This is a genomic window from Rhodoferax sp. XS2R6 (assembly GCF_056521365.1).
Genome location: NZ_JBWMAY010000006.1, coordinates 112,196 through 167,814, shown reverse-complemented (window position 1 = coordinate 167,814; position 55,619 = coordinate 112,196). Strand labels below are relative to the sequence as shown.

The window sequence follows — 55,619 nt, the reverse complement described above, 5'->3', positions numbered from 1 at the left end:
GTCAGAGATGGACAGGGCTTCCTCCTGGTCATGGGTGACAAACACGGTGGTGATGTTCAGGGCCCGCTGCAAGGCGCGGATTTCCTCGCGCAGCGAGATGCGGATCTTCGCGTCCAGTGCCGACAGGGGTTCATCCAGCAGCAGCACTTTGGGCTTGTTGGCAATCGCGCGGGCCAGGGCCACGCGCTGTTGCTGTCCGCCCGACATCTGCCAGGGGTAACGGTCAGCCAACTGCTCCAGCTTGATCAGCGCCAGCATTTCATGCACACGCGCGTCAATCTGGTCCTGTGGCATCTTGGCCACCTTCAGCCCGAAGCCGATGTTTTGCGCCACCGTCATATTGGGGAACAGCGCATACGACTGGAACACCATGCCCACATTGCGCTGGCTGGTGCGCAGCTGGGTCACGTCCTGCCCGTCAAACACGATGCGGCCTTGGGATGGTGACTCGAAGCCCGCCAGCATGCGCAGGATGGTGGTTTTGCCGCAGCCGGAAGGGCCGAGAAAGGTGATGAACTCGCCCTTCTCGATGGAGATCGAAAAGTCCTTGACGGCGGTGTGGGTGCCGAAGTGTTTTTGCAGCTGGGAGATTTCCAGAAAAGCCATGTCGGAGTTCTCGTAACGGTTATTTTTGGGTGCGTGCCGCAGCGTTGCGGCCGAAGACCTGGATCAGGCCCATCGAGGCCCAGGTCAGCAGGAAGGCAATGACGGCCAGCGCAGACGGCTCGTAGGCGCGGTTGGCGCCAATGAGCTGCAAGTAGGGGCCAAAGGCCGGACGGTCCAGCAGGCTGGCCATGGTGAACTCACCGATGACCACCGCAAAGGTGAGGAAGGCACCGGACAAGATGGCCGAGGTGATGTTGGGAAAAATCACCTTGAACAGGATGGTGGTGGTGTTGGCACCCAGCACCTCGGCCGCCTCGGTGAGGGTACGGATGTCAATGGTGCGCAGCCCCGTGTCCACCGAGCGGTACATATAGGGCAGCGAGAGCGTGACATAACTGCACATCAGCAGAAAGTCAGTGGCCCGTTCACTGCCGGTCAGCGGAATGAAGGAGCTGCTGTTGTACATGCGCAGGTAGCCGTACACGATCACGATGGCCGGAATCACCAGGGGCAAGAGGGTGATGAACTCCACCAGCGGGCGCAGCTTGGGCATGCGCAAATGCACCCAGTAGGCCGTGGGCACCACCAGCAACACGCCCACCACAATGGTGACCACGGCCATCACGATGGAGTAACCGAAGGTGGTCTGGAACTGCGGGTCGGCAAACACCACGCGATAGGCATCGAAGCTGTATTCGCCGCGCCGCATGCGCAGGCTGAATTCGAAGGTGGCGATGAGTGGAATCAGAAAGTAACTGGCACCGATGGCCATGGCGATCCAGGCACCGAGGCGGGACTGGCGGTTCATGCGCGGCTCCTTTCGGTCTTGCTGCGCAGGACCATGTAGCCGGCATTGGCCAGACCGGTGATCAGAATCATGCCCAGCGCCATGGCGTAGCCCAGGTTGGGGTTGTGCAGCACGTCCCCGCGGATCTGTGCGTACAAAAGAATGGGCACGATGTTGAGCGAACTACCGGTCAGCGCGTAGGCCGTGGCGACCGCACCAAAGGCGTTGGCAAACAGCAGCAGCATGGCGCCCACCATGCTGGGCCAGAGCACCGGCAAGGCCACGTAGCGCCAGTAGTGGAACGCCGTACCGCCCAGGCAGTCGCAGGCTTCACGCCATTCCTTCTTCAGGCCTTCCAGTGCCGGGGTCACGATGAGCACCATGAGCGGAATCTGGAAGTACAGGTAGGTGAGGGCCAGACCCACAAAACTCAGAATGCTGAAGCCGGTGGCATACAGGTTGATGTCGAAGTAGGTGCGCAGCAGCACCGTGACCAGGCCCATGCGCCCCAGGGTGGACAGAAAAGCAAACGCGAGGGGAACACCGGCGAAGTTGGAGGCCACGCCCGAAAACGTCATCAACGTCGGGCGTATCCAGGCAGGCAGCTTGCCCATCACCGCAGCCCATGCCAGCACAGAGCCCAACACGCCGCCACCAATCGCCGACATGGCGCTGATTTTGATGCTGATCCAGTAGGCATCCAGAACGTTGGCCTGCATCAGGTCGCGAATGTTATTCAGCGTGAAGTGGCCCTGCGCGTCTTGGAACGCGCCCACCATCAGGTAGGCGGTCGGCAAGATGAGGAACATCAGCGCAAATGCCGTGAAGGGCAACACGCCGATCAGGTGGTAGGCCGGTTTGGCAGCCACCGCGGGCGGTGCGTGAGAGGGGGATGCAGCAGTCATGGGTGATTCATGCAGGGGCAGTACCAAACAAAAACGGGCAGGACCGCGGTGTGCGGCCTTGCCCGGTTAGCAATGTTCAAGCCAAAGGCTTACTTGACGGTGGCACCCACCACTTGGTCCCATTGTTTGGTGATGGTTTCCTTGGCCGTATTTTGCTGGTCCAGAGTGGGGAACACCGCTTTGGCATACGCCGCTGCAGGTGGCAGCTTGTCCATGGAAGCCTTGGTGAACTTGTTCTTGGCCACCATGTCGTTGAAGCGGATGGGGTGGCAGTAGCCGTTCAACAAACCTTGCTGGCCTTCGTCAGAGTACAGGTACTCCATCCACAGTTTGGCGGCGTTGGGGTGGGGCGCGTAGGCGCTGATGGCCTGCACATACACACCGGCGACCACACCGGTTTTAGGAACAATCACCTCCACCTTGGGGTTGCCCTTGAGGGTGTCGCGGTCTGCCAGCGCGTTGTAGTCCCAACGAATAACGATGGGCGTCGTGCCTTGCGCCAACGAGGCTGCCTTGCCGATCACGGGCACAAAATTGCCCGCCTTGTTCATGTCGGAGAAGTACTTCAGGCCGGCGGCTGCCGCCTTGGATGCGTCACCGCCAGACGATGCCAGGCCTGCGGCATACACGCCCTGGATGGCTTGGTTGGCGCTGCGGGGGTCTCCGGCCAAAGCGACGGCGTTTTTGAATTCGGGCTTGAGCAGGTCCGCCCAATCCGTGGGGGGCTTGGGGAGGATGTCGGTGTTGACCTCAAAAGCCAACACGCCGTAGTAGTCGCCATACCAGTAACCCTCGGGGTCCTTGGCGGAATCGGGAATGGTGGACCAGGTGGAAACCTTGTAGGGCTGGATCAGGCCGGCGGCCTTGGCTGCCGGGCCGAAGGACAGGCCCACGTCAATCGTGTCCGGGGCTTGCGGGCCTTTGTTGTCTTTGTTGGCTTTGATGGCTTCGATTTCATCCCCGGAGCTGGCATCGGGGTTCAGTTCGTTGACCTTGATGCCGTACTTGGCCTTGAACGCATCAATGATGGGGCCGTAGCCGCACCAGTTGCGCGCCAGGGCGATCACGGTAAGCTGGCCTTCGGCCTTGGCTGCCGCAATCAATTCAGCGGATTGGGCGTGGGCAGAAGGTGCTGCGCAAACGGCCAGAACGGCCGTGGTCAAGGCGCTCAGCGCGGGGCGAACAGAAAAACGTGTAGACATAAAGTTCCCTATGAAAAGAAAGCGTCACCAGTATTCAAAGCCCGAATGACAGTCCTGTGACGGATGCATGACGGCCTTAGCATCTTCCCCCTGAACCGCCCTTTGGCGCAATTGCATGTGTCGCAACTGAACTAGAAAATGACGGTTTTCTTTTACTTGCGCTTCCGTTCGCTTCAGCGTTGTTGCGTTTCGTATGAAGGGTGAATGAAAAACGGCGCGCTGGACCTGGGCAAGGCCGCTTTGTTGCGGATGGTGTCGGCCAATTTTTCGGCCAGCATGATGGTGGGCGCATTCAGATTGCCACTCACCACGTCGGGCATGATGGATGCGTCCACCACGCGCAGGCCCGTGACCCCATGCACGCGGCCGCTGCCGTCGGTCACGGCCATCTCGTCGCTGCCCATGCGGCAGGTGCAGGAGGGGTGCAGCGCGCTCTCCGCATGCTCGCGGATGTGGGCATCGATCTGTGCATCGGTTTGCACATCGTCCTTGGGCGATACCGCTTCGCCCCGAAATCGATCGAAAGCCTGTTGGCGGAAGATTTCGCGGGTCAGGCGGATGCCGGCGCGCATCTCCTTGCGGTCCTGCTCGGTGGCCATGTAATTGAACAGAATGCGCGGTGCCTCCTTGGGGCTGACGCTTTTGATCTTGACGGAACCCCGGCTGGTCGGGCGCATGGGGCCTACATGCGCCTGGAAGCCGTGGAAGCTTGCCGGCGCGCTGCCGTCGTAACTGATCGCCATGGGCAGGAAGTGGTACTGCAGGTCCGGGTGCTGCACACCGGCCTCGCTGCGGATAAAACCGCCCGATTCAAAATGGTTGGTCGCCCCCAGGCCCGTGCCCTTGAGCATCCACTCCAGGCCGATCTTCACCTTGGCGATCGGGTTCATCGCGCTGTAGAGCGTGATGGGCTCTTTGCAGGCGTACTGCACATAGGTTTCCAGATGGTCCTGCAGGTTCTCACCTACGCCGCGCAGCGGGGCCACCACGCGGATGCCCAGCCCGCGCAAGGTATCGGGGTTGCCAATGCCGGACAGCTGCAGCAACTGCGGCGAGTTGATGGCACCGCCGCACAAAATCACCTCGCGGCGGGCCTGGATGTGGTCGGTGCGGTGGCCGTTGACCACCTCCACCCCCGTGGCTTGCGGCGGGCTGGTGTCGGGCGCAAAGGTGACGCGGGCGACCAGCGCGCGGGTGCGCACCTGCAGGTTGGGCCGACGGAGTGCGGGGCGCAGGTAGGCCATGGCGGTGCTCCAGCGGCGGCCCTTGTGCACTGTCATATCCATGGGGCCCAGGCCCTCCTGGCGGTAGCCGTTCATGTCCTCGGTGCGGGCATAGCCGGCCTGCTGACCCGCTTCGATGAAGGCGGTGTACAGCGGGTTCTGACAGGCGCCGGTGGACACATGCAGAGGGCCGCTGTCGCCCCGGTAGTCGTCGCCGCCCTTGGCCCGGGTTTCGGCCTTGCGGAAGTAGGGCAGGCAGTCGGCATACGACCAGTTCTCCAGCCCGGGGTAGGACGCCCAGCCCTCGTAGTCCATGGCGTGGCCGCGGATGTAGACCATGCCGTTGATGGAGGACGAGCCGCCCAGCACCCGCCCGCGCGGGCAGTACATGGCGCGGTGGTTCATAAAGGGCTCGGGCTCGGAGTGGTAGTACCAGTTGTACTTGTCGTTGGCCAGCGGGTAGGCAAAGGCCGAAGGCATGTGGATGAAGATGCTTTTGTCGCCGGGGCCGGCTTCAAGCAGCAGCACCGACACATCGGGGTCCTCGGTCAGGCGGTTGGCCAGCACACAGCCGGCAGAGCCGGCCCCCACGATGATGTAGTCAAAAGTTTCTGTGCGCATGGCAAGGCGTGGCGAAGGGTTAGCGGTAGCCGCAGGCCACCTGGCCGAGTTCGACGTAGACCGTTTTGAGCTGCGTGTAGTGCTCCAGCGCGACCATGCTGTTTTCATGGCCGATGCCGGATTCACGCGCACCGCCAAACGGCATTTCAATCGGCGTGATGTTGTAGTTGTTGATCCAGCAGATGCCAGCCTTCAGGCCGGCCGCCATGCGGTGGCTGCGCGCACTGTCGCGCGTGAACACACCGGCCGCCAGGCCAAAGCGGGTGTCGTTGGCACGGCGCAGCACTTCGGCTTCGTCGTCAAACGCCAGGATGGACATCACTGGCCCGAAGATCTCTTCCTGCACGATGCGCATGGCGTCGGTGCAATCGGCAAAGATGGTGGGGGCCACAAAGTAGCCGCTTTCCATACCGGGCACGGCCACGGTTTGGCCGCCGCAGACCAGCGTGGCACCGTCATCCTTGCCGATCTGGATGTAGCCCATCACCTTGTCGCGGTGGGCGGCGGAAATCAGCGCACCCACCTCGGTGTCGGGGTGCATGGGGTCGCCCACGCGCAAGAGTGCGGTGCGTTCTTTCAGTCGGGCGATGAAGCGCGGCAGGATGCTGCGCTGCACGAAGACGCGGGTGCCGTTGGTGCAGATTTCGCCTTGGGTGTAGAAGTTCGCCATCATGGCGGCGGTGACGGCCTGCTCGAAGTCGGCGTCTTCAAACACCACGAGTGGGGACTTGCCCCCCAGCTCCATGGTCACGCGTTTGAGTGTGTCGGCGGCGCTGGCCATCACGCGTTTGCCGGTGGGCACCGAGCCAGTGACGGAGACCTTGGCCACATCGGGGTGTGCGGCCAGCAGGGCGCCGGTCGTGCCGCGGCCCTGCAGTACCTGGAACACGCCCGGTGGCAGGCCGGCCTCCAGGTACACCTCGGCCAGCTTGAGCGCCGTCACCGGTGTCAGCTCTGACGGTTTGAAAATCATGGCGTTGCCCGCCGCCAGCGCGGGGCCGGATTTCCAGCAGGCAATCTGGATGGGGTAGTTCCAGGCGCCTATGCCCACACACACGCCCAGGGGCTCGCGGCGGGTATAGGCGAAGGCGTTTTTGAGCGGGTACTGGGCGCCTGCCAAGGTAGCCGCGGCGCCGGCAAAATATTCAATACAGTCCGCACCGCTGGCCACGTCCACCACCTGCGCCTCTTGCCAGGGTTTGCCGGTGTCCTGCACCTCCAGGGCCGCGAGCTCGTCGTTGCGCTCGCGCAGGATCTGCACGGCGCGCTGCAGGATGCGGCCACGCTCGGTGCCGGTCAAGGCAGACCACACCGCAAAACCACGCTGGGCTGCAGCTACCGCGGCATCGACCTCCGCCTGCGTGCAGTCATGCACACCCGCGATGACCTGGCCCGTGGCCGGGTTCAGGGTGTCAAAGCGTGCGCCACTGCCGTGCACGGCGCGGCCGTCGATAAAACTGGGAATGACAAGATCCGTCACAAGCGTCCTTTTGGCTGCAGCTCAGCGCAGCACCACCGTTTTTTTACCGTTGATGAACACCCGCCGGTCCAGCACAAAACGCATGGCACGCGAGAGCACCAGGCTCTCTACCAGCCGACCGGCCTGGGCCAGGTTCTGGGGGGTGTCTGCATGGTCTACGCGTTCGACGGATTGTTCGATGATAGGACCCTCGTCCAGATCGGTGGTGGCAAAGTGGGCCGTGGCGCCAATGAGTTTGACGCCACGCTCGAAGGCCTGTTGGTAAGGCTTGCCGCCCTTGAAACCGGGCAGGAAGGAGTGGTGGATGTTGATGACACGGCCGTGCAGGCGGTGGCACAGGTCTTCGCTGAGCACCTGCATGTAACGCGCCAGCACCACGAATTCGGCGCCACTTTCGGTGATGATGTTTTCCAGCTGCGCCTCTTGTTGCGGCTTGGTGTCCGCACTAATGGGCAGGTGGTGAAACGGCAGGCCTTCAGCCTGTGCGATGCTGGCCAGGTCGGCATGGTTGCTCGCCACGGCCACGATGTCCATGTTCAGTTCGCCGCGTCGCCATTGCGCAATCAGCTCGCGCAGGCAGTGGTCAAACTTGGACACCATGATCAGCACCTTGGTGGGCACGGCCAGGTCGTGCACCTTCCACTGCGCATCCGGGAAGGTGCTGGCCAGCGCCGTGAGGGCCTGCTCCAGCACCTGCACCGGGCTGCGCAGACTGAACACACCGCGCACAAAAAACCGCTCCGTGGTGTGGTCGTCAAACACGGAGAACTGCTCGATGTAGGCGCCATGCTCGTTCAGCAGGTTCGAGATGGCGGCCACCTGGCCGCGGGCGCTGCCGCAGGCCAGGTTGAGACAGTAGTGGGTGGCGGTGTCCAGACTCATGCAGCTGTGCTCACTTCAAAGAAGCCATGACCGCAGGCAGGCCATCCTTGCCGTCAAAAGTCTTCACGCCCTTGAGCCAGCCCTCCAGCACGGCAGGGTTCTTCTTCAGGTAGTCCTTGGCCGCTTTGTTGGGTTTGGCCTTGTCCATGATGGAGAGCATCACGCTGTTTTCCATGTCGGTGGTGAACTGCAGGTTCTTCAGCAGGGTCACGACGTTGGGGCAACGGGTCTCGTAGGCCGGTGGGATGGCGGTGAACACCTTGGCCTCGCCCAGGTTGGGTCCGAACACGGCGTCTCCGCCCTCCAGGTATTTCATCTTCACCTGCACGTTCATGGGGTGGGGTTCCCAGCCCAGGAAGACGATGGGCTTGCCGCTCTTGGCCGAGCGCATCACCTCGGCCAGCATGCCGGCCTCGGACGATTCCACGATCTTGAAGCTCTTGAGGTTGAAGTCGTTCTTCTTGATCATGTCGATGATCAGGGCATTGCCATCGTTGCCGGGCTCAATGCCGTAGATCTTGCCGCCGAGTTCTTTTTCAAACTTGGAGATATCGGCAAAGGTCTTCAGGCCCTTGTCGTACAGGCTGGCGGGCACGGCCAGGGTGTACTTGGCGCCCACCAGGTTGGGCTGGTCCAGCACCTTGATCTGGCCAGCCTTGACGAAGGGCTCGATCATGGGCGTCATGCTGGGGTTCCAGTAACCCAGGAAAGCGTCGATCTGCTTGGACTTGATGCCGGCAAAGGTGATGGGAACCGACGCGATGGTCACCGTGGGCTTGTAGCCCAGGCCTTCCAGCACCACCGAGGCCAGGCCGGTGGTGGCGGCGATATCGCTCCAGCCCACATCGGCAAAACGCACGGGTTTGCAGCTGGCGTCTTCGGCGTGGGCCAGGGGCACGGTGAGGGAGAGTACAGCGGCTGCGCAAGCCAGCATCGAGACGGTGAGTTTCATGACCAGTTCCAATCGTGTGAGGTGGGGGAGTGTCGAACTAAACGCCCTGCGACTTTGGCAGCTTGGCGGTGTCTAACTTTGCTCAGAACGACGTGAAATTGCTCCAGAACGGCATGGGTGGGGAATGCACAAATTTAGGTGGAATATGCCGTTGAGCCCCATAGATATTGCGCAAGCAGCTATTAAATAGATAGCAATTAAGCGGGTGTGAAAACACCTGCCCCTTGCGGGCGTTGTGCCGGATGGCGCCGACCTCAGGCGTGGGCGCTGGCTTCGAAGCGGCGGGGGCTGGCCTGGCGGTTGGGGGTGGTGCGGGCCTCGGGGGCGGCCGCCTGGTTGCGGCGTTCTTCGCTGGGGGAATGGCCGAACAAGCTGCGGTAGGCCTTGCAGAAATGCGAGGCCGACTGGAAGCCGCAGGCCACGGTGACCTGCATCACCGGCATGCTGCTGTGCGTCAACAACTCCTGCGCGCGGCGCAGGCGCAGGTTCATGTAGTACTGCGCCGGGTTCATGCTGAAGTAGCGGTGGAACAGCCGCTCCAGCTGGCGCAGCGACACGTGGATGACGGCGGCCAGCTCTGCCAGTGGCAGCGGCTCTTCGATGTTGGCGGCCATGATCTCGGCAGCCTCGGTCAGGTGCTGGTAGCCAGGGCCTATGCATTCAGGCTGGGGGATGCGTTGGCGGTCGTTGCTGGCGCGCAGGCGCTCCACAATGAACTGCTCGGAAATGTCCATCACCAGCTTGGCCCCGTGGTGCGCGCGCACCAGGTGCAGCATGAGGTGCAGGGGCGCAGTGCCCCCGGAACAGGTGTAGCGGTCGCGGTCCAGTACAAACACTTCGGTAGAGAACTGCACGCGCGGAAATTCTTCGCTGATGGCGGCCAGGTTTTCCCAGTGGATGGCGCACTTGTAGCCGTCCAGCAAACCGGCACTGGCCAGTGCAAACGAGCCGGTGCACAAGGAACCCATGGCCACACCGCTGGCGGCACACTGGTGCAGCAGCTGGCGGATCTTGTCGTCGGTGTTGGCGCGGATGTTGACCCCGCCGCACACAAACACCATGTCGCAGCCCTGCAGCGTGTCTGCGCCACAGGACGAGGCCATACACAAGCCGTTGCTGGCCACGGCGCCGGCCTGGTCGGTGCTGACCACTGACCAGCGGTACAACGTGCTGCGGCTGATGTAGTTGGCCATGCGCAGGGTTTCGATGGCGTTGGCAAACGCGATCATCGAGTAGTCCGGCATCAGGATGAAGCCGACGTGCGTGGGCGTGCCATCGGTGCGCGATTCATTCGCACCATAGGCGGCGGCCGAGTTGATGTCCTGGGAAGTCCGTTGCACGTGTTGCTCCTGATCCGCTTTTTTTGTTCTCAGCTGTCGTGGCTCTGGCGGGCCACGCCGAAGCTCTCGGTGATGCGGTCCAGAATAATAGCCAGCAAAACGACAGCAAGACCACTCTCAAACCCTAAGCCAATGTCCAGGCGCTGGATGCTGGCCAGCACGTCGTTGCCCAGCCCGCCGGCCCCCACCATGGAGGCAATGATCACCATGGACAGCGCCATCATGATGGTCTGGTTCACACCGGCCATGATGGTCGGCATGGCGATGGGCAGCTGCACTTTGAACAGCAGCTGGGCCGAGGTGCAGCCGAAGGCGTTACCAGCCTCGACCTGCTCGGAACTCACCTGGCGGATGCCCAGGCTGGTCAGGCGCACCACCGGCGGCATGGCGAAGATCACGGTCGCAATCGTGCCCGGCACGCGCCCGAGCCCGAACAGCATGGCGGCGGGAATCAGGTACACAAAGGCGGGCATGGTTTGCATGAAGTCCAAAACAGGGCGAACGCTGGCGTTGACATGGTTGTTGCGGGCACACCAGATGCCCAGTGGAATGCCAAACAGCAAGCTGATCAGGGTGGCGGACAGGGTCAGCGCCAGGGTCACCATGGTCTGGGGCCAGAAGCCGGTCACCACAATCAGCATCAAAGCCAAAGCAACAAACAGGCCAAAGGCCCAGCCCAGCCGCTTGAAACCCACATAGGTGGCCACGGCGATGACCAGCCAGAAGGGAATCGCCAGCAAACCCTGCTCGATGGACTGGGCGAAACCTTCCACCACCACACCCACGGAATCGAACACCGATGCACCGTTATCGAGCAGCACTTTCACACCGGCATTTACCCACTGCCCCAGCGGCAGCATGTTGTGGGAGGCTTCGGTCACTGTGGTCAATAGATCAGACATGGCGGGCTTCCTGGGACATTTTGACAAGCAGGCTGCGTGCAGAGATGCAGCCGAGTAAGTGGTCCGCGGCGTCAAACACGCCCACGGGTTCGTCCAGACCCATGACGATCTTCATGGCATCGGGCAAGGGGGTGGACCAGGCCAGGCGTGGCCCGCCGTGGTACGAGTGGCCGTTGAGGCTGCTGTCGAGCAGGTCGGCTGCGGTGAGGTAACGCGAGGTGTCCACGCCCTCAAAAAACTTGCGCACATAGTCGTTGGCCGGCTGCGTAATGATCTGGTGCGCCGTGCCTTCTTGCACCAGCTGGCCGCCTTCCATGATGGCGATGCGGTTGCCAATGCGCAGGGCCTCTTCGAGGTCGTGCGAGACAAACAGGATGGTGCGCTTTTGCACGCGTTGCAGTTCCAGCATCAGGGTCTGCATCTCCACGCGCTTGAGCGGGTCCAGTGCCGAGAAGGCTTCGTCCATTAACAGAATGTCAGGGTCCACCGCCAGCGCGCGGGCCAGGCCGACGCGCTGCTGCATGCCGCCCGAAAGCTGGTGCGGGTACTTGGCGGCATAGGTGTGCAGGCCCACCTGGGCCAGCACCTCCATGGCGCGTTTTTCGCGTTCCTTCCGGTCGGTGCCGGCCATCTCCAAGCCGAAGGCCGCGTTGTCCAGCACGCTGCGGTGCGGCATCAGGGCAAACGACTGGAACACCATGGCCACCCGTTTGCGCCGCCATTTGACGAGCTCGGGCTGCGGCAGTTTGGCGATGTTCTGGTCGTCAATGATGATCATGCCATCGGTGGGTTCGACGAGGCGGTTGATCAATCGGATGAGCGTGGATTTGCCGGATCCCGACAGCCCCATGAGCACATAAATCTCGCCCTGGTTGACATCGAAGCTGACGCGGTTGACGCCGACCACATGCCCGGTCTTGGCAAACACCTCATCCTTGCTGAAACCTTCGTTCAACATGTTCTGCGCTGCCGCCGTGTTGTTGCCGAAGATTTTGTAGAGGTTTTTGACACTGATTTTCAGATCCGACATGGAGGTCTCCAAAGTTCATCGCGGGATGACAAAAAGCGCTTGTGGTGTAAGCAAGGGGCGAGCCAGTTGGGGCTGGTTTTGGGGTTTGTTTTTCGTGCGCCAAGCCGCGCGCAGCAAGGCTTTCGTGCCCCGCAGGGTGCGGAAAATGCGGCGACAAAAAGGGAGTGCATGGGGCGTTTCATTGGGGGGCTGAACATGCACTCCTGAGGGGTCAGCGGTCCAGCGCCACGTCGCTCAAGGGCTTGGAGCAGCAGGGCAGCATCCAGCCTTGGTCGATTTCGCGTTGGCGAATGCCGCCCGCGTGTTGCATTTGCACCTTGCCGGACAGGCTTAGCGACTTGCAGGTGCCACAGGCCCCGCTGCTGCACGACGATGGCAAGCGCACACCGGCTGCAAAGGCGGCTTGCAAAATGGTCTGGTCTTCTGCACAGCTAAAACTCTGGGCAGTTTTCTTCAGGGTGATGGTGTGCAGCACTGCAGCACCAGGCGCTGCGGTTACCGGTTCGGCGGGCGCCGAGGTCGGTACTACTGTTTCTTCAAACGAAAAACTTTCCTGGCGGTACCGTGCCATGTCAAAACCCGCCTGGTCCAGCAAGGTGCGCACCGCGCCCATGAATGGTGCTGGTCCGCAGGTGTAGACATCGCGCTGCATGAAGTCGGGCGCAATGTGCGCCAGGCGTGCGGCATCCATGCGGCCCAGGTGGCCTGCGTAACTGCTGCCCGCGGTGTGTTGCTCACACACGATGGCCACGCGAAACTTCGGCATATTGCGCGCCAGCAGGACCAGCTCTTCGGCAAACAACACATCGGCCGGGGTACGTGCGCAGTGCACAAACACCACATCGGCATCGCTGCCCAGGTCGTGCAGTGCACGTGCCATCGACATCAGCGGGGTGACACCGCTGCCGCCCGACATCAGCAGGTACTGTTTAGCCGGTTGTGCAAAGCAGCTGAAGTCGCCCGAGGGGCCCATCACCCCCAGCGCCATGCCGATGCGCAGGTTGTCGTGCAGCCAGTTGGACACCGCGCCGCCGGGCACCCGCTTGACCGTGATGCTGACGACATCCGGCCGCGTGGGCGTGGAAGACAGGGTGTAGCAACGGTTGATCTTCTGCCCGTTGATGTCCAACTCCAGGGTGATGAACTGGCCTGGCAGGTAGCGGAAGCTGCGCGGTGCATCTGCCGCCAGCACAAAGGTTTTGACGTCGTGCGTTTCCTGGCGGATGTGGATGCAGCGCAGGGTCTCGTCCCGGTCCGAAGACCAGGGCTGGGACGGTGCGCGTGCAAAGTCAGGCAAGTGGGCGAGAAAGCTCATGCGGTGGTGTCAGGCAATCGGTCAGTGAAAGAAAGGGCGCGGGGATCAGCGCGTCAGCTCGCGCATGCGGCCCACGTACCAGTTGCAGAACTTCTCGACCAGCCCTTCGGTGAAGGGCGAGTAGGGGCCAGGCTCATACGCACCGTTGGCGACACCGATCTGCGACTCTTCGACCAGGCGGCGGTCCTGCGCGTTCGTAGCATTCCACACGGCGGTGAGGTTGTCTACGGTGTAATCCACGCCCTCCACGGCATCCTTGTGCACACACCAGGTGGTGCGCACCAGCGTCTTGCCGGCCGAGATCGGCAGCACCGAGAAGCTCACGATGTGGTCGCTCATGAAGTGGTGCCACGAGTTGGGCTGGGTCCAAAACGACAGGCCACCCAGTGCGGGGTCCACAAAATCGGCCAGCAGTTTTTTGGACGCGACTTCGGTGTTCATGGTCTGCGACTGGCCCGTGCGGTCAATCGGCAGGCGCTGCGTGCGAAAGCCGGTGATGCGGTCGTCTAGGGTGTCGATTTCGGCTGAGGGCAGACCCATGCCCTCCCAGCGCGCATGGTTGGCGGCCGTCACGTCCTTGAAGCGCTGCAGGCCCGCAGCATTCTGTTCGTCGGGTTGGTAGCCAAAACCGTATTCGTAGAGGGAAATGGTCAGCTCCGGGTGGTTGCTCACGCAGTGGTAACACTCCCGGTTGTTCTCCATGGTGAGCTTCCAGTTGCAGTCTTCGATGATGTCGACCTGCGCCGCCACTTTGCAGTCGGCCAGACGGTGCGGGGCGATGTAGGGCGTCATCTCCGCGGCCATCTGATCGAAGTCTGCGGGTGGGTGCTCGGCCAGGCAGATGAAGATCAGCCCGCCCAGGCTGCGCACATGCACGGCCTTGAGGCTGGAGCCAGAGAGGTCAAAGTCGTCGCCCATGTGTTTGGCGTGGATCAGCTTGCCGCTGAGGTCATAGGTCCACTGGTGGTAGGGGCAGACGATGTTGCCCACCGAGCCGCGGTGGCTGGCGCACAGGCGCGAGCCGCGGTGGCGGCAGACGTTGTGGAAGGCTTTGACCTGCATGTCGTCATCGCGCACGATGAGGATGGAGTTGTTGCCAAAGTCCACCGTGATGTAGTCGCCCGCTTCGGCAATCTGCGGCTCGACGGCCACAAAGATCCAGTGCTTGCCAAAGATGTGTTCCATGTCGGCCGCGAGGATGGACTCGCTCAAGTAGAACGGCGCCTCCAGGCTGTAGCCGGGGCGGCGGCGCGCCAGCAACTCGCGGGTCAACAGGGTGTGTGCGGAAATGGTGGTGTGCATGGTGTACCTCTTGTACCTTCCCTAGAAATTGACGAGCGCATGGCGACGCAGGTAGTCCAGCAGGACCTGCGCCTTCTGTTCGGCTGTGCCGGTGCTGACCACGGTGCCGCCGCCCGCGGGCGAATCGATCGCGCCCAGCATGCGGGCATGGCCGCTTTGCGCCACCTTGGCTTGCAACACGGCGCGGCGTTTGCTGCGGGGCACCAGCGTGCTGGCATGGGTGGAAGCCTCTGCGGGTGCGACTGCACCGGTTCGGAAAATACGGCCCGCTGTTTTGTCTGCCAAGGCGTAGCGCACGGTGGCCGGTGCTGCCTCGCTGATGGCCAGCACCGCAGGGGCGGTGACCTTTAAGCGACGGCGCGCCCCTTTGGGCAGGGCCTGGGTCACGATCCAGTGCGTGCCATGATCTTCTATCGCCACCACCTGGGTCACCACCGGGCGGCCCAAGGCGGCGCCCAGCTGGAAGGGCAACAGGTTGCCGCCCGCTTCTTCGGCGCTGCGGGTACCGGTCAATACCCAGGGCACCTCTTGCAACGGCGCAAGCAAACCCGCACACACGTCAGCGTCCGAGGCGATCACTTCGATGGAGCGTGCGCCTTGGGCCAGGTAGTCGCGGGCCACGTCGTCCCCCATGTCGCCCGCGCTGAGCAATTGCACATTGCTGCCCGGCACGGCCAGCGCCAAGGCGACAGCCTTGGCATCGGCCGGGCTGCGGGTGGGCCTGCCACTCACGGGGTGCTGTCGGGCAGCCACCAACACGGTCATGCGGCTCATATTGGCTCCTTGCCTTGGCGCACCAGTTGCAGCAGGGCCTGCATCAGCGCGGCGCTGTCTTCAACCAAGGTGAGGTCGGCGCGTTTGGTCATGGGGGCGGAGGCATCGGTGTTCACGGCAATCACATGGCGGCAATCCTTGATGCCTTGCAAGTGTTGTACCGCGCCCGAAATGCCCAGCGCGAGGTAGGTCGACGCGCTCACCGTTTTGCCGGTGGCCCCCACCTGCTGTGCGCGGGTGAAGCGGCCATCGTCCACCGCCACACGCGATGCGCCTACGGCCGCACCCAGGCTGCGGGCCAGGTCGTGGAACAGGGGCACGTTCTGCACACCGTTGCCGGCTGCGGCAATGAAGTCCGCCTCTTCCAGCGCCAGCGACTGGGGGTCGCCGGCCTGCACGCCCAGGTCTTCGACTTGGGGGTGGGGCACGTTCACCCATGCCGGGGCTGTCGCCGCCTGGCCCAGACCGACAAATGGCAGCTGGGTCGAAGCGGTTCCCTTGCTCAGCAGCAGGACGGCCGTGTGGGGCTGCACGCAGTCGTGGGTGGGGCTGGCTGGCCTGCGCGTCTCGCGTGCGTTGATCTCTGCCACACCGCAGCTGGCGGGCAAGCCACTGGCGGTGGCGAAGCGGCGGCCTAGCTCGCCATCGGCGGTGTGGTCGGCAAAGAACCAGTGGCGCACCGCCATCTGCGTCTGCAGCACCTGCAGCCAGGCGACCGCGGCCTCGGGCTGGTAGCGGCTGGCGTCAAAGTCTATTGCGCACAACACGCGGTCGGCACCCAACGCAGCGGCGTCGTCTTTGCAGGCGCCCAGGGCCAGCAGCACCACTTCAGTGACCGCATCGGCCAGGATGGCGGCGGCGGCCAGGGCCTGACGCGCGCCATCGCCCAGGGCGCCGCGCTCGGTGTGGGTGACCACCACATGGGCGTGGCTGAACGGGCCCTGGTTGCGCACGGGCTTGGGGGCGTCGTGCGCGGCGTGCAAGCGCGCGGCACCGCGCTCGCCTTCGGTACTGCCCAGCACAATGCGGCGCAGACCCTGGGGCGTGAGGATGGCAGGGCGGCGTGGGTCGACGCGGCGTATGGCTTGTGCAGGCGTTGCGGTGTTCATACGGCCTCCACGGCGTGGGCCACGAGTTCGGCAATGTCGCGCACCTCGGGGCGTGGGCCCACCACGCCTTCGAGCATGGCGGTGCATTGCGGGCAGGCCACGGCCACCACGGCTGCGCCCGTGGCTTTGGCGTCTGCCATGCGGATGTCGGGAATGCGGGTGCTGCCCGGAATGTCGGTGAACGGGGCACCGCCACCGCCGCCGCAGCAGCGGCCGCGTACCCCATGGCGTTCCATTTCCACCACCTTGATACCAATGCCCTTGAGCACGGCGCGGGGGGCGTCCACCTCTTGGCCATAGCGGCCCAGGTAGCAGGGGTCGTGGTAGGTCAGGCTGTCCACGCCGGCACTGCGGGTAGCCTTCAGGCTGCCCTTGGCCATCAGCTCGGCCAGCAGCTGGGTATGGTGCAACACCGTGAAGTGGCCACCCAGTGCGGGGTATTCGTTCTTGAGTAGGTGAAACAGGTGCGGGTCTGCGGTGACGATGCCTTTGAACGTGCGCGCCTGCAAGGTGGCCATGAGCTGCCGTGCCAGGCGTTGGAAGCCGGCTTCGTCGCCCAGGCGGCGGGCCAGGTCGCCTCCGTCGGTTTCTGCGGCGCCCAGCAGGGCGATCTTCAGATCGGCCTTTTGCAGCGTCTTGATGAAGGCGCGTAGGGTGCGCTGGTAGCGCATGTCAAAACCGCCTTCACCCACCAGTACCAGCCATTCGGTGGATTCACCGGCTGCTAGCACCGGCACATTGAGGTCTGCCGCCCAGTGGTGGCGGGCGCTCAGAGGGAAGCCACCCACGGTGTCGGTGTCGCGCAGGTTGTCCAGCGCTTCGTTGCCCTTGTTGGGCACCACACCGCCCACCAGGGTCAGGTGGCGGCGCATGTCGACGATGCTGTCCACATGCTCGATCAGCATGGGGCATTCCTGCACACAGGCGCGGCAGGTGGTGCAGGACCACAGGGTGTCGCTGCTGATCAGGCCACCCACGATGGGCAGCTGGGGTGCGCCACCATGCTGGCCGACGGGTTGGCCGGGGTAGGGGCTGCCGGCGTAGGCGGCATCCGACGTGCCACTCATGCCCACCACCAGGTCCTGGATCAGCTTCTTGGGGTTGAGCGGCTGGCCCGCGGCGAAGGCCGGGCAGGCGGCCTCGCACTTGCCGCATTGCACGCAGGCATCAAACGACAGCAGTTTGTTCCAGGCAAAGTCGGCGGGCTTGCCCACGCCTATGTCGTCGGCCGTCAAGGCGAGAGGGCGCAGGGCGGTGGCAAAGCGTTTTTCCGCCGGCGTGCCAAAGCGTTCTGGCCGTGGGTGCAAGCCCAGATGCAGCAAGCCGGCCACCGCGTGTTTCATGGGGCCGCCCAAGCCGATGCCCAGTGCCAGCTCGGCAGCACCCGCAGCAAACGCCAGGCTGATGAGGCCAGCCAGCCAGGGGGCGAGCGCGGTGCCGGTGAGGGCCACGGCGGAGGTGAGGCTGACGGCCACGGCAAACAGTAGCAGGCTGAACGGCAGGCGGCTCCAGGGGCCGCGCGAGAGGCGGGGCGGTGCTGCGCGGCGGCGCCAGGCCATGGCGCTGGCGCCCGCCACCATCAGCACACCGGCGAAGAGCAGCGCGCCATCCAGCACACGAAGATAAAGCCCCAGGCCGTAGTTCAAGGCGACTAGGGCTAGCGCGAGGATGGCGCCGCCGGCCACCCCCACGTGGGCCCGAGCGACGAAGGGCTCACGGGCCACCACGTCGTGCAGGTCGACAAAATAACGCTTCGGAATTTGTAGCAGTCCGCGCAGATCTACCGTGGCCTGGCGGCCTTTTTTCCATACAAGTGCGCGGCGCGCCAGGCCCCAGCCCAGTGCCAGGACTGCCAACCAGAAAACCGCGCTAACGAGCTGGGGCAGCATCTCAGAAGTCCTTGCACAGACGCAGCGCGTCGTAAATGGCGGCGTGGATGTTGTGCATGGAAATGCAGTCGCCTACGCGGTACAGCAGGAACTGACCATTGCCGGTGGCTTGGCTCAGTGCCGGTTGGGGCTGTGCGTCGAACAACGCGTCCAGGTCGGTCTGCCCCTTGTTCAGAGACAGGGGTTTGAGCTGCCAGTACAGACCGTCGTTCGGCAAGATGCCGTTTTCCACCACCACCTGGTCCACGGCGCGCTCTTCCAGCACTTCGGTGTATTCGTTCTTCAGCACCGCAATCAGTTTGTCGCCTTCGCGGTAGACCTTCTCCAGCCAGTGGTTGGGCGTCTGGATGACGCCGTTGGCGTAGAGCTGGCGGTAGAAGATGGGGAAGGTGGTGCCGCCGGTGTCGTCGGCCACCTTCACATCGGGGGTGACTATCTCGACCTGCTTACCGCGTGCGGCAATGAAGTCGGCCACACCGGTGCCGGCGTGGGTGCTGATGCTGTCGTACACCAGCACGTTCTCGCCGGGTTGCACCGCACCGCTCAGGATGTCCCATCCACTTACGCACAGGCCTTCGGCCGCGCCCCAGGCTGGCGTTTGCCCGGTGTGGGGCACGCCGCCGGTGGCCAACACCACGATGTCGGGGGCTTCAGCCTGGATCATCTCGGCCGTGGCCGCCACACCCAGGCGGCGGTCCACGCCCAGGCGCACGGTCTCCATGTCAAACCAGCGGATGATGCCGGCCATCTGTTCGCGCTTGGGTGGCTTGGCGGCCAGATTGACCTGTCCGCCCACCAGCGTGTTTTTTTCGAACAGCACCACGTCGTGGCCCCGCTCGCGCGCCACGCGGGCCGCTTCCAGCCCGGCCGGGCCAGCGCCTACCACCACCACCTTGCGGCGTGGGCCGGTGGTCTTGGCGATCACATGGGGCATGGTCTGCTCGCGGCTGGTGGCGGCGTTTTGCACGCAGAGCACATCCAGGCCGTTGTACTGGCGGTCGATGCAGTAGTTGGCGCCCACGCATTGTTTGATCTGGTCTTCTTTGCCGTCGCGGATCTTGATGACCATGTGCGGGTCGGCGATCTGCGCCCGGGTCATGCCCACCATGTCCACCATGCCGGTGGCCAGGATGCGCTCGGCTTGCGAGGCGTCGCGGATGCTTTGGGCATGCATCACCGGCACTTTGGACACCGACTTGATGCCGGCAGCCAGGTGCACAAAGGGCTCGGGTGGCAGCGCCATCGGTGGCATGCAGTTGGCCAGGGTGTTGTGGGTGTCGGCACCGGAACCGACCACGCTCAGGAAGTCGATCAGGCCGGACTCGCTCATGCCCTGGGCAATGTCTTTGGCCATGTCGTGGCTGATGCCGTCTTCATGGAATTCGTCGCCGCACATGCGCATGCCCACGCAGAAGTCGGCCCCCACCTGTTCGCGAATGGACTGCAGCACCTCCATGCCGAAGCGCATGCGGTTTTCCAGACTGCCGCCGTATTCGTCGCTGCGGTGGTTGACGCGGGGGCTCCAGAACTGGTCAATCAGCTGCTGGTGCGCAGCCGAGATTTCAATGCCGTCCAGGCCCGCGTCTTTCACGCGCTTGGCGGCACGGCCGTAGTCGGCCACGATGCGGCGGATCTCTTCGATCTCGATGGTCTTGGCATTGCCACGGTGCACCGGCTCGCGGATGCCGGAGGGGCTGACCAGGTGCGGCCAGTCAAAACCATGCCATGCGTTGCGCCGGCCCATGTGGGTGGCCTGGATCATGATCTTGGCGCCATGCTTGTGCATGGTTTCCGCCAGCTTGGCCAGGGAGTCCACTACCGAGCTGTTGGCCAGGTTGATCGAGCTCCACCACGACCAGGGGCTGTCGCGCGATACCGGGCTGGAGCCACCGCAGATGGCCAGGCCCACGCCGCCCTTGGCTTTTTCTTCGTAGTAGCGGATGTAGCGCTCCGACGCATGGCCGCCTTCGGCATACACCTCGGCATGCGCGGTGCTGACGATGCGGTTGCGCACCAGAACCTGGTTCAGACGGATGGGCTCAAACAAGTGCGGGTAACGCATGGCGGGGTGCCTGGCTAGGTAGGGTTACAGGGGGCGGACGGTGAAAATGCAGTGCGGGTGGCCTTCGGCGGCACACTGGGTTTCTTCGCTGGTGGTGCGGATGCTGGAGCCGCTGGTTTCCAGCACCCAGTCCATGGCACCCGAGAACCATCCTGCAAACAGGTAGCAGACCTTGCTGTGGTTGACCGGTACACCGGCAATGCCCTGTGCCAGCACAAACACCGAGTGCTCCAGCTTCACGGTAGCGTGGCCGGTGCTGGCGTCTGCCGATGTGAACGAGAACAGGCCCCAACCACGCTGGGACAGACGCTTGAGGTAGTGCTCGTACACTGCCATGCCGGAAAGGCCATGGGTGGCGGCTTCCTTCTGGCACCAGAAGTAGGCTGAGCGGTAGCCGGCTTTGTACAACGCAGGCGCATACACCTCCCGACCCACCACGGCTTCGGTTTCCACATGGTTGTTGACGAAAAAGTGCCGGGGCACATAAATCATCGGCAAGCCGTCAGTGGTCCAGACACCGGTGTCTGCGTGAACGTTAATGGGGAGTTGGGGGTGCATGGTCTTACCTCAATCGCGTCAGTCTTACAGCCAGCCGGAGACGCGGGCTGCGTTGTCGTTCATCCACTTTTCAGCAGCTTCGGCTGGCTTGGCACCACCTTCCACGGCCAGCATCACGGCGCCGATTTCCTCAGGCTTCCAGGAGAATTTCTTCAGGAAGGCCACCACCGCAGGCGCCTTGGTGTTCAGGCCGGGGTTGATGACGCTGTCCACGTGTTCTTCTGCGCCGTAAATGGTCTTGGGGTCGGCCAGGAAGCGCAGCTTGTACTTGGCGAACATCCAGTGCGGGATCCAGCCTGTGACGGCGATGGACTTCTTGGCGCGGTAGGCACGGTCCAGCTCGGCGGCCATGGCGGGGCCGGAGCTGGGCTGCAGGCGCATCTCCAGGCCATAGGCCTTGATGGCTTCTTCGGTTTTCTTCATCACGCCGGCGCCGGCATCGATGCCGACGATGCGGTTGTCGAAGTCAGCGCGGAAGGTGTTGAGGTCGGCCAGGCTGGTGGCTTTGACGTAGTCGGGCACGATGAGGCCGATCTTGGCGCCGGGGTAGTTGGCGCCGACGATCTGCACCTTGTCCTTGAAGCTGGTCAGGTAGGCCTCGTGGGTGACGGGCAACCAGGCGGAGAGCGTCATGTCGATGTCGCCACGGGCCACGCCTTGCCACATGATGCCAGCCGCCAAGGGCACCAGTTCCACATTCACGCCCAGCTTGCTGCGCATGATGGCCGCTGCCAGGTTGGTGGTGGCCACGCTGTCGGACCATCCATCGACAAAGCCGATTTTCAGGGTGGGTTTGGCCTGCGCGAGGGCAGCACCACCGGACATGGCCAGGGCGGACAGGCCCAGGGTCTGGGTGAGGAACTCACGGCGTTTGCGAGGGGAAAACGAAACGGTCATAGCGGCTAACTCCTGGTGGAGGGTGGATGGGAAGAACGGAAGCGGAACGGGAGATGGGGTTGTGCCGGGGTGGTCGGGGGTTTAGCGGCCCCAGACCTGGCCGAAGAACTTCATCCAGTTGGCGCCCAGCACCTTGGTGATGCGGGCATCGGACCAGCCGGATTGCTGCATCGTGGCCGTCAGGTTGGGAAAGTCGCCAATGGTGCGAATGCCTTCGGGGTTGATCACCTTGCCGAAGTGGGTCAGGCGGCGCCAGCGGCCTTTGTCATGCGTCAGCATCTCGAAGAACTCATGGCCGTGGCCTTGGGTGAAGTCGGAGCCCAGGCCCACGCAGTCTTCGCCCACGATGTTGATGACATAGTCGATCGCCTCGACATAGTCGTGCACGGTCGAGTCATTGCCGCGCTTGAGGAAGGGCGAGAACATGGTCACGCCGATGAAGCCACCGTGGTCGGCAATGAATTTCAGCTCTGCGTCGCTCTTGTTGCGCGGGTGGTCCTTCAGGCCCAGGGGCAGGCAGTGGGTGTAGGCCACGGGTTTGGTGGAGGCCAGGATCGCTTCTTCCGAGGTCTTGCTGCCCACGTGCGACAGGTCGACCATGATGCCGACGCGGTTCATCTCTGCAATGACCTCGCGGCCATAGCCGGAAAGTCCGCCGTCGCGCTCATAGCAGCCGGTACCCACGAGGTTCTGCGTGTTGTAGCAAAGCTGGACCACGCGCACTCCTATGTCGTGGAAGGCTTCGATGTAGCCGAGGTTGTCCTCAAAGGCATGGGCGTTCTGGAAGCCCAGGATGATGCCGGTCTTGCCTTCGGCCTTGGCTTGGACGATGTCCGCCGTGTTGCGCGCCAGGGTCACGAGGTCGCTGTTGTCGCGTATCAGCTGTTTGAGCTGGGCGATGTTGTCCACCGTCTTGGGAAAGTCGTCCCACACCGAGACGGTGCAGTTGGCGGCGGCCAGGCCGCCCTTTTTCATATCTTCAAAGACGCTGCGGTCCAACTTGGCAATGATGAGACCGTCGATGACGATGGAGTCTTGGTGCAGGGTGCTCATGGTGCGTGTCCTTTATGCGTAAAGAGGAAAACGGGCCGTCAGCGCTTTGACGCGGGTATAGACCGAGGCCTCCAGGGCGGCATCGCCTTCCGGTTTGGTCTTCAGGCTGTTGAAGACTTCCAGCATCAGGCGGCCCACTTCTTCGAACTCGACCACACCGAAACCACGCGTGGTACCGGCAGCGGTGCCGACGCGGATGCCGGAGGTGATGGTGGGTTTTTCGTCGTCAAACGGAATGCCGTTCTTGTTGCAGGTGATGCCGGCACGTTCCAGCGCTACTTCGGTGGTGTTGCCCTTCAGGCCCAGGGGGCGCAGGTCGACCAGCAGCAGGTGGTTGTCGGTGCCACCGGTGACCAGGTCCAGGCCACCGGCCTTGAGCACGGCACCCAAGGCCTTGGCGTTGGCCACAACTTGCTCGGTGTAGGCCTTGAAGGACGGTTGCAGCGCTTCGCCAAAGGCCACGGCCTTGGCGGCAATCACGTGCATCAGTGGGCCACCCTGGGCGCCGGGGAATACGGCGGAATTGATCTTCTTGGCGATCTCGGCGTCGTTGGTCAGGATCACACCGCCGCGTGGGCCGCGCAGGGTCTTGTGGGTGGTGGAGGTGGTGACATGGGCATGGGGCACCGGGCTGGGGTAGACGCCGGTGGCGACCAGACCGGCCACGTGGGCCATGTCCACCATCAGCAACGCGCCCACCTTGTCGGCAATCGCGCGGAAACGGGCCCAGTCGATGGTGCGTGGGTAGGCCGAGAAGCCCGCGATGATGAGTTTGGGTTTGTGTTCGACCGCCAGGGCTTCGACTTCGTCGTAGTCGATCAGCGAGTCAGCACGGCGCACGCCGTACTGCACGGCCTTGAACCATTTGCCCGAGAGCGCGGGCTTGGCGCCGTGGGTCAGGTGGCCGCCGGCGGACAGGGCCATGCCCAGCACCGTGTCGCCGGGTTGCAGCAGGGCCAGCATCACGGCGGTGTTGGCCTGCGCGCCCGAGTGGGGTTGCACATTCGCAAATTCCGAGCCGAACAGCTTGCACAGGCGCTCAATGGCCAGCGCCTCCACCACGTCGACATGCTCGCAGCCGCCGTAGTAGCGTTTTCCGGGGTAGCCTTCGGCGTACTTGTTGGTCAGTACCGAGCCCTGGGCTTCCAGCACCGCCTGGGAGACGATGTTCTCGGAGGCGATGAGTTCGATCTGGTCACGCTGGCGTTGCAGTTCGTGGTCCATGGCGATGGAGACGGCAGGGTCTGCCTCAGCGACTCCGGTGGAGAAAAAGTGGTTCATGGGTGTGTCTCGTTCTTATGCGTTGAGCAGGGGGGTGAACACCGGATCGGCCACCGCGGCCGGTGCGGCGATGCAGGGGTGGTAGGGCTTGGCCGTGCGTTCGATCAGGCGCCACAGATAGTCCGCAAAGCTGCGGCGGAACACCAGCAGTACGCCGGTGGCATCGGTACGCACCACGTTGACGGAGGTCTTGGACATCACGGTGCTGGCCAGTGTGCCGATGGCCTGGCTCTCGAAGTCGTAAGGACCAAGTTGGCGCAGCAGGGTCTGGTGCTCGGGGCCTGCCAGGCGCAGGGTGGTGAAGCCACCGCTGTTGTCCACCACCTGGGCGAACACCTCTTGCAGGGCGACCGTCAGCGCAGCCAATACCGCGTCGCGCCGACTGCGGGGGCAGACCAGCAGCCACTCGTCGGGCGAGAGCCAAAGCACCGGACCCTCGGAAGTCTGCAGCACCTGGCGCGGCTGTACCGGAACGCTGTGCCCGAGTACGGATGTGACGCCTTGCACGAAGGCTTGGTCGTCGGCCTTGCCGCGCAGCACGATGTAACCCAGGTGGGGCAGCTCGCTGAAGACCACCCGGTTCAAGGCTGAAGGCGGCACCGCTTGCGCATCGAGCCCGAAGGCGTGCAGCGGGGATTGCAGGGTGGGCTTAGACATTTTGGCGATCACCTTTCACATCCACAAACACGCTGCCCGACACCTTGACCGGTGTGACCTTGCCGTGGGCATGCACGTGCAGGGTCTGGTCCTTGCGCTCCAACCCACCGGCCACCACCGCCATGGCGATGGAGCGGCCCAGGAAGGCGCTGTAGTAGCTGGAGGTCACATGGCCCAGCATCCGGTTGTTGGCACCGGGTTGCGCTACGGCACTTTCCATGATTTGTGCGCCCTCGATAAGCACGACGTGCGGGTCTTCGGGCAGCAGGCCGACCAGTTGCTTGCGCCCGGCGCGGGCGGTGTCGCTGCGCGCCAGCGAGCGCTTGCCCAGGAAGCTGAAGGGCTTCTTCATGCCCACGGCCCAGGCCATGTCCAGGTCCAGCGGGCTCATGGAGCCATCGGTGTCCTGGCCGACGATGATGAACCCCTTCTCGGCGCGCAGCACGTGCATGGTCTCGGTGCCGTAGGGGGTGATGTCGAACTCGGCACCCGCGGCCATCACGGCCTCCCACAGGGCCTGGCCGTAGCCGGACTCGACGTTCAGCTCGTAAGACACTTCGCCGGAGAAGCTGATGCGGAACACGCGGGCGGGCAGACCACAGACGGTGCCAGCGCGCCAGTCCATGAACTTGAAGTTCTCGGGCGACAGGTCGATGTCCGGGCACAGCTTGGCCAACACGGCGCGGGCCTTGGGGCCCACCAGGGCCACGGTGGACCAGTGGTCGGTGACCGAGGTAATCCACACCTTGAGGTCTGGCCATTCGGTTTGGTGCCAGCGCTCCAGCCAGTTCAGCACGCGGGCGGCACCGCCGGTGGTGGTGGTCATGTAGAACTGGTTTTGTTCGATGCAGGCCGTCACGCCGTCGTCCATCACCATGCCGTTTTCATCCAGCATCAGGCCGTAACGGCACTTGCCCACGGCCAGCTGGCTCCAGGCGTTGGAATAGATGCGGTTCAGAAATTCGCGTGCATCCGGCCCGTCGATCTGGATCTTGCCCAGGGTGGAGGCATCCATCACCGCTACGCCGTTACGGGCGGCCAGGCATTCGCGGTTGACCGCCGCATGCATGTCTTCGCCGGGCTTGGGGAAGTACCAGGGGCGCAGCCATTGGCCCACGGGCTCCAGGGCCGCCTGGCGCGCCACGTGTGATGCATGGATGGCGGTGTAACGGCTGGGGTCAAAACACTCTTCGCGCATGGTGCCGGCCAGGGCGCCCAGGCTTACGGGGGTGTAGGCGGGGCGGTAGGTGGTGGTGCCGACCTCGGACACAGGACGCTTGAGCGCGCGGGCCGTGATGACAAAACCGTTCACGTTGGAGAGCTTGCCCTGGTCGGTGCCAAAGCCCAGCGCGGTGTAGCGTTTGACGTGTTCAATGGAGTGGTAGTTCTCGCGCACTGCTAGCTCGATGTCGGCCGCGCTAACGTCGTTCTGGTAGTCCACAAAGGCCTTGGCGCCAGCACCCTCTGCTTTGCCATCGGGCAGGCGGAACATGGGGCGGGCTGCCATGCGCACGGGGCTGGGGCAGGCGGGTACGGTCAAGGTGGCGGGCTTGCCCAGTGTGGCCAGCACACTTTGCATGGCCTGGGTGGTTTGGGCCAAGGCCTCGGTCAGTTCGAAGGTACCGGTGACAGCGCCCACGCAGGCCACACCCTTGCGGCCAGTGCGTGGCACCACAAAGGCGGCGACGGATTCGTCCCACACGGGTCGGCCTCCGTCGTGGCAGAACAAATGCACCGTGGGCGACAGACCGCCGGAGCTGAGCACCGCATCGCAGGCCAGCGTGGTGCCGGGGCCGGCGGCTTCGTCGCGCTCGGCATGCAGGGGCACCAGGCGCACGCGGGTTACTTCGCCGCGGCCCAGGGCTTCGGCAATGCCGTAGCCGGCCATCACGGTGTAGCGCGGGCTGCGGGCCTTGGCGCCATGGCGCACATCGGCCACCGTGACCTTGGCACCGGCGCTGGCCAGCAGTTCCGCCGCGTCATGCACCAGGTCGCTGGTGCCGCACAGCACGATGGACTTGCCCACCAGCACGCCGTAGCGTTGCAGGAAGGTTTGGCCGGCGGACACCGTCATCACACCGGGCAGGTCGTTGTTGCCGAACACCAGAGGCCGTTCGATGGCGCCCGTGGCCAGCACCACATGGTGGGCGCGGATCTTGTGCAGCCGGTGGCGGGGCATGTCGGCATTGCGTTGCGTGGGGGCCAGGTGGTCTTGCACCAGCTCCACGGCTTGCACCAGGTTTTGTTCGTACATACCAAATGCGGTGGTGCGGGTCAGCACCGTCACATGCGGCATGTCCTGCAACGCGGCCTGCACCGCGCGGATATAGGCTTCGCTGTTGCGCCCGTCAATCTGTGCGGTGGTGTCAGACAGCAGCCAGCCGCCCAGTTCATTTTGCTCATCCAGCAGTAGGGTTCTGAGTCCGGCTTGGCCGGCTTGCAAGGCGGCGAGCAGGCCGCAGGCACCGCCGCCCACCACCAGCACATCGGCATGGTGGTGCAGGTGGTCGTAGCGCTCGGGGTCGGCCTCGGTAGGCGCGCTGCCAAAGCCTGCGAACTTGCGGATCACAGTTTCATACAGCGGCCAGAGCTTGCGCGGCCACTTGAAGGTCTTGCTGTAAAAGCCGGCGGGCATGAAGCGCGAGCCCTGGCCCAGCACCGACTTCAGGTCGAAATCCAGCGACGGCCAGCCGGAGGTGGGGTTGGCCACCAGCCCGTCGTACAGCTCGGCCTGGGTGGCCTTGATGTTGGGCACGGTGAGTGCGCCGGTGCCCAGTTGCACCAGGGCGTTAGGTTCTTCTGCGCCGGCGCCGATGATGCCGCGGGGGCGGCCGTACTTGAAGCTGCGCGCCATGCGGCGCACGCCGTTGGCGAGCAGGGCGGAGGCGAGTGTGTCGCCGGGGTGGCCGGTGTAGTCGCGGCCGTTGAAACTGAAGCGGAGGGTCTGCGCGGTGTCGATGCGCGTGCCAGCCAGGGAGACGCGGGTGCCGCTCATGCCTTCACCTCGCGTTCCAGGTCGGTCAGGTACAGGGGCTTGGCCTCGGCCAGGGTCCAGGTGCCGGCGATTTCGTAGGTCGCGGTGTTGCGCTTCACGGCCAACACCTTGCGGCATGCCGCCGTGTGTTGCCACTGCTCCCAGAACCAGCCTTTGGTATTTTTGCGGAAGAACACGTAGTCGCCCCAGGTGGCGTCGTCCACCGCTTCGGGCTGGGCGGGGCGGGGGATATAGGCTTCACCGGCGTAGCTGAACTCTTCTTCGTCCCGCAATTCGCCGCAGTGGGGGCAATGCATTAGAAACATGGTGGTCCTGAGGATTAGTGGGCAACGCCGGCAGCGCCGTGTTCGTCAATGAGGTGGCCGGTGTGGAAGCGGTCCACCGAGAAGGCTCTGGAGAGCGCATTGGCCTCGCCCTGGGCCAGCATGTCGGCGAACACATGGCCGGAGCCGGGCGTGGCCTTGAAGCCACCGGTGCCCCAGCCGCAGTTGAAAAACAGGCCTTGCACGGCGGTCTTGGAAATGATGGGGCAGGCGTCGGGCGTCACGTCCACAATGCCGCCCCATTGGCGGTTCATACGCACGCGGGAGAACTGCGGGAACATTTCAATGATGGCCGCCGCCGTGTGCTCGATGACATGGGGGCTGCCGCGCTGGCCGTAGCCCAGGTAGCTGTCGATGCCGGCGCCGATGACCAGCTCGCCCTTGTCGGACTGGCTCAGGTAGCCGTGCACGGCGTTGGACATGATGACGGTGTCGATCACGCGCTGCATGGATTCGGACACAAAGGCTTGCAGCGGGTGGCTCTCCAGCGGCATGCGCAGCCCGGCCATCTTGGCCAGCACCGAGGAGTGGCCGGCGGCTACACAGCCCACGCGGCCCGCTTTCACATACCCCAGGTTGGTTTGCAAGCCGCGAATCTGGCCGGCCTCGATGTCCATGCCGCTGACTTCGCAGCCCTCGATCAGGTCCACACCCAAGCGGCTGGCGGCGCGGGCAAAACCGCGGGCCACGGCATCGTGGTGGGCCACACCGGCACGGGGTTGCCAGCTGGCGCCCAGCACGGGGTAGCGGCGGCTGGCGCTGCAATCGAGCTGGGGGATTTTTTCTTGCACTTCTTTGGCGTTGAGCACATGGGCGTCAATGCCCTGCAGCGCGTTGGCGTTCACGCGGCGTTCGATGTCGCGCATGTCCTGCAGGGTGTGGCCCAGGTTGAACACGCCGCGCTGGCTAAACATGACGTTGAAGTTCAGGTCTTCGGTCAGGCTTTCCCACAGCTTGAGGGAATGTTCGTAAATCGCTGCGGCGTCATCCCACAGGTAGTTGGAGCGCACGATGGTGGTGTTGCGGGCGGTGTTGCCGCCGCCCAGGTAGCCTTTTTCCAGCACGGCGATCTTGCCAATGCCGGGATGGTTCTTGGCGAGGTAATAGGCCGTGGCCAGGCCGTGCCCGCCGCCGCCCACGATGACCACGTCATACGACGGCTTCAAGGCCACCCGTTCCCAAGCGGGTTCCCAGGTGGTGTGGTTTTTGAAACCGTGCTTGAGCAGGCTCCAGAGGGAGTAGTGTTGGCCGCGCATGAAGTTTGTGGTGGTCCAGGGAAACTGTCTTGGCGCTATTGTTTTGCTTCAGGTCAATAAAACCTTGCGCCTGAAAGACGGGCATTTGTCCAAATCCGACATCGCACTTTTGTCGTGCGCGTGTCCAAAATGGCGCATTGCGGCGGTGCACCATCGTGGGCGTGCTGCGCAGAGCGCAAGTCCGTATCACTGCATACTCCACGCCATGAACTTGAACGAATCCGACATGAAAACCCAGGAGCCACGCCTGTGGATCAGCGACGGCTGGACGGCCCGCGTGGTGAAAAACGAAGACGATGATGGCTGGGCGGTGGCCATGACGGCAGATGGCGCCTCGGAGCCGGCACTGGTGGGGCCCTGGACCATGGGGCGCGACAAAAAGAACCCCAAGCCGCTAGACCAGAGTGCTTTTCTGACGCTGGTGAAAACCGCCCGGGAGTTTGTGCGTCGCAGCGAGCAGCAGCTGCATGCCAGCCTGCATCAAAGTATCGAGGTTGGGGCTGCCTTAGGGCGAGTCACGGTGTTTCTGGACATTGAACCGGACGAAGACAATCCGAGCGCGATGCTCAGCGCCCGGGATGCGGGGGATGACTTGCTGGCGCAGGTGCGGGTTTCGCCAGGGTTCAAGCTAAACCGAGCCAGCGCGCTCGCCTGGGTCGAGGGCGGCTACGCCAAGCCTTGACGCAAAAATAGCTGCTAGCTCACATCAGATGTGCGCTGGCAGCTATTTAATTGATAGCAATTTGCGTGTTCAGGCCGCTGGGGTATTCATTGCGTGGCCGGCTTGCACATCAGCGTGGTAGCTGGAGCGGACCATGGCGCCCACTGCGGCGTGTTTGAAGCCCATCTTGTAGGCCTCTTCCTCGAACATCTTGAAGGTGTCGGGGTGCACATAACGACGCACCGGCAGGTGGCTGGTGCTGGGTGCGAGGTACTGGCCGATGGTCAGCATCTCGATGTTGTGGGCGCGCATGTCGCGCATGGTGTCCAGAATCTCTTCGTCGGTTTCGCCCAGGCCGACCATCAGGCCACTCTTGGTCGGCACGTCGGGGAACAGGGCCTTGAACTTCTTCAGCAGGTTCAGACTGAACTGGTAGTCCGATCCCGGGCGCGCTTCTTTGTAGAGGCGGGGGATGGTTTCCAGGTTGTGGTTCATCACGTCGGGGGGGGCGGCCTTCAGGATTTCCAGCGCACGGTCGTCGCGGCCCCGGAAGTCGGGCACCAGCACCTCGATCTGCGTCTTGGGCGACAACTCACGGGTCTTGCGGATGCATTCCACAAAGTGGCCAGCGCCGCCGTCGCGCAGGTCGTCGCGGTCCACGCTGGTGATCACCACGTAGTTGAGCTTGAGCTGGGCAATGGTCTTGGCCAGGTTGTCGGGCTCGTTCACGTCCAGCGGGTCCGGGCGGCCGTGGCCCACGTCGCAGAAGGGGCAGCGGCGCGTGCACTTGTCGCCCATGATCATGAAGGTGGCTGTGCCTTTGCCAAAGCATTCACCGATATTGGGGCAGCTGGCTTCTTCACACACGGTCACCAGTTTGTTGGCGCGCAGCACATCCTTGATTTCGTAGAAGCGAGTGCTGGGGCTGCCGGCCTTGACGCGGATCCAGTCCGGCTTCTTCAGCACTTCACCCTGCACCACTTTGACCGGAATGCGCGATAGCTTGGCCGCAGCCTTCTGCTTGTCGGTAGCTTTGTAGGCATCCAGCGACTGCACGTCGCGCACGGTTGCGTTGGTGGGGGGCTGGATGGTGGTGTCTTCGCTATGGCTCATGGGGCGGGGGGCGCGGTCAGGGCGCCAGGTAGGTTGCGAGCTTGTGGCCCAACACGTCGGCGGCATCAGCCCAGCCAACAGAGACCCCGATTGTAGAAAGATCCACAGTTTGCAGCCGGGCGTAGCCGCAAGGGTTGATACGCGAGAAGGGTTCCAGGTCCATGGCCACATTGAGCGCCACGCCGTGGTAGGTGCAGTTGCGGCTGACCTTGATGCCCAGGGCGGCAATCTTGCCCAGCCCGGTGAAGTCCGGATCGGCGTGACTGGCAGCCCCCTGCTGGGGGCGCTGCGCCAGCGGGGCGTGGCCCGTGGGGTCGTCCAGCCGCACATAAATGCCGGGTGCGCCCGCCACGCGGTGGCCGGTCACGCCGAAGTGGAACAGCGTCTTGATGACGGCTTCCTCGATGCGGTAGACATATTCCTTGACGAAATAACCCGCACGTTTGAGGTCGATCAGCGGGTAGCCCACCACCTGGCCGGGGCCGTGGTAGGTGACCTGGCCGCCCCGGTTGGTGGCCACCACGGGAATGTCTGCGGGGTTAAAAATGTGTTCCGGCTTGCCCGCCAGGCCCTGAGTGAAGACTGGCGGATGCGCACAAATCCATAGCTGGTCGCGCACAGTGGACGAGGGCCCGACAGCTCTTTCGTTGGTAAATGCCTGCATCGCCGCGTAGGTGGGCAGGTAGTCCACGCGGCCGAGCTGCTTAAGTTCCATGGCTGGGTGTGAGTGCAATTTTTCGCAGGGCCGCCCCAAGAAAAATTAGCCCCCTTGGGGGGCAGCGACCCGCGCAGCGGCGGAGCGTGGGGGTCATAACACCACTTTGACCATGGGGTGGGTGGACAGCGTGCGGTACAGCTCGTCGAGCTGTTCGCGGCTGGTGGCGGTGATGGTGATGGTCACGCCCAGGTAGTTGCCACCTTTGCTTTCACGCAGTTCGATGGTGGAGGCGTCAAACGCCGGGTCGAACTGTTTGGCAATGACCGAGATCGCGTGCACCAGCCCTTCCACCTTGTGACCCATGACCTTGATGGGGAACTGCGAGGGGTATTCGATCAGCGATTCAGCCGGCGGGGTGGGGGTGGTCATACGGTTGTCTTCTGGAGAGGGAATGCTGCTTCCAATTATCGCTGTGGGGTGGTTAGGGCGTGCACCCAAAGCGGGAAGTGCTAGGCAGTGCCGGGTTTCTACGTATAATCGTGGGCTGTGCATTGAACACCGGCAGTAACCTGAGCGTAATTTTCATTCATGACAATCGCGCCTCAGCCTTATTCGCCCACTGACGCAGAGAACCCAGATGGGGTCTTTGATGCAGAGTTCAAGCCCATGACGGCAGAAGAAGCCCGGCAGTGGCGCAGCGCCCATCCCGCAATTTCCCCCTGGTGGGTCATTGTGTGGCAATTGGTCGCTGGCGTGGTGCTGGCCTTGGTTGCCGGTGTATGGGCTGGCAAAGTGGCAGGCATTTCTGCAGCCTACGGCGCCCTGGCGGTGGTTTTCCCCGCGGCACTGATGGTGCGGGGGCTGCAGCGTCAGCGTGCAGTGGCTCAGCCTGGAGCAGCCATGCTGGGGTTTGTGATTTGGGAGTCGGTGAAAGTTGCCTTGACCGTTGCCATGTTGTTGGCGGCACCCAAGGTGGTCTCTCCGCTCAACTGGTTGGCCTTGGTGGCCGGCTTTGTGGTGACGATGAAGGTGTATTGGGTGGCCGCGTGGTTGCACTCGCGGCGCCGAAGTCTCAACGGTTCGAATTGATATTTGGTGACCTATGTCTGTAGAAAACACTGGAACACATGCCCCCTCCGCTGGTGAATACATCCAGCACCACTTGCAACACCTGCAGAAGGATTTTTCCTTTCAGAGCGTGAAGCAAACCAGTATTGTTGATTTCAGCCTGTTTAATTTTGACTCGGTGCTGTTCTCGGTGATTTTGGGTGTGATTGGTTGTTTTGTGCTGTGGAGCGCTGCGCGCAAAGCCACCTCCGGCGTACCCGGTCGCTTCCAAGCCGCCGTGGAAATTTTGTCCGAGATGGTGGAGAACCAAGCCAAGGGTGTGATCCACAACGCCAAGAGCCGCAAGCTGATTTCCCCCTTGGCGCTGACCGTGTTTGTCTGGATTTTCCTGATGAACGCCATGGACATGCTGCCAGTGGATCTGATTCCCCAGATCTGGCACACCGCCGGCCCTGCCATGGGTTTCAAAGACTACATGCGTGTAGTGCCGACTGCTGACCTTTCCACCACCTTGGGCCTGTCTTGCTCGGTGCTGTTGATCTGTGTGTTCTACAACATCAAGATCAAAGGTTTGGGCGGCTGGGCGCATGAACTGATTGCTGCACCGTTTGGTGACCACTGGGCCCTGTACCCTGTGAACTTCCTGATGCAGATGATTGAATACCTTGCCAAGACCGTGTCCCACGGCATGCGGTTGTTTGGCAATATGTTTGCAGGTGAGTTGGTGTTTATGTTGATCGCCCTGATGGGCGGCGGCTGGGCACTGTCCGCAACAGGTGTTGGCTTGGCTGTTGGCCATGTCATTGCCGGAACCGTGTGGACCCTGTTCCACATTCTGGTGATCACTTTGCAAGCCTTCATCTTTATGATGTTGACGCTGATCTACACCGGTCAAGCGCACGACGCACATTGATGTAACTGTTTCGTTTCTTTGTTTTCGTTTTTCTTTTTCCACTAACTTTTAGGAGCTTCTCATGGAAAACATTCTCGGCCTCGTGGCATTGGCTTGCGGCATCATCGTTGGTCTGGGCGCTATCGGCGCTTCCATCGGCATCGCGCTGATGGGTGGCAAGTTCCTCGAATCTTCTGCACGTCAACCCGAGCTGATGAACGAACTGCAAACCAAGATGTTCATCTTGGCCGGTCTGATTGACGCTGCGTTCCTGATCGGTGTTGCTATCGCTCTGCTGTTCGCATTCGCCAACCCCTTCGTTCTGCGCTAAAAAACGGCCCTTCACGTTAGAGAAGGAATCAAACCGTGAACATCAACGCAACCCTGTTCCTGCAGGCTATCGTTTTTGCGATCCTGGTGTGGTTCACGATGAAATTCGTGTGGCCCCCGATCACGAAAGCGCTGGACGAGCGGGCACAGAAGATCGCCGACGGCCTTGCCGCCGCCGACAAGGCCAAGGCCGAACTGGCGTCTGCCAACAAGCGCGTGGAAGCCGAACTGGCATCCTCCAAGAATGAAACCGCAGGTCGCCTGGCTGATGCCGAGCGTCGTGGACAGGCCATTGTGGAAGAAGCCAAGGCCCGCGCCACCGAAGAAGGCAACCGCATCATTGCGGCTGCCAAGGCAGAAGCCGAGCAGCAGTCCGTGAAGGCCCGTGAAGCATTGCGCGAACAGGTCGCCGCCCTCGCCGTTAAAGGCGCTGAGCAGATCCTGCGCAAGGAAGTCAATGCCGGTGTGCATGCCGACTTGCTGTCTCGTCTGAAGACTGAGCTGTAAGGGAAGACCATGGCTGAACTTGCCACCATTGCCAGGCCTTACGCCGAAGCCCTGTTCCAGGCCGCCAAAGCGGACTTGAACGGTGCAGCCGGGTGGCTGGACGAGCTGGCTGCAATTGCCCAAGACGGCCAATTGCAGCAGTTCGCCAGCAACCCCCAAATCACCCAAGCCCAGGTCTACGACTTGGTCACTGGCGTGATCAAGGCTGCGCTGTCGGAGCAAGGCAAGAACTTTCTGCGCACCGTGATCGACAACGGCCGCCTGGAAGCCCTGCCTGAAATTGCAGCCCAGTTCCGCGCACTGAAAAATGCGCAAAGCGGACTCTCTGATGCTGTGGTGTACAGCGCCTTTCCGATCGATGCGCAGGCATTGTCGGATGTGGCTGCTTCGCTCGAAAAGCGTTTTGGCCGCAAGCTCAATGTGTCCGTTGCGCTCGACGCCGATCTGATCGGCGGTATTCGCGTGGTGGTGGGTGACGAAGTGCTTGACACCTCCGTCAAGGCCCGTCTGGAACAAATGAAAGTGGCTCTCACTGCTTGAGGCGCAAGCCCCTTGTTGTGAAGCCCAACTAAAGAAAGAAGGAAAGAGTCATGCAACTCAATCCCGCAGAAATTTCTGAATTGATCAAGAGCCGTATCGACGGCCTGTCCGCCAGCACTGACATCCGTAACCAAGGCACCGTGGTGTCGGTGACGGACGGTATCTGCCGCATCCACGGTCTGTCTGACGTGATGCAAGGCGAAATGCTGGAATTCCCCGCTGGCTCCGACGGCCTGCCCACCTACGGTCTGGCACTGAACCTTGAGCGTGACTCGGTCGGTTCCGTGATCTTGGGTGAGTACGAGCACATCTCTGAAGGCGACACGGTCAAGTGCACCGGCCGCATTCTGGAAGTGCCCGTGGGCCCCGAGCTCAAAGGCCGTGTGGTCAACGCCCTGGGTCAGCCCATCGACGGCAAAGGCCCCATCAACGCCAAAATGACCGACGTGATTGAAAAGGTGGCACCTGGTGTGATCGCCCGTAAATCCGTGGATCAGCCCATGCAGACCGGCCTGAAGTCCATCGACTCCATGGTTCCCGTCGGCCGCGGCCAGCGCGAATTGATCATTGGCGACCGCCAGACCGGCAAGACTGCCGTGGCCATCGACGCCATCATCAACCAGAAGGGTCAGAACATGACCTGCGTTTACGTTGCGATCGGCCAAAAGGCTTCTTCGATCAAAAACGTGGTGCGCGCGCTGGAACAAGCTGGCGCCATGGAATACACCATCGTGGTGGCTGCCTCCGCTTCTGAATCTGCTGCCATGCAGTACGTGTCTGCGTACTCCGGTTGCACCATGGGTGAGTACTTCCGCGACCGCGGCGAAGACGCCCTGATCGTGTATGACGACCTGTCCAAGCAAGCCGTGGCCTACCGCCAAGTGTCCCTGCTGCTGCGCCGTCCACCCGGTCGCGAAGCCTACCCCGGCGACGTGTTTTATCTCCACAGCCGTTTGCTGGAACGCGCAGCACGCGTGAACGCCGAGTACGTGGAAGCTTTCACCAAGGGCGCCGTGAAGGGCAAGACCGGTTCTTTGACCGCTCTGCCTATCATCGAAACCCAAGCCGGTGACGTGTCCGCTTTCGTGCCTACCAACGTGATCTCGATCACCGACGGTCAGATCTTCCTGGAAACCTCGTTGTTCAACGCTGGCGTTCGCCCCGCGATCAACGCCGGTATCTCGGTGTCCCGCGTGGGTTCTGCTGCGCAGACCAAAGTGGTCAAGGGCCAGTCCGGCGGTATCCGTAACGACTTGGCCCAATACCGTGAACTGGCTGCGTTCGCGCAGTTCGCTTCCGACCTGGACGAAGCCACCCGCAAGCAGCTGGACCGCGGTGCCCGAGTGACCGAACTGCTCAAGCAAAAGCAATACAGCCCCCAGTCCATCAGCATCATGAGCGCTTCGCTGTTCGCAGTGAACAAGGGCTTCATGGACGACGTGGAAGTCAAGAAGATCCTGGCTTTCGAGCACGGCCTTCATGCCTACCTCAAGGACAAGCACGCAGCCCTGTTGGCCAAGGTGGAAGACACCAAGGCGCTCGACAAGGATGCCGAGGCTGAATTGACTGCTGCTGTGGCCGCGTTCAAGAAAACCTTTGCTTGATTTCCACCTGATCACAAGGAGCCATTGATGGCAGCAGGTAAGGAACTACGCACCAAGATCAAATCGGTGGAAAACACCAAGAAGATCACCAAGGCCATGGAAATGATCTCGGTCTCCAAGATGCGCAAGGCGCAGGAGCGTATGCGCGCTGCCCGGCCTTACAGCACGAAGATCCGGGACATTGCGACGAATCTGGGACAGGCCAACCCCGAGTACGTGCACAGCTTCATGAAGACCAACGACGCGAAAGCGGTGGGTCTGATTGTGGTGACCACGGACAAGGGCCTGTGTGGCGGTCTCAATACCAACCTGCTGCGCCAGGTCACCGGCAAACTGCGTGATACGCAGGCGGCCGGCAAGACCGCCAAGGCGGTTGCCATCGGCAGCAAGGGTCTGGGCTTCTTGAACCGTGTGGGTGCGCAAGTCGTGTCCCACGTGACTCACTTGGGCGACCGTCCTCACCTGGATAAGCTCATTGGGCCTGTCAAGGTGTTGATCGACGCGTATGTGGCGGGTGAGATCAGTGCGGTGCATGTCTGCTACAACAAGTTTGTCAGCACCATGAAGCAGGACCCGGTGGTTGAGCAGTTGCTGCCACTGTCTGCTGACCAAATGGCAGCCGACAGCAAGGCCGATGGCGGCAGCCACGCTTGGGATTACATCTACGAGCCGGACGCGCAAACCGTCATCGACGAGTTGCTCGTGCGTTACGTAGAGGCTCTGGTGTTCCAGGCTTTGGCCGAAAACATGGCGTCTGAACACGCTGCACGCATGGTGGCCATGAAGGCCGCCACAGACAATGCCGGTAACGTCATTGCCGAGCTCAAGCTCGTTTACAACAAGACCCGTCAGGCTGCAATTACCAAAGAGCTGTCTGAAATCGTGTCCGGTGCAGCTGCCATCAGCGGCTAAGCGAATTCAAAATTATTGGAGCGAAAAATGCAAGCCCAAGGAAAAATTGTTCAATGTATCGGCGCTGTGGTGGACGTGGAATTTCCACGTGACCGCATGCCCCGTGTGTACGACGCGCTCAAGATGGAAGGCTCTCCGCTGACTCTCGAAGTGCAGCAGCAGCTAGGCGACGGCGTGGTGCGTACCATTGCGCTGGGTTCGTCTGACGGCCTGCGTCGCGGTCTGGTGGTGTACAACACTGGCGCACAAATCACTGTGCCCGTGGGCAAAGCCACACTAGGCCGCATCATGGACGTGTTGGGTGCGCCCATCGACGAACGTGGTCCCGTGAGCCAAGAGCACACTGCGTCTATTCACCGCAAGGCCCCGTCCTACGACGAACTGAGCCCTTCGCAAGAGCTGCTGGAAACCGGCATCAAGGTGATTGACTTGGTCTGCCCGTTCGCCAAGGGCGGCAAGGTGGGTCTGTTCGGTGGTGCCGGTGTGGGCAAGACCGTGAACATGATGGAACTGATCAACAACATCGCCAAGGCGCACAGCGGTTTGTCCGTGTTCGCTGGTGTGGGTGAGCGTACCCGTGAAGGTAACGACTTCTACCACGAGATGGCCGATTCCGGCGTGGTGAACCTCGAAGACCTGCCCGAGTCTAAAGTGGCGATGGTGTACGGTCAGATGAACGAACCCCCAGGCAACCGTCTGCGCGTGGCTCTGACCGGTCTGACCATTGCGGAATCCTTCCGGGACGAAGGCAAAGACGTGTTGTTCTTCGTGGACAACATCTACCGCTACACATTGGCCGGTACCGAAGTGTCGGCGCTGTTGGGCCGTATGCCTTCCGCCGTGGGCTACCAGCCCACACTGGCCGAAGAAATGGGCCGTCTGCAAGAGCGTATTACGTCCACCAAGGTGGGCTCGATCACTTCCATCCAGGCCGTGTACGTGCCAGCGGATGACTTGACCGATCCTTCGCCTGCCACGACCTTCGCTCACTTGGATTCCACCGTGGTGTTGTCCCGTGACATCGCTTCGCTGGGTATCTACCCTGCGGTGGATCCTCTGGACTCCACCAGCCGCCAGCTGGATCCGCTGGTGGTGGGCGACGACCACTACAACACCGCCCGTGCGGTGCAAGGCACACTGCAGCGCTACCGCGAACTGCGCGACATCATCGCCATCATGGGTATGGATGACTTGGCCCCTGAAGACAAACTGGCTGTGGCACGTGCCCGCAAGATCCAGCGTTTCCTGAGCCAGCCTTTCCACGTGGCTGAAGTGTTCACCGGCTCTCCCGGCAAGTACGTTCCTTTGTCTGAAACCATCCGTGGCTTCAAGATGATTGTGGGCGGCGAATGCGATCACCTGCCAGAACAAGCGTTCTACATGGTCGGCACCATCGACGAAGCCTTCGAAAAAGCCAAGAAGGTCTAAACAATGAACACCATCCACGTTGATGTGGTCAGTGCAGAAGAGTCCATCTTCTCCGGTGAAGCCGTCTTCGTGGCGCTTCCCGGTGAGGCTGGCGAGCTGGGCATCAAGCCCCGCCACACGCCCCTGATCACGCGTATCAAGCCTGGCTCGGTGCGCATTGAAAAGGCCGATGGCAGCGAAGAGTTTGTGTTCGTGGCCGGTGGCATTCTCGAAGTGCAGCCCCACTGCGTGACCGTGTTGTCTGACACGGCCATCCGCGGCAAGGACCTGGACGAAGAGAAAGCCAACGCAGCCAAGGCCGCGGCCGAAGAGGCGTTGAAAAACGCCAAGAACGAGATCGACATTGCGAAGATCCAGTCTGAGATCGCCATGATGGCGGCCGAGATCACGGCAGCACGCAAGTTCCTGCGCAAGAAGTAAAGCGCCCTGCGCTTGCTTTCACACAACCGCCTTCGGGCGGTTTTGTCGTTTCTGGTCGGCTTACGACAGGACGGGGGCGTCCGGCAGTTCGTTGGGGTTGTGCTGCCCGGGTTGGAGCGCAAAATGTTGCGTCAGCACGGCGCACACCGCGTCTATGGATTGGGCCAGGCCCTCTTCGTACTGGCCCGCACGCAGCGCCGTGGCCAGCTGCTGCACCACACCTTGCCATTGGTCCGTGGGTACCACACGGTCCACGCCGCGGTCGGCCACCAGCTCGATGGCGCGCTCGGCCAGGCACAGGTAAATCAACACGCCGTTGTTGTCTTCGGTGTCCCATACGCGCAGGCGGCCAAACTGGGCCAGCGCGCGCTGGCGCAAGAGGGTGGGGGTGTTGTCGGGGCGCAGCAGGTAGCTGTTGGGCAAGCCGGCCTCCACGCAGATGCGGATTTCTCCGCTGTGCTGTGCTTCGCTGGCGACAACACGGGCTTGCAGGCGCTGCAGTGCATCGGCGGGCAACACGCGGCCGGCGTCTTCCATCCAACGGTGTTTAAAAAGGCGCTGCAAACGAGACAACATCACCAGCCTCCCGAGGCACCACCGCCTCCAAAATTGCCGCCACCGCCCGAACTGAACCCCCCGCCGCCGGAGCCCGAACTCCAACCACCACCGGAGCTTGTGCCACCCCAGGCCGTGTTATGTCGGTTGGAGCCGTATTTGTTGAGGCTGCTTAACAAGGTAAAAATCAGGGCGACCACGGCCGCCAGGCCCGCCAAAAGCATGCTGCTGGTGACAAACAACACCAAGCCTCCTGCGATGCCGCCAGTGACCAGCGAGCCCAGTTTGGTGCCCAGCACGCGGCGCACCATGCTGCCACCCACCGCCACGGCAAAAAACAAAAACACCGCCAAGTCCATCCATTGGAAGCCAGCTTGAGAGCCGCTTAGTGGCGTCTGCGGTGCGGGCAAGGCTTCGCCGCGAATCAGCCCCATGATCTGCTCCAGCCCGGCGTCAATGCCCCCGGCAAAGTCGCCTTCTTTCAGGCGGGGCGCAATGGCCTGGTCAATCACGCGTTTGGCCATCAGGTCGGGGATGGCACCTTCCAGCGTCTTGGCCACTTCGATGCGCAGCTTGCGGTCGTTTTTGGCCACCAGCAGGATCAGGCCGTCGCCAATGTCCTTGCGGCCAATCTTCCAACTGTTGCCCAGGCGGTTGGCGTAGCTGGTTATGTCTTCGGGGGCCGTGGTCGGCACCATCACCACCACCACTTGGGCGCCGGTGGCCACTTCAAAGGCGACGAGTTTGCTGTCCAGCGCCTGCTGCTGCGCGGCGCTCAGCGTGGCCGTGGTGTCGATGACATGGCTGCTTAGTGCGGGGATGGGTTGAAGGTCTTGCGCGTGCAACACAGGCGCGCAGACCATCAAGGCAAAGAACCCAACCAGCCACAGCACCCAGCCCTGGCACCGATGAAGCAACAAGCGCATGCGGGCTTACTTCTTGTTGAAGTCCACCACCGGCGGTGTGCTGATGGCCGCTTCGTTCTGCACCGCAAACGCGGGTTTGGGCGCGTAGCTGAACACCATGGCCGTCAGGTTGCTGGGGAAGCTGCGCGCCAGCACGTTGTACTCCTGCACCGCCTGGATGTAGCGGTTGCGCGCCACGGTGATGCGGTTTTCGGTGCCTTCGAGCTGCACCCGCAGGTCGCTAAAGCCCTGGTTGGCTTTCAGGTTGGGGTATTGCTCGCTGACCACCATCAGGCGACTCAGCGCACTGCCCAGCTCGCCTTGCGCGGCCTGGAATTTGGAGAAGGCCTCCGGGTTGTTCAACGTCTCCGGCGTCACCTGGATCGACGTAGCCTTGGCCCGGGCCTCAATCACCTTGGTCAGGGTCTCTTGCTCAAACGCGGCCTCGCCTTTCACGGTGGCCACGATGTTGGGCACCAGGTCGGCGCGGCGCTGGTACTGGTTCAGCACCTCGCTCCACGCAGCCTTGGTTTGCTCGTCCAGGCGCTGGAAGTCGTTGTAGCCACAACCGCTCAACAGCGCGGCTGCCAAACCCGCCACCAACCACGCCCAGGGCCGAAAAGAAGACAAACGCATGGGAACCTCCTGCTAATGCAACAGCCCGTACTATAGAGCGCCACCCCATCGCCCCACCATGACCCTACTCAACGCCCTGCAAGCCGCCCAGCGCGGCCCCGCGCCCCCAACACCTCTGCCCGTAGCGTTGATAGCAGGAGCCGCAGGCACGCTGGGGGCTGAGGTGCTGCGGCGCCTAGCCGGCGGCCACCACTACCGTCAACTGCGGGTGCTGGCGCAAGAGGACATGACCCCTGCGCTGGACCGGGTCGCAATGGCCCGTGTGCCCTCGGACGACCCCAGCAACTGGCCGCTGCAACCTGCCACGGTGGGCGTCATCGTGTTTGACGCACCCCGCCTCTACAACGACCGCGAACGTGCGTTGTGGACGCCCCAACCCGCACAGTTGCCCGCGCTGGCCGCCTGGATGTTGCGCTGTGGTGTGCACACCCTGGCCGTGGTGGTGCCGCATGAACAGGGTCGCCTGCCGCAGGCCCTGAAAGCAGGCCTGGCCAACCTGGACGAACACGCCGTGGCCAGCATGGGGTTTGCGCGTCTGCTGCTGGTGCGGCCCGCTGCCGCGCCCCAGGTGTCCCCACATGCCAACGTGCTGGAGTGGCTGGCCCACCGCATGTTGTCCATCTTTGCCTACATGGTGCCCAGCAACGAGATGCCGCCACGCGCGGCAGACCTGGCCGCGCTGGTGGATGAGGCCTTGCGCGCCATGCCGCCCGGTGTGCACATCGCACCCCCCGAACTGGCCCGCCGCACCAGTGAGGCCACGGTGCAAGAGACCGTGCGCGCCTGGCTGGCCCCCTGAGTTGGGAGAGAATTGCGCCATGCCCAGACACAAAGCCACACTGCATGCCGCCCTGGGCGGCACCCCCGACGAAGTCGAAGCTGCGTTTTACGAAGCGCTGCAGACCGGCGACATCGAAAAGCTCATGGCCTGCTGGGCCGACGAAGACGAGATCGCCTGCATCCACCCTGGCGGCCCGCGCGTGGTGGGCATGGGGGCCATCCGCGCCGCGTTTGATGCGTTGTTTGCACACGGCGGTGCGGTGCATGTGCAGGCCGAGCAGATCCGCCGCGTCGACTCGCTAGCCAGCGCGGTGCACCATGTGCTGGAGCGGGTGGAGGTGATGACGCCCGAAGGCCCGGCCAACGCCCATGTGTTGGCCACCAACGTGTACCACAAGACCCCGCAAGGCTGGCGCCTGGTGGTGCACCATGCCAGTCCCGGCACGGCCGACGATGTGGCCCACACCCAGCAGACGCCCCAGGTGCTGCATTGAAGCCAAAAGTGCCACTAGCCCCCGTGGAGTCTGCGCAAGCAGCTATGAATTATGTAGCGCCCCGCTGGCTGCCCGGTGGCAACCTGCAGACCATCTGGCCGGCGTTGTACTCGCGCCGGGTGTTTGGCCCGCACCCGCAGTACCGGCGCGAACGCTGGGCCACACCGGATGCCGACTTTGTGGACGTAGATTGGCTGGAGAACCCCGCCACGCTTGCCGCTACGCCTTCTGCCTCTGAGCGCCCGCTATTGGTCTTGTTCCACGGCCTGGAAGGCAGCTCGCGCAGCCACTATGCCGAAGCCTTTGCCGACTTCGCCCACACCCGCGGCATGGCCTATGCCGTGCCCCATTTCCGTGGCTGCAGCGGTGAGCTGAACCACGCACCGCGCGCCTACCACTCGGGCGACTTTGCCGAGATCGGCTGGATACTGCAGCAGTTCCGCGCGAAGCACCGTGGCCCCATCATTGCGGTTGGGGTGTCGCTGGGGGGCAATGCCCTGCTGCGCTGGGCACAAGAGATGGGTGACAGTGCAGACCAGGTGGTGCGGGGGGTGGCGGCCGTGTGTTCGCCTATCGACCTGGCAGCCGGCGGCTACGCCATTGGCCGTGGCTTCAATCGGCTGGTCTACACGCGCATGTTCCTCAACACCATGGTGCCCAAGGCCTTGCGCAAGCTGCAGCAGCACCCGGGCCTGTTCGACGGCGCGGCGCTCAAGGCCGCGCGTGACCTGTACGAGTTCGACAACATCTTCACCGCGCCGCTGCACGGCTTCAAAAGCACCGAAGACTATTGGGCCCGCGCGTCGGCCAAACCGCACCTGGCCGCCATCCGCGTGCCGGCGCTGGTGGTCAACGCACGCAACGACCCCTTTGTGCCCGCCTGGTGCTTGCCCTCGCAGGGCGAGGTGGGCGCCCACGTGACCCTGTGGCAGCCCGCGCACGGCGGCCACGTGGGTTTTCCGCACGGGCCGGTGCCGGGCCATGTGCGCACCATGCCCGATGCCGTGGGCGGCTGGTTGGCCCGCCATCTGGCCTGAGTAACGCGCATGGATGACATCGTCAAACAAGCCATGGCCAAGTGGCCCAACGTGCCGGACTGTTATGGCTGGCTCGGGTTGGACACGCGGGGCCAATGGTTCATGCGCGACGATGCAGCCCAGGCGCAGGGCGCGTTTGCCAGTGGCCGCCCCGGTGCCAAGGGCAGCCGCCTGCAGCACGAAAAACTGATCGACTTCATCCAGCGCAACTACGCGGCCGATGCCAGCGGGCGCTGGTTTTTTCAGAATGGCCCGCAGCGTGTGTTTGTGGAGCTGGAGGCCACGCCCTGGGTCTGGCGCGTGGCCGACGATGGTGCGGTGGCGGCCCATACGGGCGCGACGGTGCAGGTGCAAGAGGCGCTGCTGGACGAAGACGGTTGGCTCTACCTGGTCACCGAGCTGGGTGTGGGCCTGGTCCATACGCAGGACACCGGGCGTGCGGCGCAGGTGCTGGAGCAGGGGCTGTGGCCGCTGCACGCGGTGCGCCGGGCAGACCTGCCCCAGCGTTTTGGGTACGCCCTGAGCCCGCAGACGCAAACCCAGCCGCTATCTAATCAATAGCTGTTCGCGCAATATCCATGGGGGCTAGAGGCACATTTGGCTTCTAAATGCCCATAAAAAAACCGACGGTGATGTCGGTTTTTTTATGGGGCAGACGCTGTGTCTGCCGTGGGGGGGCTTATTTGGCCGCTTCGGGCGCAGCCGCCTTTTGGGGTTCGGCAAACTTGCCGCCGCTGCCGTTGACCATGTAGACCACAGCGCGGGCAATTTCAAAGTCGTCCAGATCGCCGCCGCCTTGGGCACCCATGGCACCCTTGCCCTTGAGGGCGGAGTTCAGCAAGGCATCAAAACCGGTCTTGATACGGGCACCCCAGGCACCTGCATCACCAAACTTGGGGGCGCCAGCCAAACCTGCGCTGTGGCAGGCCGCGCACTGGGCGGTGAAGACCTGCTCGCCGGTTTTCATTTCGCGGTTGGCATCGCGGATTTCGACCATGCCGACTTTCTGCAGGCGTTCGGCGGTGGATTTCTCCATGTTCACGGTGCCCGCAGCCGGTTTGTTGTCCGACGTCACGTAGTACACCAGACCAATGATCACGAAGATGGGGATCACAAACGAGAAAAAAGCCGCCAGCAGCAATTGCTTGGGAGTCTTGATGGGACCAGTGTGGGCCTCATCGTGCGCAGTGGCGTGGCTGTTGTCGCTCATGGGTATCCTCAAAAATGTCGGGGGCTTCGAAACAGCTCGGGATTATAACGGGCACCCTCTGTGAAAACACCTACAATGCCCACTCTTCTGAACGCGGCTGTAGCTCAGTGGATAGAGTATTGGCCTCCGAAGCCAAGGGTCGTGGGTTCGATCCCCGCCAGCCGCACCATCCCATCAAGAAGCCCCGTAACCACGCGGGTTCCGCGCCAATAGGGCCTCTCCAGAGATTGCACTGTCCCATACCGGGCTCTCCGTTTTGCTCTGTCACAACCCTTGATGTGACTTTGTACGGGTGGCACCTGTTTACCCGCGGTGAACGATGGCGTCATTCAGGGCGCTGACAACCTTGGTGATGTACTCCAGCTGGTAGGTCTTGAGAGCGCTGGTTTCGCCACCTGACGTAGTGAGCATGACGTGGTAAGTGGTCTTCTGCATAAACAGGCAGATGCCAGCGATGACCGCGATGGCCAGCCCCATAAGAGCGCTACTGCCGACCGCGATGAGCAACCCCACTAGCAGGACAAGAATCAGGCCGAACCTGCTTGGCTTCTGCGTGTGGGCTTTCACAGACGTGACGTTACTCATGGCAAAGGTCTGTGCCCCCGTAATGAAGCGGGCGTTAGTTACCTTCACATCCTCGTATTCAAAGAAGGTTCTTTCTTCCATCGTGTACTCCCTGTTGACCTGTCGGTTGATGCTGCGCACCTAACTGTGTGCTTCACAATTCTGCCCGACGAGAAGGGACGCATGCCAGCACTGTCCCACTTTTGCCCCACAAAGCTGTTCCACAATAAAAACAGCAATCTCCCGAGATCCTTATTTCATGCGGATTTGCAGAGGGTGGGGTCTTGAAAGTGGCCCCCCCCACCAGCCGCACCATCGTTCTTCGGGATCCCGGTATTCATGCGGGTCCCCGCGCCAATGGGGCCTCTTCAGAGATTGCACCGTCCCAGGCAGCCCAGCGATACTGCTCGACATGAGCACACTCATCCGCTTTATCTTTCTACTGGCTTTTTCTGGCTCAGCTGCTGCACAGAGTTTTTCCGCCACCTATCAGCCAACGAATCAGATTCGTGATCCTGAGTTGCGCCAGCTACAAATTGATTGGCGAAGTAACCGTTTGCTTGAAGGGTTGTCAGAGCAGCTTTCACGTCAGTTCACGCTGAGTCAACCCTTAAAAATAGGCTTGGGCGAGTGCGGGACGGTTAATGCCTTCTATCGACCAGACGGCAAGGTGATTGTCCTTTGCCTTGAGCTGATCCCTGATCTTGTAAATCGAATGCTGCGAGAGCAAGGCGGCCGGCTAGAACGTCAAGCTATCAACAATATTCTTGCTGGCGCGTTGGTTTTCATCATTTTTCATGAACTGGGGCATGCCTTCATCGACATTGAGAGCCTGCCGGTTCTCGGTCGCCAAGAAGATGCTGCGGACATGATCTCGACCTACTTGATCCTTCAAGAGCCTGCCCTTGCCGATAGTGCAGTAGCTGGCGGACTGTTTTTCTTCGGTAAGCAGCGCTCGCTAATTCCCGGATTTTTTAGTCAACGGCACATGTCGGATGAACACGGACTTGATCCCCAGCGTGCCGTCAATCTGGCTTGTGCAGCTTATGGAAAAGACTCAAAGCGCTATGTCTGGGCGATGCACACTGCGAGGGTTACGGACGAGCGCGCGAGGCGCTGCTCGGGAGAGTATCAACAACTTGAACGCTCCGTGCGTGAGCTTTTGCGAAACGTTATCCGCTAGGCAGTCACACCCCCCTCAGAGTGGCAAGCCCACATAGTTTTCGGCCAACACGGTCGATGCCGCCTGCGATTGCACCAGGTAGGCCAGTTCAGCTTCCTGCAGCTTTTGCCCAATCGCACCCTCGTCGGGAAAACGGTGCATCAGGCTGGTGAACCACCACGAAAAACGTTCCCCTTTCCAGATGCGCTGCAGGCAGCGTTGTGAGTAGTGGTCCACCCCGGCGCTGGAGCGCTCCAGGTAGTACTCGATGAAGGCCATGGACAGGTACTTCACGTCGGTGGCGGCCAGGTTCAGGCCCTTGGCACCCGTGGGCGGCACGATGTGCGCCGCATCGCCCGCCAGGAACATGCGGCCAAAACGCATGGGTTCGGTCACAAAGCTGCGCAGCGGGGCAATACTTTTTTCCAGTGACGGGCCGGTCACCAGCGTCTCGCGCGCCTCGGGGTCCAGGCGCAGGCGCAGCTCTTGCCAGAAGGCCTCGTCGGACCAGGCCTCGGCCTTCTCGGTCAGCGGCACCTGCAGGTAATAACGGCTGCGTGTGGCGCTGCGCTGCGAACACAGGGCGAAACCGCGGCGGCTGTTGGCGTAAATCAGTTCGTGGTGCACCGGTGGCGTGTCGGCCAACAGGCCCAGCCAGCCAAAGGGATAGACCTTCTCGTACTCGGTGATGGCGCCGGCGGGCACGCTGGCACGGCACACGCCGTGGAAACCATCGCAACCGGCGATGAAGTCGCAGTCCAGTCGCTGCTGCTGGCCGTCTTTCTCAAACAGCACATAGGGTTGCGTGCCGTCAAAGTCGTGCACCGTGACCTTGCTCGCCTCGTAGATGGTTGGCAGGCCTGCCGCTGCGCGTGCCGCCATGAGGTCGCGCGTGACCTCGGTCTGGCCATACACCATGACCTGTTTGCCGCCGGTGAGGGCCTGCAAGTTAATGCGGTGGCGCGTCTCCTGGAACAACATGTCAAAACCGGTGTGCACCAGCCCTTCGGCATGCATACGTGCGCCCACACCGGCTTCGTCAAGCAGGTCGGTGGTGACTTGTTCCAGCACACCGGCGCGGATGCGCGAGAGCACGTAGTCGCCGCTTTGGCGCTCCAGGATGACGGCGTCGATGCCGGCCTTGTGCAAGAGCTGGCCCAGCAGCAATCCTGAGGGGCCGGCACCGATGATGGCTACTTGTGTACGCATAAGAAACTTCGCAGTGGAGGGAATGGACTTAGCTTAGGTCTGCCCCCTGATTTGCGCCAACCGCACATGCGCCATTTGCGCGGTGATTGGAGTGCTTGCGCGATAATCGCGCAACATCATCAAAAGAACCCGCCATGACCGCAAGCGACCCGCACCCCGGCATTGCCAAGGCCGACCTGATTGCCGGCATGGCCAAGGGCATGGCGGTGCTGGAGAGTTTTGACACCGAACGCCAGCGCCTCAACGCCACGCTGGCGGCCCAGCGCGCCGGCATCACCCGTGCCGCTGCACGCCGCCACCTGCTCACGCTGGCCTACCTGGGGTATCTGGAGACCGATGGCAGTTATTACTGGCTGTCCAGCAAGGTGTTGCGTTTTTCGGGCAGCTACCTGGCCTCGGCACGCATGCCGCGGGTGCTGCAGCCCACACTGAACCGGCTGGCAGCGCAGACCCAGGAGTCGTTTTCGGCCGTGGTGCTGGACGGGCACGAGGTGGTCATCGTGGCGCGCAGCGGCAACGACTGGCGCAGTTCGCCCTCGGGCAAGGCCCAGGTGCTGGCCTATGGTCTGCACCTGGGCGCACGCCTGCCCGCACACGCCACTTCCACCGGGCGCCTGCTGCTGGCGGCCCTGCCCAAGCCGCAACTTGGCGCCTGGATCAAGGCGCAGCCCCTGCGGCGTCTGACCGCCCACACCGTGACCGACACCAAGGCCCTGCGCCAGAGCATTGACGCGGCGCGGCGGCAAGACTTCTACCTCGCCAGCGAAGAACACGAACTGGGTGTTCTGGCTCTGGCGGTGCCGCTGCGCAATGCACAGGGCAATACGGTGGCCGCCCTCAATGTGGTGGCCGCACCGCACCGTTGGACGTCACAGGCTCTGCAGACCGAGTTGCTACCGGTGCTGCTGGACGCGGCGCGGGAGCTGCGCCCGCTGTTGTAGGGCACCGTGTTTTTTAAGCGCGCGGAGGCGCAGGCGACCTAAAATGCACCGCACACCCGCACGCAGCGGACGGATCCGGGTCGCGCCCGCCCGGTTTGCTGCAGGGCCCGCCTTGCCGGTTTTCCCCTTTACCTTCCCCACTCCATGCCCTTTTCCGACCTCGGTATTTCCCCCGCACTGGCGCACGCCATGGTGCTGCAGGGCTTTGTGTTGCCCACACCCGTGCAGACCCAGACCGTGCCCGTGGCCCTGGGCGGACAAGACGTGCTGGCCTGCGCCCAAACCGGCTCTGGCAAAACCGCCGCCTACGCCATGGTGCTGCTGGCGCAGCTGGCCAGCCGCACGGCGCACAAGCCCCGCCAGGCCACGGCGCTGGTGGTCGTGCCCACCCGTGAGCTGGCCACCCAGGTGGGCGACACGCTGCGCACCCTGGCCCAGCATGCTGGGCAGGCGGCTCGGGTGACGGTGCTGTTTGGTGGCGTGTCCATCAACCCGCAGCTCATGGGCTTGCGCGGTGGCACCGACATCGTGGTGGCCACGCCGGGCCGTTTGCTCGACGTGGTGGACCACCGCGCGCTGAACCTGGGCGGCGTGCAGACCCTGGTGCTGGACGAGGCAGACCGCCTGCTGGACCTGGGCTTTGCGCAGGAGCTGGACCGCATCCGCAGCCTGCTACCGGCGCGCCACCAGAGCCTGCTGTACTCGGCCACCTTTCCGGCTGCGGTGCGCGCCATGGCACAGGCCAGCCTGCACAGCCCGGTGGAGGTGAATGTGGTGGCCGAGGCGGGCGAGCAGCCCGACATCGCCCAGCGCGCCATCCAGGTGGACGCCAGCCAGCGCACCCAGCTGCTGCGCCACCTGATTGCCGATCAGGGCTGGAGTCGGGTGCTGGTGTTTGTGGCCACCAAATACGCCGCCGAGATGGTGGCCGACAAACTCCGCCGCGCCGGCTTGCTGGCCGAGCCCTTCCATGCCCAGCTGAGCCAGGGCAAACGCACCCAGGTGCTGATGGACTTTAAGGACTCGACCATCAACGTGGTGGTGGCCACCGATGTGGCCGCGCGCGGCATCGATATCAGCGACCTGCCGGTGGTGGTGAACTTTGACCTGCCGCGCTCGGCCACCGACTACACCCACCGCATTGGCCGCACCGCGCGCGCCGGTGCCAGTGGCCTGGCGGTGAGTTTTGTCACGGCCGACATGGAGGCGCACTTCCGCTTGATCGAAAAGCGCCATCGCATCACCATTGCACGCGAGCAGGTGGCGGGTTTTGCGCCCACGGCCACCGCCCCTGCGGCCACGCTGGGCGGCGGCATCAAGGGCCACCGCCCCAGCAAAAAGGACAAGTTGCGCGCGGCGGGACTGCTGCCGCCCTTGGCATAAATGCTATAAATTTAGTAGCTGCTTGCGCAATATCCACAAGGGCTAAGGCCCTGTTTGGCGTGTAAATAGGAGGGTGGCGTCATGTCTGACGAATACCAGATCGAGATTCCGCAGAGTTTTCTGGCCCTGTACACCGACACCCGGCGCAACCGCCTGCACACACCCTGGCCAGAGGTGGCGCAGCGTTACGAGCTGTGCGAAGACCTGGCCAACCTGCTCACCACCACAGCGCGCGACATGGAGTTCAGCCTTGGGATTGCTGAATCAGACGTGCTTTCGCGCTGCCACCAGGGCTTGTTAGGTGAGGAGGCTGTAGTCACCCCGCCCGAGGCACAGTGGGTGGTGTGCCGCTTGGCCGAGCTGCTGGGCTGGGCTTTGCCGCTGTAACCTTTCTGTAACCGTATTACCTAAAATGCCCAAAATTGATGCATGTCGGGGTTTTCCTCTCCATTGGACAAAATCGGTTTTGAAATTTGCTTTTGGAATCGATTTTTGAGGGTTTTCCCTGAGTTGTGTGGCGTGTAATCTGGTTACATTTTGGATCGTAGCGGAGGCACCGCTGTCCAACCGTCAGGAGCATGCATATGAGTCAGTCCGATGTCCGTTTGCGCGGAATCGTCAAAAACTACGGCAAAGCCGATGTCATCCATGGCATCGATCTGGACATCGAACCCGGTGAGTTCACCGTGTTTGTGGGGCCGTCCGGCTGTGGCAAAACCACCTTGTTGCGCATGATTGCGGGCCTGGAAGAGATTTCGGGCGGCGACCTCAACATCGGCGGCGTGCGTGTCAACGAGCTCGGCCCGTCCGAACGTGGCGTGGCCATGGTGTTCCAGAGTTACGCGCTCTACCCGCACAAGACCGTGTACGACAACATGGCTTTCGCCCTCAAGATTGCCAAGACACCCAAGGCCGAGATCGAGCGCCGGGTGCGCGAAGCCTCCGAAATCCTGCAGCTCTCCGAATACCTGGACCGCCTGCCCAAGGCTCTGTCGGGTGGCCAGCGCCAGCGCGTGGCCATTGGCCGTGCCATCGTGCGTGACCCCAAGGTGTTTTTGTTTGACGAGCCACTGTCCAACCTGGATGCTGCCCTGCGCACCAAGATGCGCGTGGAGCTGGCCACGCTGCACCGCCGCCTGGGCGCCACCATGGTCTACGTGACACACGACCAGGTCGAGGCCATGACGCTGGCCGACAAGATTGTGGTGCTCAACAAAGGCCGGGTCGAGCAGGTGGGCCGTCCGCTGGAGCTGTACAACAAGCCTGCCAGCATGTTTGTGGCGGGGTTTATTGGCTCCCCCCAAATGAACTTTTTGGGCGGTGACATTGCGGCCCGCCACAACGTGGCCACGATTGGTTTGCGCCCCGAGCACCTCAAGGTGCAAGCTGGCGGTCCCATCCAGGGCACGCTCAAACATTCGGAGCAACTGGGCAACGAGACCTTTGCCTATGTCAGCGCCGGGGCGTTTGGTGACATCACCGCGCGTATGGATGGCACGCTGGGGCTGGAGCCCGGCAAGCCGATTGAGCTGGGGTTTGTGCCCGAGCACCTGTACCGCTTTAACGCCGAAGGCAAACGCGTCGACTGACGCGCTGAGACATCCATTTTTTAAAGTGTTGCGGATGGGCCGCGGCACAACAAGAGGAGAGAGACGATGTTCAAGAAATCCATGATCGCCGGGGCTTCGGCTTTGGCATTGGGCGCGCTGGTAAATCCGGCACTGGCTGCAGACTACAAGGGCCCGGACCTGAAAGGTGAAGTCATCACCGTGACTTGCCCCTGGACCGGTGCCGAAGAAGGCATGTTCAAAAAGGTGGTGGCCAATTTTGAGAAGGCCACCGGCGCAACCGTGAAACATTCCTGCTCGCAAAGCTCTGAGCAGCAAATCGTGATCGACATCAAGGCCGGCTCGCCGTCCAACATCTCGGTGTTCCCCCAGCCCGGTCTGGCCGCCAACATGGCCGCCATCGACGGCCTGAAACCCCTGGGCCCCAAGGCACAAGAGTGGGTGAAGAAGAACTACGCCGCTGGCAGCTCCTGGGCCGACCTGGGCACCTACGCCAACAAGGCTGGCAAAAAAGAGTTCTACGGCATGTTCTACAACGTGAACGTGAAGAGCCTGGTCTGGTACCTGCCTGAGAACTTCAAGGAAAAGGGCTACAAAGTGCCCAAGTCCATGGAAGACCTGCAGGCCCTGACCAAGAAAATTGCCGCTGACGGCGGCAAGCCCTGGTGTATCGGCCTGGGCTCGGACGCTGCCACGGGCTGGCCCGCCACCGACTGGGTGGAAGACATGATGTTGCGCACCCAGACCCCCGAGGTGTACGACGGCTGGGTCAGCAACAAAGTCAAGTTCAACGACAAACGTGTGGTGGAAGCCATCGAAGCCTACGGCTGGTTTGCCAAGAACGACGCCTATGTGGACGGCGGCGCCAAGGCCGTGGCCACCGTGAGCTTCAAGGACAGCCCCAAGGGGCTGTTCGGCTCGCCCCCCAAGTGCTATATGCACCGCCAGGCGTCCTTCATTCCGGCGTTCTTCCCTGACGGCAAGGCGGATGAAGCAGACTTCTTCTACTTCCCCTCGTTTGCCAGCAAGAAGCTGGGCAACCCGGTTCTGGGCGGTGGCACCATCCTGACCATCACCAAGGACAGCAAGGGCGCCCGTGCCTTCATGGAGTACCTGCAGCATCCCCAGTCGCATGAAATCTGGATGGCCGAAGGCGGCTTCCTGACACCACACAAGGGTGTGGACCTGGCCAAGTACAAGACCGCGTCGCTGAAGAAGCAAGGCGAGATTTTGCAAAACGCCACCACCTTCCGCTTTGACGGTTCCGACCTGATGCCTGGCGCCGTGGGTGCGGGCAGCTTCTGGAAGGGCATGGTCAACTACTCTGGTGGTCAGTCGGCCCAAGCCGTGGCAGACGAAATCCAGAAGAGCTGGGACGCCATCAAGTAAGCCTCTCCTCTGACAGCGCCGTGGGGCGCGTCTTCCGGCCGGTGGCTTGCGGGCTGCCGGCCCTTTTGAATCCCTGTCGAACTCTTCTTCACGCAACGTACCAGAGTGGGTCCCATGACCGATCAAATCCTCCAGACCCTGACTGCGGTGGTGGTCAGCATTGCGTTTTGCCTGCTGTACTTTGCCGGCTCCAATTTCCTGCTCGACAAGATCGTTCACCTGCCCATCGGCAGCAAGCCTGGACGCGAGCGGGTTCGCGCCAGCGTGCGGCCCTGGTTGTTCCTGGCGCCAGCGTTGTTTCTGCTGGGCATGTACCTGCTCTACCCGCTGTTCGAAACCTTTCGCCTGAGTTTTTTTGACGCCACCGGCGAGCAGTTTGTCGGTTGGGCCAATTACCAATGGGTGTTGGTCGACCAGAATTTTTTGATCACCATCCGCAACAACTTCATGTGGCTGCTGGTGGTGCCGGCGGCGGCTACCGCACTGGGTCTGATCGTGGCGGTGTTGGCTGACCGCGTCTGGTGGGGCGGTTTTGCCAAGTCCATGGTGTTCATGCCCATGGCCATCAGTTTTGTGGGTGCCAGTGTGATCTGGAAGTTTGTCTACGACTTCCGCGGCCCCGATGCCGAGCAGATTGGTATCTTGAACGCCATCGTGATGGGCATGGGGTTTGAGCCCCAGGCCTGGGTCACGGTGCCGTTCTGGAACAACTTCTTCCTCATGGCCATCCTGATCTGGATCCAGACCGGTTTTGCCATGGTCATTTTGTCTGCCGCGCTGCGCGGTGTGCCACACGAAACGATTGAAGCGGCGCGCATCGATGGTGCCAGCGAATTGCAGATCTTCTTTGAAATCATGGTGCCGCAGGTGATGTCCACCGTGCTGGTGGTGTGGACCACCATCACCATCACCGTGCTCAAGGTGTTTGACATCGTGATGGCCATGACCGGTGGCCAGTGGGACACCAGTGTGCTGGCCAACCTGATGTACGACTGGATGTTCCGCGGTGGTGGTGACTATGGGCGCAGCTCCACGCTGGCCATGGTGCTCATGTTCGCCGTCATTCCCGTCATGGCATTCAACATCCGCCGGTTCCGTACCGAGGAGGCACAACGATGAAAAAATACTTCAGCCTGCCATCGCTGGCCGCCCAGGCTTTGCTGCTGGCCATCGTGCTGGTATGGGTGCTGCCCACCTTCGGCCTGTTCGTCTCCAGCTTCCGCGACAAGCAGCAACTGGTGTCCAGCGGCTGGTGGACCTCGCTGTCCACCCAAACCCGTGCCGACATGCGCCGCACCGGCGGCGGCCAAAGTGCCGTGCAGGAGGGTGACAAAACCGTCATCAAGGGCCTGCTGTTTGGCGAACAATCAGCCGTGCGTATCAAGCAGTTTTCGCTCAAGTCGTCTAACCCCAAAGAGTTTGCCGTGGGCACGGTGGCCGAGGTCGGTGATGGCCAGGTGTTTGACGAGGAAGACGGCAAACCCGACGGCACGCTCAGCGTGGCGGCCGATGGGGCCTACCGCTTGGAGCTCAATGCGCCGTATGACAAGGACCGGGGCATTCGTGTGTTCTACGTGGCCGAGTCGCCCCCGGTGTTTCTGACGCAGAACTACGAGAAAGTGGTGGCCTCCGAGGGCGTGGGCCAAGCCTTCCTCAACACCTTCAAGGTCACCATTCCGGCCACTTTTATTCCCATCCTGATTGCGGCCTTTGCCGCGTATGCCTTCAGCTGGATGGAGTTCCCGGGGCGCAAGTGGTTGTTTGTGGTGGTGGTGGGCCTGCTGGTGGTACCGCTGCAGATGTCGTTGATTCCGCTGCTGCGCCTGTACAACCAGTTGGGTGAGACCTTGGGCATGGAGTCCAAGTCCTACCTCGGGGTGTGGCTGGCGCACTCGGCCTTTGGCCTGCCACTGGCCATCTACCTGTTGCGCAACTACATCGCCTCACTGCCGCGTGACATTATTGAGAGCGCACGTATGGACGGGGCTTCGCATTTCCAGATTTTCATAGGCATCGTGCTGCCGCTGTCCATCCCCGCACTGGCCAGTTTTGCCATCTTCCAGTTCCTCTGGGTGTGGAATGACTTTTTGATCGCGCTGGTGTTCCTGGGCAAGGCGCCGGACCAGATCGTGCTGACCATCAAGCTCAATGACCTGCTGGGTTCCCGTGGCGAGAGCTGGGAAATCCTGACCGCCAGCGCCTTTGTCTCCATTGCCGTACCGGTGGCGGTGTTCTTCTCGTTGCAGCGCTTT

The 55,619-nt window shown here is 62.5% G+C and carries 56 protein-coding genes and 1 tRNA gene (2 of these 57 running past the window's edge); 23 read left to right on the top strand and 34 right to left on the bottom strand.

Annotation, left to right across the window (positions count from 1 at the left end):
* The 25 genes from AC097A_RS18000 to AC097A_RS17880 all read right to left on the bottom strand — a co-directional run.
* Window positions 1-606, bottom strand: partial view of an ABC transporter ATP-binding protein gene (locus tag AC097A_RS18000; RefSeq protein ID WP_479621898.1) — the 5' portion only. The gene continues 453 nt to the left of window position 1, outside the view; the window shows 606 of its 1,059 coding nt (coding positions 1-606); the start codon lies at window positions 604-606; its stop codon lies beyond the left edge, outside the window.
* 19 nt (window positions 607-625) lie between these two features.
* A complete protein-coding gene (locus AC097A_RS17995) occupies window positions 626-1,414 on the bottom strand; it encodes an ABC transporter permease subunit (protein ID WP_315480559.1) in 789 nt (262 codons plus the stop codon).
* On the bottom strand, window positions 1,411-2,298 hold the full coding sequence (locus AC097A_RS17990) for an ABC transporter permease (RefSeq protein WP_105261698.1): 888 nt from the start codon (window positions 2,296-2,298) through the stop codon (window positions 1,411-1,413). The genes AC097A_RS17995 and AC097A_RS17990 overlap by 4 nt, the downstream gene beginning before the upstream one ends.
* An 89-nt stretch (window positions 2,299-2,387) precedes the next feature.
* Window positions 2,388-3,500: an ABC transporter substrate-binding protein gene (locus AC097A_RS17985; RefSeq protein WP_315480561.1), complete on the bottom strand. Its 1,113-nt coding sequence runs from the start codon at window positions 3,498-3,500 to the stop codon at window positions 2,388-2,390.
* Between the two features lie 173 nt (window positions 3,501-3,673).
* Complete coding sequence (gene betA, locus AC097A_RS17980; protein WP_479621897.1) at window positions 3,674-5,344, bottom strand: choline dehydrogenase; 1,671 nt, start codon at window positions 5,342-5,344, stop codon at window positions 3,674-3,676.
* 19 nt (window positions 5,345-5,363) lie between these two features.
* On the bottom strand, window positions 5,364-6,824 hold the full coding sequence (betB, locus tag AC097A_RS17975; RefSeq protein WP_479621896.1) for a betaine-aldehyde dehydrogenase: 1,461 nt from the start codon (window positions 6,822-6,824) through the stop codon (window positions 5,364-5,366).
* A gap of 21 nt (window positions 6,825-6,845) precedes the next feature.
* Window positions 6,846-7,706: a formyltetrahydrofolate deformylase gene (purU, locus tag AC097A_RS17970; protein WP_315496765.1), complete on the bottom strand. Its 861-nt coding sequence runs from the start codon at window positions 7,704-7,706 to the stop codon at window positions 6,846-6,848.
* Window positions 7,707-7,716: 10 nt separating this feature from the next.
* Entirely contained in the window at window positions 7,717-8,640 is a 924-nt protein-coding gene (locus AC097A_RS17965; RefSeq protein WP_479621917.1) for a choline ABC transporter substrate-binding protein, read from the bottom strand.
* Window positions 8,641-8,912: 272 nt separating this feature from the next.
* The gene (locus AC097A_RS17960; RefSeq protein WP_479621895.1) at window positions 8,913-9,998 is read right to left on the bottom strand and encodes a GlxA family transcriptional regulator; all 1,086 of its coding nucleotides are present in this window, start codon (window positions 9,996-9,998) and stop codon (window positions 8,913-8,915) included.
* Window positions 9,999-10,027: 29 nt separating this feature from the next.
* The gene (locus AC097A_RS17955; RefSeq protein WP_105261693.1) at window positions 10,028-10,900 is read right to left on the bottom strand and encodes an ABC transporter permease; all 873 of its coding nucleotides are present in this window, start codon (window positions 10,898-10,900) and stop codon (window positions 10,028-10,030) included.
* Window positions 10,893-11,930, bottom strand: coding sequence for a quaternary amine ABC transporter ATP-binding protein (locus AC097A_RS17950; RefSeq protein ID WP_105261692.1), 1,038 nt, complete (start codon window positions 11,928-11,930; stop codon window positions 10,893-10,895). The genes AC097A_RS17955 and AC097A_RS17950 overlap by 8 nt, the downstream gene beginning before the upstream one ends.
* Window positions 11,931-12,141: 211 nt before the next feature.
* Window positions 12,142-13,245 carry an FAD-binding oxidoreductase gene (locus tag AC097A_RS17945; RefSeq protein WP_479621894.1) on the bottom strand — a complete coding sequence of 368 codons (1,104 nt, stop codon included), beginning with the start codon at window positions 13,243-13,245 and terminating at the stop codon, window positions 12,142-12,144.
* Between the two features lie 45 nt (window positions 13,246-13,290).
* Window positions 13,291-14,547 carry an aromatic ring-hydroxylating oxygenase subunit alpha gene (locus AC097A_RS17940; RefSeq protein ID WP_479621893.1) on the bottom strand — a complete coding sequence of 419 codons (1,257 nt, stop codon included), beginning with the start codon at window positions 14,545-14,547 and terminating at the stop codon, window positions 13,291-13,293.
* A 21-nt stretch (window positions 14,548-14,568) separates the two neighbouring features.
* Window positions 14,569-15,321, bottom strand: coding sequence for an electron transfer flavoprotein subunit beta/FixA family protein (locus tag AC097A_RS17935; protein WP_479621892.1), 753 nt, complete (start codon window positions 15,319-15,321; stop codon window positions 14,569-14,571).
* A complete protein-coding gene (locus tag AC097A_RS17930; protein WP_479621891.1) occupies window positions 15,318-16,430 on the bottom strand; it encodes an electron transfer flavoprotein subunit alpha/FixB family protein in 1,113 nt (370 codons plus the stop codon). Before AC097A_RS17930 ends, AC097A_RS17935 begins: the two co-directional genes overlap by 4 nt.
* Window positions 16,427-18,319, bottom strand: coding sequence for a (Fe-S)-binding protein (locus AC097A_RS17925; RefSeq protein WP_479621890.1), 1,893 nt, complete (start codon window positions 18,317-18,319; stop codon window positions 16,427-16,429). The genes AC097A_RS17930 and AC097A_RS17925 overlap by 4 nt, the downstream gene beginning before the upstream one ends.
* 1 nt (window position 18,320) lies before the next feature.
* The gene (locus AC097A_RS17920) at window positions 18,321-20,381 is read right to left on the bottom strand and encodes an oxidoreductase (RefSeq protein WP_479621889.1); all 2,061 of its coding nucleotides are present in this window, start codon (window positions 20,379-20,381) and stop codon (window positions 18,321-18,323) included.
* 24 nt (window positions 20,382-20,405) lie between these two features.
* Complete coding sequence (locus tag AC097A_RS17915; protein WP_479621888.1) at window positions 20,406-20,939, bottom strand: DUF5943 domain-containing protein; 534 nt, start codon at window positions 20,937-20,939, stop codon at window positions 20,406-20,408.
* A gap of 24 nt (window positions 20,940-20,963) precedes the next feature.
* A complete protein-coding gene (locus tag AC097A_RS17910) occupies window positions 20,964-21,836 on the bottom strand; it encodes a glycine betaine ABC transporter substrate-binding protein (RefSeq protein WP_479621887.1) in 873 nt (290 codons plus the stop codon).
* Between the two features lie 81 nt (window positions 21,837-21,917).
* Window positions 21,918-22,889: a dipeptidase gene (locus tag AC097A_RS17905; RefSeq protein WP_479621886.1), complete on the bottom strand. Its 972-nt coding sequence runs from the start codon at window positions 22,887-22,889 to the stop codon at window positions 21,918-21,920.
* 12 nt (window positions 22,890-22,901) lie between these two features.
* Window positions 22,902-24,170 carry a serine hydroxymethyltransferase gene (locus AC097A_RS17900; protein ID WP_479621885.1) on the bottom strand — a complete coding sequence of 423 codons (1,269 nt, stop codon included), beginning with the start codon at window positions 24,168-24,170 and terminating at the stop codon, window positions 22,902-22,904.
* A gap of 15 nt (window positions 24,171-24,185) precedes the next feature.
* Window positions 24,186-24,827 carry a sarcosine oxidase subunit gamma gene (locus AC097A_RS17895; RefSeq protein WP_479621884.1) on the bottom strand — a complete coding sequence of 214 codons (642 nt, stop codon included), beginning with the start codon at window positions 24,825-24,827 and terminating at the stop codon, window positions 24,186-24,188.
* The gene (locus AC097A_RS17890; protein WP_479621883.1) at window positions 24,820-27,822 is read right to left on the bottom strand and encodes a sarcosine oxidase subunit alpha family protein; all 3,003 of its coding nucleotides are present in this window, start codon (window positions 27,820-27,822) and stop codon (window positions 24,820-24,822) included. Before AC097A_RS17890 ends, AC097A_RS17895 begins: the two co-directional genes overlap by 8 nt.
* Window positions 27,819-28,127 carry a sarcosine oxidase subunit delta gene (locus AC097A_RS17885; RefSeq protein ID WP_315496778.1) on the bottom strand — a complete coding sequence of 103 codons (309 nt, stop codon included), beginning with the start codon at window positions 28,125-28,127 and terminating at the stop codon, window positions 27,819-27,821. Before AC097A_RS17885 ends, AC097A_RS17890 begins: the two co-directional genes overlap by 4 nt.
* Window positions 28,128-28,141: 14 nt before the next feature.
* Window positions 28,142-29,401: a sarcosine oxidase subunit beta family protein gene (locus AC097A_RS17880; protein WP_479621882.1), complete on the bottom strand. Its 1,260-nt coding sequence runs from the start codon at window positions 29,399-29,401 to the stop codon at window positions 28,142-28,144.
* A 205-nt stretch (window positions 29,402-29,606) separates the two neighbouring features.
* On the opposite strand from AC097A_RS17880, the gene AC097A_RS17875 reads away from it, so the two are divergent.
* Window positions 29,607-30,083 (top strand): hypothetical protein, encoded by a 477-nt coding sequence (locus AC097A_RS17875; RefSeq protein WP_479621881.1) that lies wholly within the window; start codon window positions 29,607-29,609, stop codon window positions 30,081-30,083.
* 69 nt (window positions 30,084-30,152) lie between these two features.
* Here the strand turns inward: AC097A_RS17875 and lipA are convergent, their stop codons facing one another.
* The 3 genes from lipA to AC097A_RS17860 form a co-directional block, all read right to left on the bottom strand.
* The gene (gene lipA / locus AC097A_RS17870; protein ID WP_479621880.1) at window positions 30,153-31,175 is read right to left on the bottom strand and encodes a lipoyl synthase; all 1,023 of its coding nucleotides are present in this window, start codon (window positions 31,173-31,175) and stop codon (window positions 30,153-30,155) included.
* Window positions 31,176-31,191: 16 nt separating this feature from the next.
* Window positions 31,192-31,890 carry a lipoyl(octanoyl) transferase LipB gene (gene lipB, locus AC097A_RS17865; protein WP_479621879.1) on the bottom strand — a complete coding sequence of 233 codons (699 nt, stop codon included), beginning with the start codon at window positions 31,888-31,890 and terminating at the stop codon, window positions 31,192-31,194.
* Window positions 31,891-31,983: 93 nt separating this feature from the next.
* On the bottom strand, window positions 31,984-32,262 hold the full coding sequence (locus AC097A_RS17860) for a YbeD family protein (protein ID WP_479621878.1): 279 nt from the start codon (window positions 32,260-32,262) through the stop codon (window positions 31,984-31,986).
* A gap of 159 nt (window positions 32,263-32,421) precedes the next feature.
* Here AC097A_RS17860 and AC097A_RS17855 point away from each other — a divergent pair, with 159 nt between their 5' ends.
* The 9 genes from AC097A_RS17855 to AC097A_RS17815 all read left to right on the top strand — a co-directional run bounded on the left by AC097A_RS17855 (window position 32,422) and on the right by AC097A_RS17815 (window position 39,534).
* Complete coding sequence (locus AC097A_RS17855) at window positions 32,422-32,922, top strand: ATP synthase subunit I (protein WP_479621877.1); 501 nt, start codon at window positions 32,422-32,424, stop codon at window positions 32,920-32,922.
* Between the two features lie 13 nt (window positions 32,923-32,935).
* Window positions 32,936-33,814, top strand: a complete 879-nt coding sequence (gene atpB, locus AC097A_RS17850) for a F0F1 ATP synthase subunit A (RefSeq protein ID WP_315480581.1) — start codon at window positions 32,936-32,938, stop codon at window positions 33,812-33,814.
* 61 nt (window positions 33,815-33,875) lie between these two features.
* Window positions 33,876-34,124, top strand: coding sequence for a F0F1 ATP synthase subunit C (gene atpE / locus AC097A_RS17845; RefSeq protein ID WP_058933479.1), 249 nt, complete (start codon window positions 33,876-33,878; stop codon window positions 34,122-34,124).
* Window positions 34,125-34,159: 35 nt separating this feature from the next.
* The gene (locus AC097A_RS17840) at window positions 34,160-34,630 is read left to right on the top strand and encodes a F0F1 ATP synthase subunit B (protein WP_315480582.1); all 471 of its coding nucleotides are present in this window, start codon (window positions 34,160-34,162) and stop codon (window positions 34,628-34,630) included.
* Window positions 34,631-34,639: 9 nt separating this feature from the next.
* Window positions 34,640-35,170: a F0F1 ATP synthase subunit delta gene (locus AC097A_RS17835; RefSeq protein WP_315848763.1), complete on the top strand. Its 531-nt coding sequence runs from the start codon at window positions 34,640-34,642 to the stop codon at window positions 35,168-35,170.
* Between the two features lie 50 nt (window positions 35,171-35,220).
* A complete protein-coding gene (gene atpA, locus AC097A_RS17830) occupies window positions 35,221-36,774 on the top strand; it encodes a F0F1 ATP synthase subunit alpha (protein WP_105261671.1) in 1,554 nt (517 codons plus the stop codon).
* Window positions 36,775-36,801: 27 nt separating this feature from the next.
* Window positions 36,802-37,686 carry a F0F1 ATP synthase subunit gamma gene (atpG, locus tag AC097A_RS17825; protein WP_105261670.1) on the top strand — a complete coding sequence of 295 codons (885 nt, stop codon included), beginning with the start codon at window positions 36,802-36,804 and terminating at the stop codon, window positions 37,684-37,686.
* 27 nt (window positions 37,687-37,713) lie between these two features.
* Window positions 37,714-39,114: a F0F1 ATP synthase subunit beta gene (atpD, locus tag AC097A_RS17820; protein WP_105261669.1), complete on the top strand. Its 1,401-nt coding sequence runs from the start codon at window positions 37,714-37,716 to the stop codon at window positions 39,112-39,114.
* Window positions 39,115-39,117: 3 nt separating this feature from the next.
* A complete protein-coding gene (locus AC097A_RS17815) occupies window positions 39,118-39,534 on the top strand; it encodes a F0F1 ATP synthase subunit epsilon (protein ID WP_105261668.1) in 417 nt (138 codons plus the stop codon).
* A 60-nt stretch (window positions 39,535-39,594) separates the two neighbouring features.
* On the opposite strand, the gene AC097A_RS17810 is transcribed toward AC097A_RS17815, so the two are convergent.
* From AC097A_RS17810 to AC097A_RS17800, 3 genes are read right to left on the bottom strand one after another with little or no spacing between them, the layout of a single operon-like run.
* Window positions 39,595-40,110, bottom strand: coding sequence for a TPM domain-containing protein (locus AC097A_RS17810; RefSeq protein WP_479621876.1), 516 nt, complete (start codon window positions 40,108-40,110; stop codon window positions 39,595-39,597).
* The gene (locus AC097A_RS17805) at window positions 40,110-41,015 is read right to left on the bottom strand and encodes a TPM domain-containing protein (RefSeq protein ID WP_479621875.1); all 906 of its coding nucleotides are present in this window, start codon (window positions 41,013-41,015) and stop codon (window positions 40,110-40,112) included. The genes AC097A_RS17810 and AC097A_RS17805 overlap by 1 nt, the downstream gene beginning before the upstream one ends.
* A 6-nt stretch (window positions 41,016-41,021) precedes the next feature.
* Window positions 41,022-41,630 carry a LemA family protein gene (locus tag AC097A_RS17800; RefSeq protein WP_479621874.1) on the bottom strand — a complete coding sequence of 203 codons (609 nt, stop codon included), beginning with the start codon at window positions 41,628-41,630 and terminating at the stop codon, window positions 41,022-41,024.
* Window positions 41,631-41,688: 58 nt separating this feature from the next.
* Between AC097A_RS17800 and AC097A_RS17795 the strand changes: the two genes are divergently transcribed.
* The 4 genes from AC097A_RS17795 to AC097A_RS17780 are packed head-to-tail and all read left to right on the top strand — an operon-like array spanning window position 41,689 to window position 44,502.
* The gene (locus AC097A_RS17795) at window positions 41,689-42,429 is read left to right on the top strand and encodes a Rossmann-fold NAD(P)-binding domain-containing protein (protein ID WP_479621873.1); all 741 of its coding nucleotides are present in this window, start codon (window positions 41,689-41,691) and stop codon (window positions 42,427-42,429) included.
* Between the two features lie 19 nt (window positions 42,430-42,448).
* Window positions 42,449-42,904, top strand: coding sequence for a YybH family protein (locus AC097A_RS17790; protein WP_479621872.1), 456 nt, complete (start codon window positions 42,449-42,451; stop codon window positions 42,902-42,904).
* A 44-nt stretch (window positions 42,905-42,948) separates the two neighbouring features.
* On the top strand, window positions 42,949-43,941 hold the full coding sequence (locus AC097A_RS17785) for a YheT family hydrolase (protein ID WP_479621916.1): 993 nt from the start codon (window positions 42,949-42,951) through the stop codon (window positions 43,939-43,941).
* A gap of 9 nt (window positions 43,942-43,950) precedes the next feature.
* Window positions 43,951-44,502: a DUF2946 family protein gene (locus AC097A_RS17780; protein ID WP_479621871.1), complete on the top strand. Its 552-nt coding sequence runs from the start codon at window positions 43,951-43,953 to the stop codon at window positions 44,500-44,502.
* Window positions 44,503-44,620: 118 nt separating this feature from the next.
* Here AC097A_RS17780 and AC097A_RS17775 read toward each other — a convergent pair whose 3' ends face one another.
* Window positions 44,621-45,151 carry a c-type cytochrome gene (locus AC097A_RS17775; protein WP_479621870.1) on the bottom strand — a complete coding sequence of 177 codons (531 nt, stop codon included), beginning with the start codon at window positions 45,149-45,151 and terminating at the stop codon, window positions 44,621-44,623.
* Window positions 45,152-45,244: 93 nt separating this feature from the next.
* Here AC097A_RS17775 and AC097A_RS17770 point away from each other — a divergent pair.
* Window positions 45,245-45,320: transfer RNA gene (locus tag AC097A_RS17770), tRNA-Arg, on the top strand.
* Window positions 45,321-45,454: 134 nt separating this feature from the next.
* Here the strand turns inward: AC097A_RS17770 and AC097A_RS17765 are convergent.
* Window positions 45,455-45,817, bottom strand: a complete 363-nt coding sequence (locus tag AC097A_RS17765) for a DUF6232 family protein (protein WP_479621869.1) — start codon at window positions 45,815-45,817, stop codon at window positions 45,455-45,457.
* Window positions 45,818-46,127: 310 nt separating this feature from the next.
* Here AC097A_RS17765 and AC097A_RS17760 point away from each other — a divergent pair, with 310 nt between their 5' ends.
* Window positions 46,128-46,898: a DUF4344 domain-containing metallopeptidase gene (locus AC097A_RS17760; RefSeq protein WP_479621868.1), complete on the top strand. Its 771-nt coding sequence runs from the start codon at window positions 46,128-46,130 to the stop codon at window positions 46,896-46,898.
* Between the two features lie 15 nt (window positions 46,899-46,913).
* On the opposite strand, the gene pobA is transcribed toward AC097A_RS17760, so the two are convergent.
* The gene (gene pobA / locus AC097A_RS17755) at window positions 46,914-48,086 is read right to left on the bottom strand and encodes a 4-hydroxybenzoate 3-monooxygenase (protein WP_479621867.1); all 1,173 of its coding nucleotides are present in this window, start codon (window positions 48,084-48,086) and stop codon (window positions 46,914-46,916) included.
* Between the two features lie 134 nt (window positions 48,087-48,220).
* Here pobA and AC097A_RS17750 point away from each other — a divergent pair, with 134 nt between their 5' ends.
* From AC097A_RS17750 to AC097A_RS17720, 7 genes are all read left to right on the top strand, one after another.
* On the top strand, window positions 48,221-49,027 hold the full coding sequence (locus AC097A_RS17750) for an IclR family transcriptional regulator domain-containing protein (RefSeq protein WP_479621866.1): 807 nt from the start codon (window positions 48,221-48,223) through the stop codon (window positions 49,025-49,027).
* A gap of 144 nt (window positions 49,028-49,171) precedes the next feature.
* A complete protein-coding gene (locus AC097A_RS17745; protein WP_479621865.1) occupies window positions 49,172-50,410 on the top strand; it encodes a DEAD/DEAH box helicase in 1,239 nt (412 codons plus the stop codon).
* An 81-nt stretch (window positions 50,411-50,491) separates the two neighbouring features.
* Window positions 50,492-50,797 (top strand): ATPase with chaperone activity, encoded by a 306-nt coding sequence (locus AC097A_RS17740; RefSeq protein ID WP_315496261.1) that lies wholly within the window; start codon window positions 50,492-50,494, stop codon window positions 50,795-50,797.
* Window positions 50,798-50,994: 197 nt separating this feature from the next.
* On the top strand, window positions 50,995-51,999 hold the full coding sequence (locus tag AC097A_RS17735) for a sn-glycerol-3-phosphate ABC transporter ATP-binding protein UgpC (RefSeq protein ID WP_315496262.1): 1,005 nt from the start codon (window positions 50,995-50,997) through the stop codon (window positions 51,997-51,999).
* A gap of 66 nt (window positions 52,000-52,065) precedes the next feature.
* Window positions 52,066-53,367 (top strand): ABC transporter substrate-binding protein, encoded by a 1,302-nt coding sequence (locus AC097A_RS17730; RefSeq protein WP_105261654.1) that lies wholly within the window; start codon window positions 52,066-52,068, stop codon window positions 53,365-53,367.
* A gap of 114 nt (window positions 53,368-53,481) precedes the next feature.
* Complete coding sequence (locus AC097A_RS17725; protein WP_315496264.1) at window positions 53,482-54,486, top strand: ABC transporter permease subunit; 1,005 nt, start codon at window positions 53,482-53,484, stop codon at window positions 54,484-54,486.
* Window positions 54,483-55,619: the 5' portion of a carbohydrate ABC transporter permease gene (locus AC097A_RS17720; RefSeq protein ID WP_479621864.1), read on the top strand. 36 nt of this gene lie beyond the right edge of the window; the window shows 1,137 of its 1,173 coding nt (coding positions 1-1,137); it begins with the start codon at window positions 54,483-54,485; its stop codon lies off the right edge, out of view. The genes AC097A_RS17725 and AC097A_RS17720 overlap by 4 nt, the downstream gene beginning before the upstream one ends.

Bases quoted from the DNA above. Each gene is read 5' to 3' on its own strand.
- AC097A_RS17995 (WP_315480559.1), bottom strand. From the start codon at position 1,414: ATGAACCGCCAGTCCCGCCTCGGTGCCTGGATCGCCATGGCCATCGGT.
- AC097A_RS17990 (WP_105261698.1), bottom strand. From the start codon at position 2,298: ATGACTGCTGCATCCCCCTCTCACGCACCGCCCGCGGTGGCTGCCAAA.
- AC097A_RS17985 (WP_315480561.1), bottom strand. From the start codon at position 3,500: ATGTCTACACGTTTTTCTGTTCGCCCCGCGCTGAGCGCCTTGACCACG.
- betA (WP_479621897.1), bottom strand. From the start codon at position 5,344: ATGCGCACAGAAACTTTTGACTACATCATCGTGGGGGCCGGCTCTGCC.
- purU (WP_315496765.1), bottom strand. From the start codon at position 7,706: ATGAGTCTGGACACCGCCACCCACTACTGTCTCAACCTGGCCTGCGGC.
- AC097A_RS17965 (WP_479621917.1), bottom strand. From the start codon at position 8,640: ATGCTGGCTTGCGCAGCCGCTGTACTCTCCCTCACCGTGCCCCTGGCC.
- AC097A_RS17955 (WP_105261693.1), bottom strand. From the start codon at position 10,900: ATGTCTGATCTATTGACCACAGTGACCGAAGCCTCCCACAACATGCTG.
- AC097A_RS17950 (WP_105261692.1), bottom strand. From the start codon at position 11,930: ATGTCGGATCTGAAAATCAGTGTCAAAAACCTCTACAAAATCTTCGGC.
- AC097A_RS17945 (WP_479621894.1), bottom strand. From the start codon at position 13,245: ATGAGCTTTCTCGCCCACTTGCCTGACTTTGCACGCGCACCGTCCCAG.
- AC097A_RS17940 (WP_479621893.1), bottom strand. From the start codon at position 14,547: ATGCACACCACCATTTCCGCACACACCCTGTTGACCCGCGAGTTGCTG.
- AC097A_RS17935 (WP_479621892.1), bottom strand. From the start codon at position 15,321: ATGAGCCGCATGACCGTGTTGGTGGCTGCCCGACAGCACCCCGTGAGT.
- AC097A_RS17930 (WP_479621891.1), bottom strand. From the start codon at position 16,430: ATGAACACCGCAACGCCTGCACAAGCCATACGCCGCGTCGACCCACGC.
- AC097A_RS17925 (WP_479621890.1), bottom strand. From the start codon at position 18,319: ATGCTGCCCCAGCTCGTTAGCGCGGTTTTCTGGTTGGCAGTCCTGGCA.
- AC097A_RS17920 (WP_479621889.1), bottom strand. From the start codon at position 20,381: ATGCGTTACCCGCACTTGTTTGAGCCCATCCGTCTGAACCAGGTTCTG.
- AC097A_RS17915 (WP_479621888.1), bottom strand. From the start codon at position 20,939: ATGCACCCCCAACTCCCCATTAACGTTCACGCAGACACCGGTGTCTGG.
- AC097A_RS17910 (WP_479621887.1), bottom strand. From the start codon at position 21,836: ATGACCGTTTCGTTTTCCCCTCGCAAACGCCGTGAGTTCCTCACCCAG.
- AC097A_RS17905 (WP_479621886.1), bottom strand. From the start codon at position 22,889: ATGAGCACCCTGCACCAAGACTCCATCGTCATCGACGGTCTCATCATT.
- AC097A_RS17900 (WP_479621885.1), bottom strand. From the start codon at position 24,170: ATGAACCACTTTTTCTCCACCGGAGTCGCTGAGGCAGACCCTGCCGTC.
- AC097A_RS17895 (WP_479621884.1), bottom strand. From the start codon at position 24,827: ATGTCTAAGCCCACCCTGCAATCCCCGCTGCACGCCTTCGGGCTCGAT.
- AC097A_RS17890 (WP_479621883.1), bottom strand. From the start codon at position 27,822: ATGAGCGGCACCCGCGTCTCCCTGGCTGGCACGCGCATCGACACCGCG.
- AC097A_RS17885 (WP_315496778.1), bottom strand. From the start codon at position 28,127: ATGTTTCTAATGCATTGCCCCCACTGCGGCGAATTGCGGGACGAAGAA.
- AC097A_RS17880 (WP_479621882.1), bottom strand. From the start codon at position 29,401: ATGCGCGGCCAACACTACTCCCTCTGGAGCCTGCTCAAGCACGGTTTC.
- AC097A_RS17875 (WP_479621881.1), top strand. From the start codon at position 29,607: ATGAACTTGAACGAATCCGACATGAAAACCCAGGAGCCACGCCTGTGG.
- lipA (WP_479621880.1), bottom strand. From the start codon at position 31,175: ATGAGCCATAGCGAAGACACCACCATCCAGCCCCCCACCAACGCAACC.
- lipB (WP_479621879.1), bottom strand. From the start codon at position 31,890: ATGGAACTTAAGCAGCTCGGCCGCGTGGACTACCTGCCCACCTACGCG.
- AC097A_RS17860 (WP_479621878.1), bottom strand. From the start codon at position 32,262: ATGACCACCCCCACCCCGCCGGCTGAATCGCTGATCGAATACCCCTCG.
- AC097A_RS17855 (WP_479621877.1), top strand. From the start codon at position 32,422: ATGACAATCGCGCCTCAGCCTTATTCGCCCACTGACGCAGAGAACCCA.
- atpB (WP_315480581.1), top strand. From the start codon at position 32,936: ATGTCTGTAGAAAACACTGGAACACATGCCCCCTCCGCTGGTGAATAC.
- atpE (WP_058933479.1), top strand. From the start codon at position 33,876: ATGGAAAACATTCTCGGCCTCGTGGCATTGGCTTGCGGCATCATCGTT.
- AC097A_RS17835 (WP_315848763.1), top strand. From the start codon at position 34,640: ATGGCTGAACTTGCCACCATTGCCAGGCCTTACGCCGAAGCCCTGTTC.
- atpA (WP_105261671.1), top strand. From the start codon at position 35,221: ATGCAACTCAATCCCGCAGAAATTTCTGAATTGATCAAGAGCCGTATC.
- atpG (WP_105261670.1), top strand. From the start codon at position 36,802: ATGGCAGCAGGTAAGGAACTACGCACCAAGATCAAATCGGTGGAAAAC.
- atpD (WP_105261669.1), top strand. From the start codon at position 37,714: ATGCAAGCCCAAGGAAAAATTGTTCAATGTATCGGCGCTGTGGTGGAC.
- AC097A_RS17815 (WP_105261668.1), top strand. From the start codon at position 39,118: ATGAACACCATCCACGTTGATGTGGTCAGTGCAGAAGAGTCCATCTTC.
- AC097A_RS17810 (WP_479621876.1), bottom strand. From the start codon at position 40,110: ATGTTGTCTCGTTTGCAGCGCCTTTTTAAACACCGTTGGATGGAAGAC.
- AC097A_RS17805 (WP_479621875.1), bottom strand. From the start codon at position 41,015: ATGCGCTTGTTGCTTCATCGGTGCCAGGGCTGGGTGCTGTGGCTGGTT.
- AC097A_RS17800 (WP_479621874.1), bottom strand. From the start codon at position 41,630: ATGCGTTTGTCTTCTTTTCGGCCCTGGGCGTGGTTGGTGGCGGGTTTG.
- AC097A_RS17795 (WP_479621873.1), top strand. From the start codon at position 41,689: ATGACCCTACTCAACGCCCTGCAAGCCGCCCAGCGCGGCCCCGCGCCC.
- AC097A_RS17790 (WP_479621872.1), top strand. From the start codon at position 42,449: ATGCCCAGACACAAAGCCACACTGCATGCCGCCCTGGGCGGCACCCCC.
- AC097A_RS17785 (WP_479621916.1), top strand. From the start codon at position 42,949: ATGAATTATGTAGCGCCCCGCTGGCTGCCCGGTGGCAACCTGCAGACC.
- AC097A_RS17780 (WP_479621871.1), top strand. From the start codon at position 43,951: ATGGATGACATCGTCAAACAAGCCATGGCCAAGTGGCCCAACGTGCCG.
- AC097A_RS17775 (WP_479621870.1), bottom strand. From the start codon at position 45,151: ATGAGCGACAACAGCCACGCCACTGCGCACGATGAGGCCCACACTGGT.
- AC097A_RS17765 (WP_479621869.1), bottom strand. From the start codon at position 45,817: ATGGAAGAAAGAACCTTCTTTGAATACGAGGATGTGAAGGTAACTAAC.
- AC097A_RS17760 (WP_479621868.1), top strand. From the start codon at position 46,128: ATGAGCACACTCATCCGCTTTATCTTTCTACTGGCTTTTTCTGGCTCA.
- pobA (WP_479621867.1), bottom strand. From the start codon at position 48,086: ATGCGTACACAAGTAGCCATCATCGGTGCCGGCCCCTCAGGATTGCTG.
- AC097A_RS17750 (WP_479621866.1), top strand. From the start codon at position 48,221: ATGACCGCAAGCGACCCGCACCCCGGCATTGCCAAGGCCGACCTGATT.
- AC097A_RS17745 (WP_479621865.1), top strand. From the start codon at position 49,172: ATGCCCTTTTCCGACCTCGGTATTTCCCCCGCACTGGCGCACGCCATG.
- AC097A_RS17740 (WP_315496261.1), top strand. From the start codon at position 50,492: ATGTCTGACGAATACCAGATCGAGATTCCGCAGAGTTTTCTGGCCCTG.
- AC097A_RS17735 (WP_315496262.1), top strand. From the start codon at position 50,995: ATGAGTCAGTCCGATGTCCGTTTGCGCGGAATCGTCAAAAACTACGGC.
- AC097A_RS17730 (WP_105261654.1), top strand. From the start codon at position 52,066: ATGTTCAAGAAATCCATGATCGCCGGGGCTTCGGCTTTGGCATTGGGC.
- AC097A_RS17725 (WP_315496264.1), top strand. From the start codon at position 53,482: ATGACCGATCAAATCCTCCAGACCCTGACTGCGGTGGTGGTCAGCATT.